This window comes from Parabacteroides sp. AF14-59 (assembly GCF_003479515.1).
Taxonomy (GTDB): domain Bacteria; phylum Bacteroidota; class Bacteroidia; order Bacteroidales; family Tannerellaceae; genus Parabacteroides; species Parabacteroides faecis.
The window spans coordinates 1-57,671 of sequence record NZ_QUHH01000006.1 but is presented as its reverse complement, the minus strand read 5'-3'; the positions used below and the strand labels follow the sequence as shown (position 1 = coordinate 57,671).

The following is a 57,671-nucleotide window of genomic DNA, read 5'->3' as shown; positions in this document are numbered from 1 at the left end:
AAGGGTAGCTTACTGGTTAAGCTGCCCTTTTTTGTATCTTTACCCCATCCAAACAGATAAAAAATGAAAATAGTTATCGCTGTCGATTCTTTTAAAGGATGCCTTTCCTCCTCCTCCATCGCCAACGCCGTAGAAGAAGGGATACAGAATACTTTGCCCGGATGTGAAATGATCAAAGTACCTATAGCCGACGGTGGCGAAGGGACTGTCGATGCGCTGGTAGATGCAACCCAAGGGAAAATCATAACTATACCGGTGCATAACCCCTTGATGCAACCGATTCAGGCCAGCTACGGTATGACGGGAGACGGACAGACGGCAATCATTGAAATGTCGGCTGCCAGCGGTCTGGATCTGATTCCTTTGAGACCGGGGAATGTTATGGATACGACCACCTACGGCACGGGTGAAATGATAGCCGACGCCATCGAACGCGGCTGCCGCAATTTTATTATCGGTGTGGGCGGGAGTGCGACGAACGATGCCGGAACGGGGATGATGCAGGCTTTGGGTGTCCGCTTTACTGATGAAGAGGGCAATGAGGTAGAAAAAGGAGGGAAAAGTCTTTCCTCCATCCGGCATATCGACACACAAAACCAATTATCGGAATTACAGGATTGCACTTTTCATATAGCAACCGATGTTACCAATCCCTTTTATGGTCCGCAAGGAGCAGCCTGTATATTCGGTCCGCAAAAAGGCGGGAATGAAGAACAAATCAAAGCACTCGACAAAGGGATGAAACACCTGGCTGAACTTATTTTTGAAACGACCGGAAAAGAGATCGGCCATCTGCCCGGAGCAGGAGCCGGCGGCGGTATGGGAGGAGGTTGTGTCGCTTTTCTGCAAGCTAATATATCTCCGGGTATCGAACTGATTATGGATTATCTGCATTTTGACGAGATCATTCGCGGGGCCGGTCTGGTGATCACCGGAGAAGGAAAGATGGACCGGCAGACATTGTTCGGCAAAGTACCTGTCGGCATTGCCCGTGCAGCAGCCTCACAGCAGATTCCTGTCATTGCCATCACCGGACAATTAGATATTACGGCAGACAAAGAATTACGGGAAGCAGGTCTGTCCGCTATATTCCCTATACACCCTGCCCCCATCTCCCTGGAAAAAGCGATGCAACCAGACTATGCCTATCGTAATATCCGACGGACCATAGAACAGATTTGCTATATTCTTAACTTATTATTTTAAAGAGGAACATTAGTGTTTATCAATAACGAGTCAATATGTCCTGATAATGGAGATAGCAAAAGGTTCAATATTTATCAGATTTGAACTATCCTATAATCAAAGTGACATGACTATTACAGGTTCATTTGCCGTTGGTTTTAACCAACGGTCTACAGATTGTATCCCTTTTTTGGCTTTAGCCGCATTTCTCTTAAATAGCAAGACTGTTAAAATGGGACTAAAGTCCAATGAGATAGATCATTTACCTATCCGTCAGCTGAAGCAGACGGCAAATGAACCTGTAACTAAGTTTGTCTTATTGATGACTGAGACTTATGCTCAGATAGGTTCAATTATTTCTATATTCAATCGCGAAGTCCAGCCATCAACCATCATTGTCAAAAAGTAATAAAAATCATTCTTTTACAGCATAATGTCATATTTTTATGTATATTGCAGCATAACAACATTTAAACATTAACATTATGATCATCGGAATTCCCAAAGAAATCAAAAACAATGAGAACCGTGTAGCGCTTACGCCTGCCGGAGCTAAAGAATTGGTGAAGAGAGGACACACCGTCTATATACAACATACAGCCGGTGAAAACAGCGGTTTTCCTGATTCAGCCTATGTAGAAGCCGGAGCACAGATTCTCCCGTCGATAAGCGACGTTTACCAGACTGCTGAAATGATCGTTAAAGTAAAAGAGCCGATTGCCTCCGAATACTCATTGGTACGCAAAGGACAACTCGTCTTTACTTATTTCCATTTTGCTTCAGACGAAAAACTGACACTTGCCATGATGGACAGCGGTTCCATCTGCCTGGCGTATGAGACCGTTGAAAATCCGGACGGTACACTGCCTCTTCTGATCCCTATGAGTGAAGTTGCCGGACGTATGTCTATACAGGAAGGTGCCCGCTTCCTGGAAAAACCGCAGGGTGGAAAAGGCATCCTTTTAGGAGGCGTACCGGGAGTAAAACCGGCTCGCGTATTGGTTTTAGGAGGTGGTATAGTCGGACATAGCGCCGCATTGATGGCCGCCGGACTCGGTGCCGACGTGACAATAGCCGACATTTCACTACCCCGCTTACGTTACCTCGAGCAAATCATGCCCGCTAATGTAAAAACACTTTATTCCTCCACCCACAATATCGAAACAGAACTTCCATACACGGACCTGGTGATCGGTGCCGTTCTGATCCCCGGAGCCAAAGCTCCCCACCTGATAACAAAAGAGATGTTGCAATTAATGAAGGCGGGAAGCGTCCTGGTAGACGTTGCCATCGACCAGGGAGGTTGTTTCGAGACTTCACATCCCACAACACATGCCGATCCGGTCTATACGGTCGATACGATCGTCCACTATTGCGTAGCCAATATCCCGGGCGCCGTCCCCCAGACCTCTACACTGGCATTGACGAATGCGACATTGCCTTATATACTGGAACTGGCGGATAAAGGATGGAAAGAGGCATGCAAAGAAGACAAAAGCCTTTATCCCGGACTGAATATCATAGAAGGGAAAATCGTCTATCCGGCAGTAGCCGAAGCCTTCGGACTCCCCTGCTATCCTACCGTATTATAACCCCAAAACAAATGTCGGTTATGCCCCTGGTCTTTGTCCGGAACATAACCGACATTTACAATCCTTTATATTCATGCCTTCTTTTATCTGTAATCTGTCTGCTTGCCTTCGTTTCTAAATTAAGGTCTCATTCCTTTATAATATCAAAAAAAATGTAAAATCGTTTTGATACTTTTACAGAGCTTACTACCTTAGCGCATCTAATAATAAAAATTAAATCGTTTAACAACCATGAAGAAAATTGTTTTGTTATTGGCTTTCTGCCTAAGTATTGGAAATGTATTTGCACAAGACGCTGATAAACTGCGTGATGAAGGTGATGCAGCCTTAAAAGCTAAAAACTATGCGGAAGCATTTACAAAGTATGACGGGTTCCTGAAGCAAACTAACAATGAAGATGCCGACCGTGTTTTTAATTGTGCATTCGCTGCTTTTCAAGCTAAGAAATATGAAGATGCAGTAAAATATTATGATTTAGCAATTCAAAAGAACAAAAACATCGACGATGCCTATACAGGAAAAGCAATGGCGTTGCGTAACCTGAATAAAGCTGCTGAATTTACAGCAACTGTAGAGGCAGGTTTGAAAGCAAAGCCGGGTGATGCCGATCTGGAAAAACTGCTTTATGTATATTGTATGAAGCAAGGACAGGCAGCCCAGAAAGGTGGCAAAGTAGCCGATGCTGAAGAATTATATAAAGATGTCCTGATCGTAAGTAATCCTAAATATAAAGGTAATGCGCTTTATAGCTTAGGAGCTATGTATTACAATGAAGGTGCCAAGATCCTGGCTGCCGCTACCGATCCTGCAAAATATGAAGCAGAAAAGGATAAAGCAGACGTTCAGATGAAGAAAGCAAAAGAATATCTGGAACAAGCTTTGGCAATCAATGCTGCAGATGCTAACTCCAAGAAAATCCTGGATTCTATCAACGAAACGTTGGCTAAATAAACGTATAATCAGCGTTTAAATATCCATCCCTCAAGGGAGTTTTTATTTCACGTTTCAGCCTTCAGGCTGTTTCAGAATGTAAAAATCAATAGCTCCGGCTGAAAGGTTCTTTTCCGACAGAGAAGTTCACCTTTCAGCCGGAGTTTTTATTATTCAAGCTGTAGGAAAGACTGAAGGCTGAAACATATAGTTTGCAAACTTCATAGTACAGAACAAAAAAACGGATGCCTACCCATTTCCTGACTGATAGTTATCCGTTTCAAAAAAGACTTACATATTTCAGAAGAAAAGCGTACACTTTTTTCCTTAAAAGGTAGCAGCTTCTACCCTATATCCCTACCGGAACTCTCCCTATAGAATAACAGACTTTTCCCTATAACATAGAAATGATATACCCGCACTATAGACTCAGGTATCCTGATACTATAATGTCACTACTATCAGCACAGTAGTGCTAAAGGTAGTGACATTATAGTGTTATCAGTTTACAAAAACGTCAGGACTTGAAAAAGAAACGGAATATGTCATTTCCATTTGCATAGATCAGCAAAGCGAACAACAGGAACATACCGGTAATCTGTGCATATTCCAGGAATTTATCGCTCGGCTTGCGACGGGCAACCACTTCATAGAGCAGGAACATCACATGTCCGCCATCCAACGCAGGAATAGGCAATATATTCATAAAGGCCAGGATGATCGACAAAAATGCCGTCTGCATCCAGAATACCTGCCAGTTCCAGACTGTCGGGAAGATACTTCCGATCGTACCGAAACCGCCCAGACTCGACGCTCCTTCTTTCGTAAAGACATACTTCATATCATTGATATACCCTTTTAAGGTATTTACCCCCAGCATAGCACCGGCAGGGAACGATTCGAAGAAACCATATGTACGGGTCACTGTCGGATATATATCGGACGAACTCATCAGATAAGCTCCCATCTTTCCGGCTGTATCCAACTGGAGAACAACCGACTGTTCCTTATTATCACGATAAAAGTTCAGAGTTATATCCTTTCCTTTATTCTGATCGAATAATTCAGCGACCTCCTCCAGCAAGGGGGTAGACTGCCCATTCACCGCAACAATACTATCTCCAGCCTGTAAACCGGCGATCGCAGCCGGTGAATCTTTGGACAACAAGCTCTTTACAACCATCGGTATACGGTTCGGATTGGCAAAACCTTTTCCTTCACGCATAAAACGCTGCATCATATCTTCCGGTATAGGAATAATCGTTTCTACCCCGTCACGCAATACCGTAACGTTATTAGCTTCCACGACTTTGCGGAAACTGGCCTGGTCCAGACGGTCCAACTCTTCGTTATTCGCTTTCAAAAGAATATCGCCATCCTTAAAACCGATGTTATGGAAAGCTTCACTGTAGTACATACCATGCTTCATATTCTTCAGAGGCAGATAGGTTTCGCCCCAGGTATAAAGCACCATCGAATAGATAAACAATGCCAACAGGAAGTTGAACAAAACACCTGCAATCATGATCATCAAACGCTGACCGGCAGGTTTGGAACGGAATTCATACGGTTTGGCAGGTTGCGACATCGCCTCCTTGTCCATACTTTCATCGATCATACCCGATATCTTGCAATAACCGCCCAGAGGCAACCAGCCGATACCGTACTCTGTCTCACTGTTCTTCGGTTTAAACTTGAACAATGAGAACCAGGGATCAAAGAAAAGATAAAACTTCTCTACCCGGACCTTGAAAATGCGGGCAAAAATAAAATGTCCGAACTCATGCACAAGGACCAATATCGATAAGCTCAGGATGAGCTGTAACGCCCTAATTAAAAATGTCTCCATCTATTTGTCTGTCTGTATTAATTTATATTGTTTTCATAACCGCTGCCGCCATCTGCCGTGCTTCGGTATCTGTTGCCACATAATCCTCATAAGTAGGTGTTGCTATGAAAGAAGATTTCTCCATCGTCTTTTCAATCACATCGCTCATTTGCAGGAATCCGATCTCATCCCGTAGAAAGGCTGCTACCACTATCTCGTTGGCTGCATTCAAAATACACGGCATATTTCCTCCCGTACGGATCGCATCGAATGCAAATGCCAGGTTGCGGAAACGCTTCATGTCGGGTTCTTCGAATGTCAACGTGGAATACTGGTTGAAATCCAACCGGGGTGCTTTACTCTTCAAACGCTTCGGATAAGAGAATGCGTAACTGATAGGTAACTTCATATCCGGAATACCCAACTGGGCCATCACAGCGCCGTCTTCAAACTGCACCATCGAATGAATGACCGATTGCGGGTGCACCACGATCTGTATCTGTTCTGGTGTTACGCCAAACAGCCATTTGGCTTCGATCATTTCAAAGCCTTTATTCATCATGGAAGCCGAATCGATCGTGATCTTTGCCCCCATACTCCAGTTCGGATGTTTCAAAGCCTGGGCTTTGGTTACCCCAGCCAGTTCTTCCATCGTTTTCGTACGGAACGGTCCGCCGGAAGCAGTAAGCAGAATCTTCTCCACCTGATTCTCCCACTCTCCCGCTAAACACTGGAAAATGGCAGAATGTTCAGAATCGACCGGCAGGACCGGTACTTTATGCTCTGTAGCCAGCGAAGTGATCAGTTCACCCGCCACCACTAACGTTTCTTTATTGGCCAACGCAATCGCCTTGCCTGCTTTGATAGCGGCAATCGTCGGTTTCAGTCCGGAATATCCGACCATGGCAGTCAGTACCATATCGATCGGCTCCGACTGTACCACCTGTGCAATCGCATCCGAACCCGCCCATACCTTGATCGGCAGATCTTCCAAAGCCTCTTTCAACTCGGGATATTTCTGTTCGTTGGCAATTACGACCACTTCGGGCATATATTTACGTGCCTGATTAATCAGTAAATCTACCTGGTTATTGGCGGTCAAGGCATACACTTCGAATAAGTCGGCATGTTCGCTGACTACTTCCAGGGCCTGTGTCCCGATCGAACCGGTAGAACCTAATATGGCTAAAGTTCTTTTCATCGATTTAAAAAGCTATATATTCTTCAGGATTGACCGGAGTACCTTTATACCACAACTCGAAATGGAGATGCGGGCCGGTAGACAGTTTCCCCGTGTTTCCCACCAAAGCAATCGCTTCGCCGGCTACCACGTGGTCGCCAATCTCTTTCAGCAATAATTCATTATGTTTATAAACGGAAAGGAATCCGTTCTTATGTTGCAACTGAATCACATTCCCGAAATTAGGATCAAATCCGGTAAATACCACCGTACCGTCCAATGTCGCCAGTACGCTTTCTTTCGGAGCAGCCACCAGGTCAACGCCGAAATGACGGGCATCCGCTTCATAATGCGAAGATACCACGCCGTTGACAGGTTTATAGAAAAAGATCCCGTCTGTAGGAACCGGATTCGGATTCAGCACCGTCAGATTATATTTTTCTTCTTCCTCAAAACTCTTGACAAACTTTTCTTCCGACTTACTGCGGGGTATTTCGTAGTTTGCATCCACATGGGCCAGGGAATCGATCTGACGGATAGAATCCAGCTCGATCGTACCGGACAAGATACCGGCTACATTTTCCAGATAAAGCGACTGGATGGACATCATCCGCTCCAGTGAATCGGCACGCAGTGCATTCTGCATGATCTCCTTACGTATTTCTACATCCAGGTAACCCGGTAAATAATTTCGTATCGGTGTTTTAATAATAATCAGCGAAGTTATCCCCACCAACATAAAAGCAAACAAGGCAAGCGTAAGAAAAGCCGAGAGCTGCGACAAACGGAAAGACCATACTTCTTCCAGCGTCGTTTCATTGAAAAAAGACAGCTTGTATTTGAACCTGATCCGGTGCCAGAATGATTTCTTATTGTTCTTTCGTTGTTTTCGTGCCATGTTTTTATGTTAAAACGCAAAAGTAACAAAAACCGTATCTACACGGGCATTGTTTACTCTAATTAACGTTATTATAAATCAAGCAGACCTTCGGGAACGGAAACCCGGAGTGTTTTATTTTCATGATCTGCAGCCGTTATCAACTCTTCGGCAGCCGGAAGGAGTATTTCGTTGCCTTTATGGTCGATCTGCAAAAGAACGTTGATTGTCGTTTCATCCACATCAGTGATCTTACCCAGTTCCCCGTGTTGCTCGTCGATGACAGTATATCCGATAAAACTGTCCCACGACATATCGCCTACCAGATCGTCTTCATCCACATCTTCCAGCGGGAAAAAGACTTCACGGTTCGTAAATTCACGGGCAGCTTTCTCATCATTTATATTTTCCAGCTTTACCAACATGACAGTATCGGTCTTATAACGGTACTCCTCGATAAAGAAAGGGACCAGGATACCATCCATCTCACAAACGATACAAGGGTCTTCTACATCATCAAACAAGTCGCAGTTCGTCACCAGCGAGATCTCTCCCTTTATCCCGTGAGGTTTGGCAAACTGCCCGATCTTAAAAACTTCTTCTTTTCTTATCATAACAGGAAATATCAGAGCCGGGTAATACGGGCTCCTATGTTATTCAAACGTTTATCGATATTCTGATATCCGCGGTCGATCTGATCGATATTATGGATATGGCTGGTTCCTTCCGCACTCATTGCAGCGATCAACAAGGCTATGCCGGCACGGATATCCGGTGAAACCATATTGGAACCACGCAATTTGAAGCGGTTGCCCAAACCGATCACCGTAGCACGGTGCGGATCACAAAGAATAATCTGAGCTCCCATGTCGATCAGCTTATCCACAAAGAACAGGCGGCTTTCAAACATCTTCTGATGGATCAGCACACTGCCTACGGATTGTGTAGCTACGACCAGGAGAACACTCAGCAAGTCGGGAGTTAGTCCCGGCCAGGGAGCATCGGCAATGGTCATGATAGAACCGTCGATAAAGGTATCTATTTCGTATGAATCGTGTGTAGGGATATGGATATCGTCGCCGATCTGTTCGACAGTGATACCCAGGCGGCGGAATGATTCGGGAATAATTCCCAACATTTCATATCCGGTATTTTTTATGGTGATGTCGGAAGCGGTCATGGCTGCCATACCGATAAAACTGCCGACTTCGATCATATCCGGCAAAATAGTATGGGTAGTTCCTCCTAGAGAATCGACACCTTCAATGGTTAGCAGGTTCGAGCCTACTCCGGATATATTAGCTCCCATCCGGTTAAGCATGGATGACAGCTGTTGCAAATAGGGTTCGCAGGCTGCGTTATAAATGGTGGTAGTACCTTCTGCCAGCACGGCAGCCATCAGGATATTGGCCGTACCGGTTACCGAAGCTTCGTCCAGTAGCATATAGGCTCCTTTGAGACGCTTCGCTTCGATCTCGTATAACTGACGTTCGGCATCATAGCTAAAGCAGGCACCGAGCTTCTGTATACCGACAAAGTGGGTATCCAGACGACGGCGTCCGATCTTGTCGCCACCCGGTTTCGGGATCAATGCCTTGCCGAAGCGGGCAACCAACGGTCCGACGATCATGACCGAACCACGTAACGATCCGCTTTTACGCAGGAAATCATCCGTATTCAGATAATCCAGATCGATATTATCAGCCTGGAACGTATAGGTATCGGCTGCCGGATGTTCCACTTTCACCTGCATGTCACGCAAAAGCTGAATGAGGTTGTTCACATCCAGGATATCGGGTACATTATGGATCGTTACTTTCTCCGGAGTCAGCAAAACAGCACAAATCACTTCCAATGCCTCGTTCTTGGCACCTTGCGGAGTGATCTCGCCGGATAACTTATAACCACCTTCTATAACAAATGAACTCATCGGCTTTTACGGGGATAATTCTTTTTGTTCGTATTATTCCGGGCCAGGATATCGCGGCTTTCCGTCAGTTTATGTACCTCTTCGCTCAACACGATCTGTCCTTCCGACAATTCATCGAGGTCTTTGAATATCTTACGGTCGTCTACCGACTCCTTGTTCCAGGTAAGGAACGATTTCTTCATCTGGGTTGCCAGCAACTTGATGAGCTGATCTTTTTCAACACCCGGTTCCAGCTCCGTAGCCTTACGGATCATCAGTTCCAGTGTTCTCCCGTAATGACGGTAACGGATACGGTTATTGTTATACGGGATCCGCGGAGGACGGGCATACAGGTTCTCTTTCTTCACGATTTCATAAGGATAATCGATGTCCAGTTTAAAATCGGACATGATAGCCAGATGATCCCATAAAATGTGTTTGAAGTCGTTCACATCACGCAGATGGGGAAACATATTTCCCATGATGTTGATTATTGTATTGGCGCAACGCTTGCGTTCTTCCCTGTCCTCTATTGCAACACAATAGTCTACCATATTCTGGATATTGCGTCCGTATTCGGGCATAGCCAATTTCTTTTCTTCTGTATTATATTTCATTATCATATTCGTTTATCCGGCAAATGTACTTATTTTAATTGATTTACACAAGATGTCCCTACACCTGCAAAAGAGGCATAGGGACAAAATCTATCTGCTAAACAAATATTACTTGTTCTGGTTAAATATTTACTTTGACAACTGGTTGATCACCGCCTGGTTCGCTTTCTTCACGGCAGCTTCGTTGATCTTGATCTCCTTGCGGTCGTAGGTCATCAAACCATTCACTTCGCCTTCCACATCTGTGGTCTGAGTGTAAACGGCTGCAGAGAAACCACGGTCTACCATATCTTTCAGTTCATTAGCATATTTTACATATTCGGCAGTAACCTCATCGCTGTTCTTGAACTGAACATATCCCCAGTTACGTTTATTCCACCATAAATGGTTTTCCAAAGGCAAACCGATACCACCGTATTCTCCCAATACTGTTACCCGCTGCGGATCATACAGGAACATGTTCGGACCCGGATAGTTGTGCAGGTCGAGAATATCTCCGCAGGCACGGTGGTTACCTCCACTAGCCGGATTTACCAGACGGGAAGGATCGTAATTCTTTGTCCATTCAGCTACTTTTTCAGTATCGAATTGTCCCCATGCTTCATTGAAAGGAACCCATACGACTACAGAAGGGTGAGAAACGCACAGGTCCATGATCTCTTTCCATTCCTGATAATAGTTTGCGATCGAAGCGGAAGAACGCTCCTTATCTGTTCCGCCGTTATAAGTATGAGGAGCCCACTGATTACCCATATCACCGCTCGGCATATCCTGCCAAACCAGGATACCTTCTTTATCGCAATGATAATACCAACGTGACGGTTCTACTTTTACGTGTTTACGGATCATATTGAATCCCCATTCTTTTGTTTTGATGATATCATAAAGCAATGCCTCATCGGTCGGAGCAGTATATAAGCCGTCAGGCCACCATCCCTGATCTAGCGGACCATAATGGAATAAATTCTTATTGTTCAGCTGCATACGCATAACGCCGTTTGCATCTCTCTTAGCAGAAATCTTACGGAAAGCAGTGTATGATTTTACATCATCCAGTACTTTACCATCTTTAACCAAAGATACTTTCATGTCATACAGATACGGATTGGTTGTATCCCAAAGAGTCGGATTCTGTACGGCCAAACGAAGTTCTTTCCCCTGGATACCTTTCGCAGAAGCAACCACCTGGCCCTTGTCCATCAGCTTAACCTCAACAATAGAGGTATTACAAGGCATAGAAGTACCGACCGTTACATTCATCGTTCCATTGTCAATGTTCGGAATCGATTTAACGGAAGTAATATGATTAGTAGCTACCGGTTCGATCCATACAGTCTGCCAGATACCTGTTACCGGAGTATACCAGATACCTTCCGGATTAGAAGTCTGTTTACCTCTCGGTTGGTATCCTTTGTCACTCGGGTCCCAGACACGGACAACCAATTTCTGGTTACTCTTTCCGTTCAGATAAGGAGTGATATTGAATGAGAACGGGGTAAAGCCTCCCTGGTGGGAACCGATCAGGACATCATTGATAAATACATCCGCTTTCCAGTCCACAGCACCGAAATTAAGTACAATATCTCTATTCTTCCAGTTAGCCGGTACCGAAAAAGTCCGTTTATACCACAGCTCATTGGCATCTCCCACTTCTTTCTGAACACCCGACAGAGATGATTCTATGGCAAAAGGAACCAGGATATTCCCGTCAAACGCCTGCGGTTCGACCTCTCCCTTCGGTTTAATAGCATATTCCCACTCTCCGTTCAGATTTACCCAATCCGTACGTTCCAGTTGCGGACGGGGATACTCGGGCAATACATTTTTAGGGTTGATCTGTTCCGCCCATTTCGTCTTGATCTTGTCACCTGCCGGCTTCCATTGGGCCTGGGCACACACGGTTAGTGCCAAAGCACAACATACCAATAATGTTTTTTTCATGTTCGTGAATATTAAAGTTACTATTTCGTTTATTTGTTTTTATTCATCTTATTTTCAAGCATCTTCATAAAATAACCACCGACAACCGAACGGGCACGGAAACCGACAGAGTTACCGTCCGTTGTTTCATGCCAGTCGCTAAGCGGCATACGGGTGGTTGTTTCACCGGCATATTTATACACCGGAGAGACAAGCCGGTCGAATGTATTCCTGTCTTTTGCCAGACAGGCAGACCAGATGATCCAATCCGATTTCGTATAAGTTTTACGACTATCCAGCGGCAGACCGTATGTATTTTGCCGGGTCAGATAATAGGCTATTTCCCGATCAGCCACTTCATCCGGGAAGATGTTTAATCCCAACAATTTATCCCACACCAGATTGTATTTCTGGCTCCAGGTTCCCGGCTGGTCAAATGTCAACCGGTAATGATCGCCGTCGTCTGCCATAACAACCCACTTAATGGCCATATCCTTAGCAGCAGCCATATATTTGTCGGCAGTAACCTGATCGCCCAGCATGCCGGCCAGTTTTCCGTATCCGGCTATTCCCATAATCGCTTTGATAGAGAGGTTGGCGTTATGGGCAAAATGACCGGCAAAGTCATCCGTACAAAGCTGGTTCTCGGGATCCAGCCCTTCCTTCAATAAATAATTCGCCCAGGTAGTCAACACATCCCAATGTTTCTTCGCGTATTCGGCATTTCCTTCCCGCTGGGCTATGGCTGTCGTTAGTATCAGCATATTACCGGTTTCCTCCACTGGCATATCACCGCCATAAGTCTGACCGTTTGCGATCGGATAAGTACCTACGTCATGGGCGGCAAAAGGTTTATTCCACTGTCCGCTCTCACTATAATAAAAAATCGGATTCATCATACCCTTCAATAGATCAGGGTTATAAATCAAAAACAAAGGAGCAGAAGGATAAGTGATATCGACCGTCCCGATCGAACCGTTGCTGAAATTCTCTTTGGAAAGGAACAACAGGTTACCGTCCTTATCATTTACCAGTTTATGTGCAGCTATTGCCTGACGGTAGGCCAATGCACAAAGAGCGGCATATTTCTGACCTCCGGCATTTTCTGCATCGTTCATCAACCCGACATCAAAAGCACGGCAGCGCTCCATTACTTTATTATATTCTTTACCTGCTTTGGCTAAAGCCTGTATCATATCGACCTTTCCGTTCTGTTTCCAATACCCCATCCGGTTATCCTTAAAATACTGTATCGAATACAGATCGTCATAACCGATCATAAGGAAACCGTCAGCGGAAGAAGAAACTTTACCCAAATCCTCACTATAGGCAACTACCGGTTCTGTTCCGGATATTTCCGAATTAGGAACTCCCATCAATGAAACAGAGCCTCTATCGGCAAACAGTTTCTTTATCTTATGATATTCTCCCATAGAAATAGCACGTTCCGGTTTAACATCCGATGCCAGATAGAAATATCCCCAGTCGATACGGACATCATCGCCTTTTTTCTGTAAAACGGGCTGTTCCACAGTTCCGACTTTTGCATACGTTATCTTATCCGGACCTCCCAGGTACACAGACAAGTCCATTTCCTGTCCCGGCAGGTTCATTGCCCAAAGCGGAGTAGCATCCATATAGATCTGCACATCGTGTGCTTTGCCATCCAAAGGTTTTACCTGATAAGAGATATAGTTTACAGGAGTAGACATCAGTTGAAGGTCATCCTGCAATAGAGGAGAAGTAAAAATCAAATCCAATTGTACCGGACCACACTCAAACGTATAATAAGTTTGTGTCGGCAACACATTGACTGATTTCTGAAAAGCCGGAGTATCGAATACATCCTTTACTTTATCTTTCACAAACAAACCAAAATCAACGAAACCGCCACCCACGCGATTATGGCAATGGGCAGCAATTACGTTTTTACCCGGCTTAAGGGTAGCTTTTACATTGGTCGGTAATTCTTTCAATACATTGTTTTTCCATGAATAATCCGTTTTTACGACCTCGATCCCATTGATATACAATTCAAAGATATCATCGTGCGAGTAATCGAGAATGACGGTTTCATCAGCATAATCCTGAGACAGGTCAAAGGTGCGTCTGACCCATATATCCTTACTGTTCCACTCGGTAGAAAGGTTCGGCATCCCGGGAGTTCCGAAAGCAGCCAGGCCTTTTTCCCAGGCAGCGTCATTAAAATCCGGTTGGTTCCACTTTCCTGCCGGTTCCTTTTCTGTGTAAGAGGCGGCCCATTTCTCAGCTCCTGCCGTAGGTAAAACAGACTTCATCGGTGTCTCTTCTACCCCCATAAAACGATAACTTTTACCATCTACCCGCAATGCTCCGACCAAAGGGAAAGGCTTCCCGGTCCAGTGCCGTACATTATCTTCATTCAATTGATCCGTAAATGACCAGGCACTCGTATAAGGATCGATGGTTACCAAAGGATAAGCCGGAGCTCTCAGCTCGTTGATCTTTTCCGGCTGGAAATATTTACTTTGCTGGCTGCAGGAACACAATAAACCGGCAGTCACCATATATAATAATAAGGTATATTTCTTCATGGCACGTAGTTTTTTATGATTGCAAAGGAACTGTTTTTCAGGTATAAGGACTTTCAATTTTCCTGCATAAGCTTTCAATAATCATTCAGAATGATCTTTATTGGTTTATTTCTCTTTTTTATTTATTAGCTTTGTCTTCGAGAAACACTATCACTATTCGATATGAAAAGAATACCGCTGCTGATCTTCTATGTTTGGCTATTGTTGGAATGCTTGCCGGGAGTTGCCAATAACCCTCATTTCAGACATTACAACAATAAGCACGGATTATCGCATAATACGGTGTATTGCTCACTGCAGGACCTGCGGGGTTTCATGTGGTTTGGTACGGAAGACGGACTGAATCGTTTCGACGGGCATACATTTAAAATCTACAGACATAATTCATATAATCCGAATAGCTTGCCGAACGACCATATCCTGAATCTTTTTGAAAGTTCAGATGGAAAGATATGGGTTTTTACCGCCGGTGGAACCTGTTATTATGATTACAAAACAGATACCTTTCATGCATTCCAGCTGTCACCCGGGCAAAACGAACCGGAATCTTTTTCCGCTGTAACAGAAGACAAAAACCACAGTCTGTGGTTTATCGGTTATAACCGGATCGTCCGGTACAACCCGTCGGATAACACTTCCCGGACTTATCCGGCTGAAAACAATTTCTATCCGGCCATTATCACATTAATGAACGATGGAGAACCTCTTTTCTCTGACCGGCAATCTTTATATATGTATAAATCCGAGACCGATAACTTTCAGAGACTTCCTCTTCTGAATGAAATGCAGATCGATAGCCAGATCGTTATACAAGCAATATGCCAGATCCCAGACCTGGGTATCTTGGCCGGGACCAATCAGGGCGGACTTCTGCTTTACAAATATCAGGACCGGAGTGTAGTGAATATTATTCCCGAAATACAGGTTCGTGCCATCACTCCGTATAGTACGACAACCTACTGGATTGCATCTGAATCAGGCATCTACATTTATAATATACTGGATCAGACAGTAACCAATCTGCGAAAATCCCTGACGAACGAATATGCCATTGCTGACAATGCTATTTACTCCGTAACCCGGGACCGCGAAGGAGGCATGTGGGCAGGTTCCTTTTTTGGCGGGATCAGTTATCTGCCCAAAGAATATAACCGGTTCAACTATTTTATCGGAGGAAAAACACATCCCCAGTTACTCGGTAACGCAATCCGCGAAATCGTACCCGACCAATATGGCAATCTATGGCTGGGAACAGAAGATAACGGTATAAACTGCTACAATCCTCAAAACGGACAAATAACAAACTACTCATACAACAATCCGAAACATCTTCTGTCGGCGACCAATATACACGGGTTACTGGCTGACGGTAACCAGTTATGGGTAGGCACGTTCAATAAAGGGATCGACGTATTGGATATTCCATCCGGAAAGATCATCAAACATTATTCACGCGAAAATACCCACAATGCCCTGAACAATAATTTTGTCCTTTGTTTCTGCAAAACAAAGAATAATGAATTTCTGGTAGGTACCGGCAGCGGGGTATTGTCTTACGACAGGCAGACTGAAAGTTTTACGCAATGGAATAATATTTACACCCTGATCAGGCAGATATATGAAGATAGCCGCGGAGATATATGGTCTGCAACATCCAACGGTATTTATCACTACCTGCGTGAAGAAAATAAGGTAGAACAATACACGGCCGATGCCAACAAATTACAGAGTATCGGCAGCAATAACACGACGTCAGTCTTTGAAGATTCAAAAGGCCGGATATGGGTTACCACTGTTAACGGATTATCCCTGTTCAACCGGGAAACAAAATCGTTCAACCGGATCACAGCAGAAGACGGGTTACCCAGTAATATCATCTACCGGATCGTTGAAGACGATTCCCACAATTTCTGGTTATCCACAGCGAACGGCCTGGTCAGGTTCAATCCGGAAACATACGTAATGAAAACCTTCACCTATACAGACGGGTTGCATGAAACACAATTCAACTACAGTTCTTCCTATCAGTCACCCGACGGAACGATCTATATGGGAACTATCAATGGAATGTTGTCATTCAACCCATCCCGGTTCAAAGAAGACACATTCACCCCTCCCATGTATATTACCGGGATCGACCTTCCCGAAAATGAAGCAAAAGGATATAATTTCACTACTTCTTCCATCGAAAACAGGGACGTTTTAAAGTTACCTTACGATGCTTCGACATTTACCTTGTCGTATATAGCTCTCAGTTATACTTCGCCGGATGCGATCCGTTATGCCTATAAGCTGGAAGGCGTCGATAAAGACTGGATCTATATGAATCAGAATAAAAATGTCACTTTCGCCAACCTCTCTCCCGGAGAATACACCTTCAAAGTGAAATCGACCAATAGCAGCGGTATATGGCAGAATAATGAGCAGTCGTTACAGATCATCATTACCCCGCCTTTCTGGGCTACCGGATGGGCATTTCTGGTTTACATCCTGATCATTTGTATCTGCATAGTACTCTTCTATAATTACAAAAAAGCAAAACTGGAAGAAAAACACCGTATAAACCAGGATTTATTCGAAAGCAAAAAGGAAAAAGAACTATACGATGCCAAAATACAGTTCTTTACCTTTATCACTCACGAGATACGGACACCACTCACATTGATCAAAGCTCCTTTGGAAAAGATCATCAAATCGAACGACGGTACTCCTTCTACCAGGGAGAACCTTCAAATTATTGAAAAAAACACACAACAGCTATTAAACTTAAGTAACCAGTTACTCGACTTCCGGAAAACGGAAAGCCGGGGATTCAAGCTGAATTATGTAAATACAGATGTTACTCTCTGGCTTCAAACGATCCTGCAACCATTCCTTCCGGTTATGGAACATGATAATAAAACATTTGTCTGCGAGATACCTGAAGAAACATTCTCCGCCTTTATCGACCGGGAAGCTTTCTCCAAAATAATGAACAACTTGCTGACCAATGCTATAAAATATTCAGACAAGTACCTCGCCCTGCAACTGCAAATACAGAAGGACAGGAATGAGTTTATCATTTCCGTCACTAATGACGGTATGCTTATCCCCGATAGCGAAAAAGAAAATATATTTACCCCTTTCTACCGTCTGAAAGAAACGGAACATCAGCAAGGAAGCGGTATCGGACTTTCGCTGGCGCGTTCACTGGCTGAATTTCATAAAGGTACTCTAAATTATACGCAGACTCCGGAAGGAATGAACAGGTTTACACTTATCTTACCTAAAGAGCAGGAAGACTGCTATTTATTAACATTCGACAAAAACACAGAAAATACGGTCACAGATAATACCTGCGACGCTGATAATGAAAAGCCGGTAATCCTGATAGTGGAAGACCAGGAAGATATGCGTCGGTTCATTGCCAAAGAGTTGGCAGAGACATACCGGATCCGGGAAGCCGCTAACGGAAAAGAAGCGGTTACAATTTTAAAAGATCATACGGTAAACCTGATCATCAGTGATGTAATGATGCCTGTTATGGATGGGTTTGAACTATGTAATGAGGTAAAGAATGATGTCAACTACAGCCATATTCCTTTCCTCCTGCTGACAGCTCAACACAATCTGCAATCCAGGCTAAAAGGGTTGAACAATGGAGCCGATGCATATATGGAAAAACCCTTTTCGATCGAGTTGCTGGTTGCCCAGGTCGCAAACTTGCTGAAAAGCCGGGAGATGTTGACCAGAACTTACAAAGAAACTCCATCCACCCCGGCAACAACATTGGCTGTTTCCACAGTCGATGATCTTTTCCTGCGGAAACTTAATACATATCTGGAAGAACATATCACCAACGAAGCCATGAATGTAGAAATGCTGGCAACGGAAATGGGGATGAGTACCTCCAGCCTGTACCGGAAAGTAAAAGGATTGTCAGGGTTATCTCCGGTCGACTTTATAAAAGTAACCCGACTGAAGAAGGCTGTCCAACTTATGGAGAAGGGAGAAAGCCGCATCAATGAAATTGCATTCCAGACTGGATTTTCTTCTCCGGCTTATTTCTCTACCTGTTTCCAGAAACAATATGGGAAAACACCGTCGGAATTTATGAAAGAGTATTAGCCAAAGGCAATGTAAAACGGAAAGTGGCACCCTCTCTGAGCCTGGAAGATACGGACATTTCGCCTCCCATCTTATTTACCAGTCCTTTACAGATAGCAAGCCCTAATCCAATACCATTGCTAGCCCCTTTCAACTGCACGAAACGGCCAAAAATATGATCCAATTCCTTTTCCGGAATACCTGTACCGGTATCGGATACATAAAAGTGAACATAGCCGTCCTCCAATTTATAACCAAAGCGAATAGTCCCGACAGAGGTATGTTTTATCGCATTCGTCAGCAAATTACTAAGGATTTGTACCAACCGGCTCTTATCCGTCCTCATAGTGATATCAGCACAAGGATCCAGTATCAATTCCACATTTTCCGGCATCCGCAGCTGCATCACATTGTACATATCTCTCATGGTAGAAGGCAAGTAAATATCTACATAAGCAAACGAGAGCATGCCTGATTCTATTTTTGAAATATCCAGCACATCGTTTATCAAACGTAATAACAATTCATTATTCGATTTGATGAGACTTATATAAGTCTCCCTTATTTCCGGATCGGTTTCAATAGACAACAGATCGGAGAATCCCACTATAGCATTTAACGGGGTACGGATCTCATGTGTCATATTGGCTAAAAACGCAGATTTCAACTGGTCGGCATTTTCAGCTTTCTCCTTGGCATCTATCAAGGTTCGTTCATATTCAATATATTTCTGATTATCGACCATGCAACCTACAATCAAATTTACACGTTCGTTCTCATCATGTTCGAGTGCTCTCCCGATCACCTCGTAATTCCGGTATTCCCCGTCATCGTTCTTCAAACGGAAATTAACGGCCAACTCCAATAAATTCCTGTTTCTTATCTCATTGAACAAAAGAAAAAAATCTTCCCTGTCATCGGGATGACGGAGACTGGACAGAGCACGGCAGATATATTTATTCCTTTCCAACAGGTAATTACTGGCACCATAAAACTGAAAACAATGGTTACAATGCTCTTTATCACAGGTCTGAAAACGATGAAAATTAAAAGAGTAGGTGGTTATGTGGCTATTCTTCAATGCTAATTCCATCATAGTACGACTCTCCGTCAGTTTACCGTTCAGAGCCTTATTTTCTTTTTCCCTTTCTACCTGCTCAGACACGTTGCGAATATAGACCACCACATATTTATGATGCAACGGAACCATTCTTATCTTAAAATAGACTACCGGAGTATTATGCCCGGGAATCGACATATCCACATTGATTATTTCCGATGTATCCAGGCATTTTTGTACAATCTTCGTCATATTCCTCTTCGTTTCATCGGGGTAGGTAAAACCTGGCAAATCATCTATACGGTGATTAATAGCTTCGGGAGTGATACAAGTCTCTGTCGCATAAGCGATGATCCGCTCTACAACAAGTTCTTCATTCACTAACAGTATCGTATCCGGAATCGATTCGGCTACCTTTTCGGAGATATCAGCCAGTTCCCGCATTTTCTGGTCATACGACATAACATCCCATTCTTTAGAGGCCGGGTCTGTAAGTAACAGTGTATATCCTATAATTCCTCCTTCTTCATTGAACCCGGGAATGATAGAAAACCCGAGAGGCAAATTGTGACTGACCACACTCCCATTCCGTAGATAAGTTTTTTGAATATCTGAAAGAAAAGTCGTTTCAAATAAATTGCTCAGGAGAAAATCAGAAATATCTGTTATAGCAAACTTCTCACACATTGCCTTATTTAAAGCGATTAACAAACCATCACCATCATACAAAGCTCCGCCCTGAGGATAGTAGTTAAAGAAATTTGTTATCAACTGCTGTTCGACCAATGAATTTCCCATCGCTATTTAGATTTAAATCAATCTACAAAGAAAAGCAAACTTTATAAATCAAAGACTATTTAAACATAAAAATATTTTATCAGAGAAAAATAACAATTACCATAAACGCAGTCTATCGCATCATAGATATTATCCATCGGATAAGTTTGGCTAAGGAAAATGAATAAGCGAACTTTGTTACAGAATCATGTAATGTTATAAAAAATAGGGATATAATTAGTCAATAGCAAAAAGGCGATAAGGGATATGCCGTGAGATGGCACAAGAGATCCCGTCATAACTAAGAGAGGGTTAATCCCGGGAAGTTTTCCCGGGATTAATTATTTATATTCATCCTGTTATTTGATGCGTTTACATTTTCCGGAAATATGCTCAATATCCAGACGCAGGACATTAGTCCGCTTAAATGATCCGGCAATATATTTTTCTCCGACAACCTCAAATCCGGAACAATATTTCTTTGCCAGCAGACGCAGGGCAAGCATTCTCTCTTCTACCGGCAGATCCATATGAATTGTACCGAAAGCAATAGCAGATTCATAAGCAGTCGTAAACTGTTCGGGAATAACACGGGTTTCTCCAACTACACTAAAACTGACTTTCGGGTTTTGTTTCAGACATTCCAGTTTATATCCTTCCGGGGCACAATGAAAATAGATACACTTATCATCGTTCAGCACATAGCTGATCGGTATACCATAACCATAGCCATTCACTCCCTCCATAGCAAGAAATCCATATTCTCCACTTTCCAAGAGCCGATAAGCTAATTCATTTTCAAGAATTCTATCCTTTCTTCTTATTTCCGTAAACATATCCTTGAGATTTAGAAAGACAAAATTACTATATTTGTGCGTACAAATCACACCTGATAAAACACAAAAATATGAGAACACAAATTTCCCTGTTTCTAATTGCCTGTTTTTGCAGCCTTACTTGCCTGGCACAAAACGAGTTCGACAAATACTTCACAACCAAAAGCCTACGAATTGATTTCGCTTTAAGCGGAAATACCCAATTTCAGGCCGCAGCTATACAGCAATTACGAGAAGAACCGGTATGGGGAGGTCCTGTTAAAAACCGGATCGACAAATTCAATTATGGCGGATATTACATCAACATATATGATAAATCAACCAATGAATTGATCTACTCACGCGGTTTCAATACGCTTTTTGAAGAATGGCGTACCACAGAACAGGCCAAAACAGAAACACAATCGTGGACGAACAGTATCTCGGTTCCCTATCCTAAGACAACAGTCGTTGTTGAGATTACAGCACGTGACAAAGCGGATATGCAATTTCACCCTCTGTTAAAAATGGATATCGACCCGACCAGTATTTTCATTGACCGGGGAAAACTAAAAGAAAATAAAGTAACTCAAATTCAATATGAAGGAAATCCGAATGAAAAAGTCGATCTGGTTTTCATTGCAGAAGGTTATACGGCAGACGATCAGGATAAATTTGTTGCCGATGCAAAGAAATTTACGGAGTCATTGTTTCAGACGCCTCCTTATACTACACGACGTAAGGATTTCAATATATGGGCTGTGAATCTAATCTCAGAAGATAAAGGGACTGATATTTCAGGTAAAGGCATATATAAGAACACGGCTTTAAATTCCGGATATTACACCTTTGGAGTCGACCGTTACCTGACAACACCGGATATGAAACCGATCCGCGATGCAGTATGGAATGTACCCTGCGATGCCATATTTCTGCTGGTTAACACCGATACATATGGTGGTGGTGGCATGTATAATTTCTACGCTATGGGAACTGCCGATAATGAAAAAACACAACATGTTTTTGTCCATGAATTCGGACATAGTTTTGCCGGACTGGCCGACGAATATTTCTCTTCCGAAGTCGCCTATCAGGATTTCTATAATCTGAAATATGAGCCCTGGGAACCCAATATAACGACACTGGTTGACTTCGACAGTAAATGGAAAGATCTTTTACCTGCCAATACTCCTATTCCAACACCACTGGACGCTGCACACAAAGATAAACCCGGTGTATTTGAAGGAGGCGGTTATATTTCCAAAGGTATTTACCGCCCGATGGATCATTGTATGATGCGCGATTATGCTCCTTTCTGCCCGGCCTGCAGCCGTGCAATTCTACGAATGATCGATTTCCTGTCTGACAGAGAATACTAAAAAAACAGAAGGAGGTATGCCATCAAAACATACCTCCTTCATATTTATATTAACCAAAAGATCTAAAATTCAATTCATCGGAACTTCCATCAATAAGATTTTCGCATCCTTCAGAACTTCTATCGTTATACTGTCGGTATCATAGAAACCGGCACCATCCCGTTTGGATAAGGTCGTGTTGTTCACCTCCACTTCCCCTTCAATAACGAAAAGATAAACACCTGTTCCTTTCTTATGAAATTTATACTCTTTAATCTGTCCGGCATCCAGTGTTCCCAACGAGAACCAGGCATCCTGATTGATCGCAGCCGGAGTTGCACCATCAGGCGAAAGGATCAAAGATAACTCATTCTTTTTCAACAAAGGACGTACATCATAATTGTTGTACTTCGGTTTGGTATTCTCTTCACGCGGGAAAACCCAAATCTGCAGAAATTCAAGCTGCTGCTCGGCACTATCATTAAACTCGCTATGGAAAATGCCTGTACCGGCACTCATCACCTGTATATCTCCCGGAGTGATCGTTTCGCTGTTCTGTATACTATCGCCATGCCGCAAATAACCATTCAACGGAATAGAGATAACTTCCATATTCTTATGTGGGTGTGTATCAAAACCTTCACGCGGTGCTACCGTATCATCATTCAATACACGCAACTTTCCGAAATGTACTCTTTTGGGGTTGTAATAATTGGCAAAACTAAATGTATGATATGTTTTAAGCCATCCGTGGTTTGCATATCCGCGAGAGTTCGCCTTATCTACTACCATTTTCATAAATATTCCTCCTCTTTAATTCACATATATAACATTTCAGCCGTTGAAAAAGTTCCGGCAATGCCTTTTGTCCGGTAACAGCCTTTTTTATTCATATGAAAAATGATCATAAATAAAACATATCTGAACAGAATTCAGTACTTTTGCACAAAAATTCATCCAGTAAATATATAATCATATGGCAGTTTACTTAAACGATGTATCTAGAACCTTCGGAGAATACCTTCTTATTCCCGGTCTGACTACAAAACAATGTGTGCCTACAAACGTTTCTTTAAAAACTTCGCTTGTCAAACACAATGTTGGCGATAAGTCATCTATCGAATTAAATATCCCGTTCGTATCGGCAATCATGCAATCGGTATCCGGTCCGGAACTGGCAATCGAACTGGCCCGCAACGGTGGTCTTTCTTTCATTTTCGGTTCACAACCGATCGAGAGCCAGGCTGAAATGGTTAGAAGAGTAAAGAAATTTAAAGCTGGTTTCGTGACCAGCGACTCCAACCTGACACCGGAAAACACGCTGGCTGACGTGATCGATCTGGTCAACAAAACAGAACACTCCACCATCGGTATCACTGATGACGGAACTCCTAACGGTAAACTGCTGGGATTGGTTACCAGCCGCGACTATCGCATCGAAAAAGACGATCCTTCCACAAAAGTAAAAGAGTTCATGACACCTTTCGCAAAACTGATCGTCGGAGAAGTCGGCATCACGCTAAAAGAAGCCAACCAGATCATCTGGGATCATAAACTGAATACACTTCCGATCATAGACAAGGACCAGAACCTGGCCTATTTTGTATTCCGTAAGGATTATGACAGCCATCGCGAAAATCCGAACGAAATTTCCGGAGCTGACAAAAAATTACTGGTCGGTGCCGGTATCAATACCCGTGACTATACGGAACGCGTTCCTGCCCTGGTTGAAGCCGGTGTAGATGTATTATGTATCGACTCATCAGATGGTTATTCGGAATGGCAATACGAGACATTACAGTGGATCAAGAAAGAATATGGTGACAAAGTAAAAGTCGGAGCCGGAAACGTGGTGGACAGAGATGGTTTCTTATATCTGGTAAAAGCCGGAGCTGACTTTATCAAAGTCGGGATCGGTGGCGGTTCCATCTGTATTACACGCGAACAAAAAGGAATCGGACGCGGACAAGCTACCGCTTTGATCGATGTAGCTCAGGCCCGCGACGAATATAAAGAACAGACAGGTATTTATGTTCCTATTTGCAGCGACGGTGGTTTGGTGCACGATTATCACATGGTACTTGCATTGGCAATGGGAGCTGACTTTCTGATGATGGGACGTTATTTTGCCCGTTTCGACGAATCTCCTACAAAGAAACTGCGTATCGGAAACAACTTCGTAAAAGAATATTGGGGTGAAGGTTCAAACCGTGCCCAAAACTGGCAACGTTACGACATGGGAGGAAGTGCCTCGCTGAAGTTTGAAGAAGGTGTAGACAGCTATGTTCCTTATGCCGGTAAAATGAAAGACAATCTGAATCTGACATTAGGCAAGATCAAAGCTACCATGTGTAGTTGCGGTGCTATCGCAATCCCCGCCTTACAGAAAAATGCCAAGATCACGCTGGTATCTTCAACGAGTATCGTAGAAGGTGGTGCACACGATGTGATCCTGAAAGAACAGAATTAAGTAATCCTATCTGAGATATTTAATCCCCCAACTGTAATCTCTTCATTCGTGAGCTTACTGTTGGGGGATTTTTTCTATCAATAATTTATATCTACAGAAATCCGATATTTTGAAAACAGACGTAAATATCTCCTATAAAACATATAGAAAACAGAGGTAAAATAACATTATATCAAACGGAGATTATTAGAAACCAAATATTTGAATATCTTTGAGGATAATAAAAACATTCGGTTATATAATACACAATAGACAAAGGAGATATAGAGTCGCTAGTATATGAAAAGAAGAAGAAAGAAAAGAAGTACCAAGCAGTATGCGGTTATTGCTTTCTACGAAAAAAACAACAGATGGCCTGCACCTTCGTCGCAAAATGTAAAAGAGCGGCATCTAGGTGAGTGGATTACCAGATGCAGATTTATCAGGAACCATTCTCCGGAGAAACTTACAGAAAAGCAGATTCAATTAATTGATAGAATCGATGCGGATAAGGCTCAAAAAAAGACAGAACGGTGGATGGCTAATTATGAGATGTTGAAAGACTTTGTGGAAAAAGAAAAACGATGGCCTTCCGTCAATGCTTCAGAACCGGAAGAAATCAGACTTGTCAACTGGTGCCTGTCACAACGGATTACCAGAAAAAACACCCCCAAAAGCAAACAAAATAAAGAACATATCAAACTGTTGGATGATATCGGTTTCCATTGGAGTTCAAACAACAAAAGAAGAACATGGAAAGAATCGTTCAACCTGGTCAAGGATTATTATGCCCGTACCGGTCAATGGCCTGCCCATACCAGAGATCCGGAAGAGTCGAGACTGGCGAAGTGGTGTAGTAAAATGAGAGCCTATAAAAACCGAACGGATACAAGTGTAACGCTTTCTCCCGGACAGATCAAAAAATTGAGTAATTTAGGTTTCGACTGGACCAATAGCCAGGAGAATAACAGACGCTCACCGGAAAATACCAACAGGATATGGATCGAGAGATATCATCATTTTTGTGAGTTCACAACAAACAACAAACGATACCCTAAGGCGAAATCCGGAGATCCCCAGGAAGAGTCTCTGTATTCATGGTGGATGAGAATGGCTTATTTGAAAAGAAAAGGCAAGCTCAGTAACGAACGTATCCATCTACTTGATTGTATCGGATTCAGATGGGGGAAAGGGAATGAATAGTTGAAAACAAAATTTCCCCACTCTGTCCCCGAAAGATAGGCGCATTCAGGTATTACTTTTATTCTAAAAAATATATTTATATTTGCTGCGATTTTTGGTTCATATAAAATAGACTCTATGAATATGATTAAAAGGGAATCAGGTGTGAATCCTGAGCAGACCCGCTGCTGTATTCTCCACAAAAGTCTTTGAACAACAAATACATCCACTGTTCATCAATGAATGGGAAGGAACGTTTAAAGATGGAGTAAGTCAGAAGACCTGCCAAAATCTTTTTTCTAAGGCTAACGTGGAATATAGCTGAAAGATATGACCAATGGAAAAATTCTAATTTTTCTTTTATCTTTTGTACTAAATTTTCAATTGTTTAGCTGTAATTTTTGTTATTTTTTCAATATTAATAATAATTATTATGGTTACATCATTTACTCGTTGCAGAACTCCATTTTTAATATGGCTGTTTCTGTTTATTTTATTTATTCCCATTTGTACCTTTGCACAAACTAACAGAATGGTTAGTGGTTATATTGTTGATGAAAACAATAAGGCGTTAGAAAACATTGTAATTTTCATCAAAGGGTCGGAGTTGAGAACGATTACAGATGACAATGGCTACTACTCCATAAATTTAGAAGACTCAAAAAATCATGTATTGATAACCAACAGTTACAATACCGTTTCCGCTGTCCGCGACATTCCTGATGGCGAACAGGATTACAGATTGGATATTCAGCTGTCATATAAATCATTAAGCCTTCCCGAGGTAGATATTACAGGAGCCAAACCCCAAAGCTACAATTCTGATATCGCCTTTTCTGCAACCCGCATGGAAATTCCGGTGCTGGAGATACCGGGATCGGTTGGTATTGTAACAAGAAAATTAATTGAAGACCAGCAGGCAACCACCATGACAGAAGTAGTACGAAATCTGGGTGGTGTCAAAGGAGGAGCTTCTGGTGAAGCCGGTAACATTAACGAGGTATTTTCTTCCCGTGGCTTTTCTATAACAAACTCCCGCAATTATTTCAGAAATGGAGTACGTTATCTCAAATTCTCAAATGATGCTCTTTCAAGTATCGAACGCATCGAAATACTAAAAGGACCTGCATCCGTTCTTTATGGAGCCGTAGAACCTGGTGGTATAATTAATTTTATCACCAAGCCGACTTTATATACTCCCCGCTATGGAGCTTCCATCAGATATGGCAGTTATGATTATAAACAGGCGGCCATCGACTTAACCGGTCCAATAAACACGAAAAAAACAATACGCTATCGCCTGAATGCGATGTACGAAGACGCAGATAAATTCCGTAAACCGCAAAATAGTAAACGATATGACATCACTCCAACCATTGACATTGATTTAGGAAGAAAGACTACTCTTAATCTTGATGCAGACATTTTCAGGGACAAGAGAACACATGATCCCGGAGTTTTACATATAAACAATGAAATTATCGATCATGGGTTCAAAACTTTTTTAGGTGAACCATGGGCTTATGGGAAGTTTACTAACACCAGTTTCGGCTATGAGTTGAAGCACCGCTTTAATAAAGATTGGACATTCAGAAGTTCTGCCCGCCAATATTTCACCCATGAAGACCGTCTGTATTTTCAGATGAAGACACCTCAAAAAGATAGTACAATCACTAGACGTCTGGCACATTGGGATGCAAAAATCAATTATTTAAATCTGATTGAAGAAATTAGCGGTAATTTCACAACAGGCTTTATCAAACATAAAGCGATCGCAGGAGTAGAATTCGGCCGGCTTACCAATAGAAGAAAAGTAAAGGGTAATATGTATACCCCCATAAATTATGTCAACCCTGTATACTCAGAGAAACCGACAGATTTTGAAATGGAACAAAGTACAAATTTATATATCACACAAAACACCGGAGCAATATATTTGCAAGATCAGCTAAGCTTTACCGACCAGCTAAAATTATTAATTGGTGCACGCGCGGACTGGGTAAACGACAAACAGGACAATTATATTAAAGAGACAAAAAGTGATGAAAAGAATTTCGCTATATCTCCACGTGTTGGTGCGGTTTATATGCCAATACCAAGTTTAAGCCTTTATCTTTCTTATAGCCAATCATTCGTCCCTCAATCCGGCCAGACTAAAGATGGTAAAGCTTTCGATCCGATTCGTTCCAAGCAATGGGAAGCCGGTATAAAGAAATCATTTTTCAATGATCGTCTTACCTCTAGCCTGGCGTTCTATAAACTGTCAAAAACAAACTTACCTACAACAGATCCTGAAGATGAAGAATTCAAAATTCTTATCGGTGAACAGACAAGTAAAGGTATAGAATTAGCTGTCTCCGGCGAAATTACCCCGAGCTGGAGTGTCGCATTCAACTATGCATATACACATGCCGAGGTGACCGAAACTAACGACAAGAACTATCCCGTTGGTACAAAGTTAGCAAATATATCTCCCAGTCAGCTCAATCTATGGACTTCTTACCTTGTTAGAGGAGGTGTTGTAAAAGGATTATCGTTTGGTGGCGGCTGGTATTATCAAGGAAAATCTTATGGAAACATGGCCCAAACCATCGAATTGGACTCATACCATATTTTTGACTGTTTTGTTGCCTACAAACGTAGCTTCTATAAAATTTCCGCAAACTTGAAAAATGTATTCAATCAGGAATACTATACCGGCTCGCAAGGTAATAACCTGTTGTTCCCCGGTACAGCCAGAACACTCATGGTAATGCTGGCTGTTAACTTTTAAATGACTGTGTTATGATGCACAATTATATCCTCAAAAAGATATTGGTAAATACACATTTATATATAGGACTCATATTAGGGTTAGTGATAACCCTAATATGTGTTTCCGGTTCAGCCATTGTCTATAAACCTGAGTTAGAAAAACTGTCGGTGAAAAAATTGGCATTTGTCGAGCCGTCGGACAGAATAATCCCATTGCAATATTTACTGGATAACGTTAGAAAAAAATATCCTCAACTAACTATAAGCAACATGGTCCTTTACGGAGGAAAGGATTGCGCATACAGTTTTCGGGCCACATCCCCGGATGAGAAAGGTCGAATTCAAGTTTATGTCAATCAGTATACGGGGGAAGTCCTCGGGATTGACCGATATCGTCACAAGATATTCCAATGGTTGTATGATTTACATGTCAAGCTTTTATTAAAAAAGAACGGCGTTGTATGGGTTGCAGTGTTTGGTTTCTTACTGATATTTCTTATTGTTTCCGGTCTATTTTTATATCCAAGTAAAAAAATATTCAACTTCCGGCAAGGGGAAAAACCAGGCGTCAGATGTTACAGGTTACATATAGTTATAGGACTCTTCACAGCCTTGTTTCTATTTTTAATCGCTTTCACCGGTTGCTATTTTGGGTTCAAAAAAGAATTCCACACTGTATTTGAATCTGTATCATCAGGTAAAGCCTTACAACCAGCTCCCAAAGTTGAAGAGTACTCCGGTCAATGGATTTCTTTAGATGCCATTATGGATATAGCATGTAAAGAATTTACAGAAGGTCGTCCTATGATGATCTTTTTTCCGAAAGACAACAAATCTGTTTTTTCTGTCAGAATGTACCATACAGGTGACTTTGAAAGAACAGGAAGTAACCACATATACATACACCCTATTACAGGAAAAGTTGTCAAATTAAATTTGTGGAAAAAAAAGCCAACTTCAGAAAAACTGACCCGGTCTATGTATTTCATTCATTTCGGTACTTTCTGGGGACATTATTCACGTATTCTGTGGATCTTTATTGGCCTTGTTGTTCCATTTTTATATTTCACAGGTTTTTATGCATGGTGGTCTAAACTAAAAAGGAGGCAAAACACCCCCTATTCCGCCCCTTGTAAAAGAAAACCCCTTGCAAGTTCTTGACTTACAAGGGATCATTTTTTTAGCAGTTGTTCTACCAGGGCTCGAACCTGGAATTTCAGGACCAGAATCTGACGTGTTACCATTACACCATAGAACAGTTTTTGTAGCTTCGAGTAGTATGTTTCTCGATTACGGCTGCAAAGATACGGACATTTTTTATTCTTGCAAATATTTCGCGAAAAAATTTCATCAAAATAAACAATTTTCTTTTTCTCCTGTTTTGAATTTACTGGGTTTATACATATATTAAATAGAGAAAGCATGCAGTTTATAAATTAAGGAGTATATTTGCATCTTCGAAAATTATTCAATAAAAAATAAATGGATCAAACAAAAGAATTAGTAAAAACAATTATTGAAGGCCTACAAGAGAAAAAAGGCAAAAATATTGTAACCGTAGATTTAACCCAACTATCCGGAGCTGTATGCCAATATATGGTGATCTGCGAAGGAAACACACCAACCCAGGTTTCAGCCCTGTCTGATTCCGTTTGGGATTCTGCACGAAGAAAAGCCGGTGAAAAGCCATTGTCTGTCGACGGCAATCAAAGTGCCCAGTGGATAGGTATGGATTATGGCACGGTTCTTGTACACATATTTTTACCGGAACAACGCGAGTTCTATAATCTGGAAACTTTGTGGTCGGACTCAAAGGTCACACAGATCCCGGATCTCGATTAAACCGGATTAATATTATCGAATTCAAAGTATGGAAAATAAAAACGACATGTTTAATAAAGCGCCGAAGAACAATAAGCCAAAAATGTTCCGGTTTAACCTGTATTGGATGTATGGGCTAATATTTATGATGCTTATTGCATTATATCTGACAAACGATTCCTCGGCGTCAAAAGAACTGGGATGGACTGAATTCCAGAAACTGGCTCAGGAAAATGTGTTTGACAAGATGGTTGTCTACAACAAAAAAAACCTTGTTGAAGCTAGTGTTAAAAGCGGACAGAAAGGATTGGTATTTAAGAGTGACAGCACGGCTTTGGGAACAAACCCTAAAGTATATGTAAAAATACCGTCGGCAGACAAATTTTCCGATTTTTACGACAAAGCGGTGACAGATAATCATATCGATACACAAGTACGGTTTGAAGAAGGAGATGATGCAATATGGAACTTTCTGGTATCTTTCGGACCTATTATTCTGATTATTGTCGTATGGATTTTCCTGATGAGAAGAATGTCTGGAGGTGCAGGCGGTGGCCCCGGCGGAGTATTCAGTGTCGGCAAGGCCAAAGCACAACTATTCGATAAAGATAACGACAGGAAAGTTACATTTAAGGATGTAGCAGGATTATCTGAAGCCAAGCAGGAAGTAGAAGAAATAGTATCTTTCCTCAAAAATCCTGAAAAGTATACGGAACTGGGAGGTAAAATTCCTAAAGGTGCCCTGTTGGTTGGTCCTCCGGGAACCGGTAAAACATTACTGGCAAAAGCAGTAGCTGGTGAAGCAGATGTACCGTTTTTCTCATTGTCTGGTTCCGACTTCGTGGAAATGTTTGTCGGTGTAGGTGCATCACGTGTTCGTGACCTGTTCCGTCAGGCAAAAGAAAAGTCACCTTGTATCGTATTCATTGACGAGATCGACGCCGTTGGCCGTGCCCGTGGTAAGAACGTGAATATGAATAGTAATGACGAACGTGAAAACACGCTGAACCAGTTACTGACAGAAATGGACGGTTTCGGTTCCAATAGCGGTGTGATCATTTTAGCAGCAACTAACCGTGCAGATATCCTGGATAAGGCTTTACTTCGTGCAGGACGTTTCGACCGCCAGATCCATGTGGAATTACCGGATCTGAATGAGCGTAAAGAAATATTCGGAGTACATTTACGCCCGATTAAAATAGATGAGAGTGTCGATGCTGAATTTCTGGCACGCCAGACTCCGGGTTTCTCCGGAGCCGATATCGCGAATGTTTGCAATGAAGCAGCATTGATAGCTGCCCGTAGCGGAAAGAAATTTGTCCAGAAAGAAGATTTCATGAATGCTGTAGACCGTATTGTCGGAGGTTTGGAAAAACGGACCCGCATAACCACAGCAGACGAACGCAATAGTATTGCTAATCATGAAGCCGGCCACGCAACTCTAAGTTGGTTACTTGAACATGCCAACCCTTTGGTAAAAGTAACTATTGTTCCTAGAGGTAAAGCGTTGGGAGCAGCCTGGTACTTACCGGAAGAACGCCAGATCACCACCCGTGAACAGCTACTTGATGAAATGTGCGCAACACTGGGTGGGCGAGCTGCAGAAGAATTGTTCCTAGGCAAAATTTCGACTGGAGCATCCAATGACCTGGAACGTGTCACCAAGCAGGCCTACGCTATGGTTGTTTACTTTGGTATGAGTGATAAACTTCCGAACCTGAATTATTACGATTCAACCGGTCAGGACTGGGGATTCACTAAACCATACAGTGAAGAGACATCCCGCATGATCGACCAGGAAGTACAAAAGATCATCAACGAACAATATGAACGTGCAAAGAAAATCCTGTCAGAAAATGCAGAAGGGCACAACCAACTGGCACAGGTATTGCTTGAACGGGAAGTGATCTATACAGAAGATGTGGAACATATCTTTGGCAAACGGGCCTGGATCTCACGCTCACAGGAAATTCTGGAATTGCAGGAAAAGGCAAACAATGAGAAACAGGCTGCTGCTGACGACAAAAAAACGGAAGATACAGACAGCCGGGCAACCGACAATAAAGTCCAGGTTGTTACGGCTAGTGTCAGTGAGACTGACAATATTGCCTGACAAATATTGTTTACCGGACACAGATAACGCAGAGCACGCAGACTGCGTTATCTGTGTCCGGTTTATTTGTTTTGCCACACCCTATCCTGTTTATATTTAGATTTATTCTTTATCTTTGCACGAAAAATAAATCAACAAACGAACAAAACGATACAGTATTGAAAAATCTGATAAAACGGGCGCTTACCGGTATAATCTTCGTTGCGGTACTGGTTGGAGCAATTTGCTACCACCCAATCTCTTTTCTCATCGTATTCGGTTTAATTACCGGATTAACTTTATGGGAATTCTACGGCTTGGTGAAACATTATGAAGAAGCCTCTATCAAGCGAACAATCTCATCACTGGGAGGAGCTTATCTATTTGCTGCCACTTTCGCTTACACCAACCAACTGACAGATGGTATCATTTTCCTGCCCTATCTCCTATTCCTTATATATATACTGGTTGCCGAATTATATTATAAAGCACCGAATCCGATCAATAACTGGGCATTTACCATTTTTGCACAGGTATATTGTGCCGGTACATTCTCGATGCTGAACTTTATAGCTACCATACCGGATACTCCCGGACAAATCGTTTATTCGCCTTTGTTCATTATGGCAATCTTCATTTTCATCTGGCTGAATGATACCGGAGCATATCTGGTCGGTTCCATGATCGGAAAAAGAAGATTGTTTGAACGCATATCTCCTAAAAAATCATGGGAAGGATTTTTCGGAGGACTAGCTGTCGCTTTAGGAGCTTCACAAGTTCTGGCATGGTATGCCCCGGAAGTAAGCTGGTATAACTGGCTGGGATTATCAGCGACCGTTGTCCTGTTTGGGACCTGGGGAGACCTGATCGAGTCATTACTGAAACGCACGCTGGGTGTTAAAGATTCCGGCAACGTTCTTCCCGGTCATGGAGGAATGCTCGACCGGTTCGATAGTCTGATGCTGGCTGCTCCTGCCGCTTACATTTATATAGAAGTGTTTATTCGAAATTAAACGTCAGCGAAACCATACGTGAAGTTGCTTTCGATAACGCATTCGGATACTTGATAAGATCTTTATCAGTAAGGTCGCTACGATCTTTTTGCAAAAGGTCGACTAGCCCGAAACTAAACTTCAATTCGGGACAGAGCTTAAAAAACGGCAGGTAAATATCACATCCGATACCAAACTCCAAACCGAAATCAGCTCCTTTCAACAAGACAGGCATCCCCTTTTTACGTCCAAGATCCATCGCACCATATATACCTCCTATTAAATAAGGACGATAATTATTCAACCGAAGGGCAGAAAACTTCACATTCAGAGGAAAACTCAGGATAGTAGAACGGACAGAAGTAGAGAACTCCTCACCAGTTTCCTGTTCACGGAACAGAAACTTTTTATCCCCGAAATGCACGGTGGGAACAAAACGCAAATTAAAATAGGGATTCAGATACATATCACCTATAACACCGACACTGAATCCTGGCGAATAACTAGGAATTTCAGCAAACCATATCTCACCATCGGTTGTAACACCGGTATTGGTCAACAACAAATCCTGCGCATGCAATCCGACATGGAATCCCAAATGGAGCCACTTCAAATCGGCATACGGCTGATTTTTAACCTTTTCTTTTTGCGCCATCACACCAGGGATGGCAAGGCTACACACTAATATTAAAAGTAATAGACGTCTCAACTCTCAATCAATTTTGAATAATAACGAAAAAGATCAGAACTTATTGCAGAAATACAAATAAAACTCTATTTTTGCACCAACTAATAGTTATCAATTTTAAACGTTTAAGAAAATGGCTTATTTAATTAGTGAAGATTGTATTGCTTGCGGTACTTGCATCGACGAGTGTCCGGTAGGAGCTATTTCAGAAGGTGATATCTATCATATCGATCCTGAAATGTGTACTGATTGTGGTACTTGTGCTGACGCTTGTCCTACTGAAGCAATTCATCCGGTTGCATAAACCGCAGTAAAATAGGCAACCTTTACAACAGGATACCTATAAAAGATAACGAGCTGCCTATTCTTTAAAGAAAAGCAGCTCGTTATTATTTTTCCCCCTTCTTAGAAATCGATGTCCAGTTTTATCTCATCTGAATCATCGTCTGTTTTTGTTTCAGCATCCGGGGCCTGTGCTTTTTGATCTTCGGAGTTTCGCTGTTTGATGTAATTGATTACATCATTCATTCCCTCCATAAACTTCTCAAAATCCTCCTTATAAAGGAAAATCTTATGCTTCTCAAAAGAGACCTGTGTTCCGTTTTTAGGCTGTACCTTTTTACTTTCGGTAACCGCCAGAAACAAATCGTCTTTCAAGTTCTTCTTCACATCCAGATAATAGATCCGCTTACCTGCTTTTATGGCTTTAGAGTACAGAATCTCTTTATCGCCACCTTCAACCTGTGTTTTCTTCACCGACTCATCCATATAGCCAACATTTGTTAAATACCCACCCAATATTCATAACTTGCTTCAAATATGTGCATTTTTTTTTAAACAACAACTATTTTAACTCATCAAAATATCTGATTTTACGTTTGAAAGTGTAAAATAACGCCTAACTCATGTAAAATTAAATAAACCAGGACTCTTTTATCAAAAGAATGACTACCTTTGCAACCTAATTTATAATAAAGTAGTTCCTTCAAACGATGATCAACAGAATTTTAATCCGCATTAAAGTTTTACAGATAGTTTACTCATTCTATCAAAACGGAAACAATGACCTCAAAGTAGCGGAAAATGAATTGCTTTTCAGCTTACGGAAGTCGTATGACTTATATCACTACTTCCTCCTTCTAATTATCGAAGTCACCAATTTACAAAGACGTACGCTCGACGCTAAAAAATGCAAGTACATGCCGACTCACGCAGAGTTGAATCCCAATACTCGTCTGGTAGATAACCGTTTCGCAGCCCAGGTCGCAGAAAACGAAGCTCTTCAGAAATATGTAGCAGAACAAGGGTTGTCATGGGTTAACGATGAAGAGTTTGTAAAAAATGTACTGGACATAATCCTGGCTTCGGATTTGTATAACGAATATCTGGATAATGAGAATGATTCGTACGAGACAGACAAAGAGTTTTGGCGTGCCGTATTCAAAAAGTTAATCTGTGGTAATGAACAGATTGAAGAATTTCTGGAAGATAAAAGTATCTACTGGAATGACGATATCGGAATCGTTGAAACATTTACATTAAAAACAATCAAGCAATTTGAGGAAAAAAGCGGTAGCAAACAAAAATTGTTACCGATGTTCAAAGACATGGAAGACCAGTCTTTTGCAATCAAACTATTCCGCCAGTCATTGCTGAAAGGTTCCGAATATCGCGAACGTATCAATAAACATATGAAAAACTGGGAAGCTGAACGCATTGCCAATATGGACCTCATTATTATGCAGGTAGCCCTGGCTGAAATCATGACATTCCCGACAATTCCTATCAATGTCACATTGAACGAATATATCGACACAGCAAAATACTACAGTACTCCTAAAAGCGGAGTGTTTATTAATGGAATATTAGATTCTATTGTATCCGAGTTAAAAAAAGAAAAGGTATTGCTTAAAGACTAATTATTATCCTTACATTTGTAGTTAGTCAACTTGGTACAAATTTATAAATGAATATAATTAATTATGAGCTTAGTTAGTATTTTACTTCAGGCTGCCGGAGGCCAGTCACAGTGGTCAGGCATCTTAATGATGGTAGTTATCGTTGCCATCTTCTATTTCTTCATGATCCGTCCGCAACAGAAAAAGCAGAAAGAGATCCAGAAATCGCGTGAAGCGTTGAAAACCGGTGACAAAGTAATCACAGCCGGAGGTATTTACGGTAAGATTAAAGAAATCGGTGATACTTATATGCTGATAGAAATTTCAGACGGCGTACGTATCCGTGTTGATAAAACTTCTATCTTTGCTTCATCAGAAGACGCACAGCAAAAATAAGGAACAACAAATATGCCGCAGCTTGATAATATAAATCAATCATTCAAGTCTGCCCGGATGAAGATTAATGCTTTTCTGCGTCGTCAGAGATGGAAGGAAGCATTGATCTTTTTCTTTTTTGTACTACTGTCATTAGGTTTCTGGTTATTACAGAGCCTCCAGCAGGAATATGAGATAGAAATAAACGTACCGGTCAGATATAAGAATATCCCCCCTGATATCTCCTTTACGGAAACACCTCCCCAAGTGGTTATTGCCAAAGTAAAGGATAAAGGAAGTGTTCTGTTGAACTATTCCTTCGGGAGATCATTTGCTCCAATCGAGACGAATATGAAAAATCAAGCAGAAAAAAGCGGTTCCATATCCATTTCTAAAAAAGCGATCGAAAACGATATTCAAAAACAATTGCTGGCAACCACCTCTTTGGTTACTTTTGAACCTCAGCACATTGAAGCAGCATACAGCAAACGTATCAAAAAAGAGATTCCTGTTGTATTCAATGGGACGATCCAGACAAACCCTGGTTTTCACGTATCCGGTAATATAACAATCTCACCGATGAATATCAGCGTATATGCAAGTGATGTAGTCCTGGATACTCTGAACCAGGCGAAAACGGTATTTACGGAAATAAAAAAAGGTAATAAAACAATCACAAAGACCGTACAACTGCAAAAGGTCAGCGAAGCGACTTATGATCCGACCAGTGTTACTATAACGATCCCTATTGAGGAGTTTACAGAAAAAACACTGGAAATTCCGGTACTTTGTACGGATTTGCCACCTCATTATACGTTACGCACTTTCCCTTCCGTTGCAAAGGTGACATGCAGTATTCCGTTATCTCGCTTCAAGGACTTATCGGAAGACGCTTTTGAGATCAGATTTTCTTTTAAAGACCTGGAACAAAACGTATCAGGCTCCTTACCTATCCAACTGACAAAAAAGCCGGATTGGGTAAGTTCTGTGGCGCTCGTTCCGGACAAAATAGAATTCATCCTGGAACAAAATAATCTTCAATGATCAAAATTGGCATAACGGGAGGTATAGGAAGCGGTAAATCGGTAATCGCTACTTTATTGAATCTATATGGAGTACCGGTTTACGTAGCTGATACGGAAAGTAAAATATTGACTGAGACTTCTCCTGTAATCAGAAAAAAACTTATAGCATTGTTCGGGAACAGCATTTATACAGAAAACGGACTGAATAAAAAATTGTTGGCGTCATACATATTCAACACTCCTGAATACCTTCAACAGGTAAACGCAATCATCCACCCTGAAGTCAACCGGCATTTCTCTGAGTGGACAAATGCCCAAACTGCTAATGTATGCGCTATTGAATCGGCAATTCTCTTCGAATCAGGTTTCAACAAAGCGGTAGACAGAAGCCTGATGGTGTATGCTCCCCTGGAGCTCCGTATTGAACGGGCTGTCTCACGGGATAATGTTCTCAAGGAAGAAATCGTACGTCGCATCGAAAATCAGTTACCGGACGAAACAAAAAGGGACCAGTCTGATTATGTCATTTACAATGATGATAAGCAGGCATTACTCCCCCAGATTGAAAAATTTCTGGCGTCTTTATAGAATTAATCGCATAGTTATGCTACATTTGCAGCTTTAAAGTTTAACACTATTAGAAAACGAAGTATTATGTTGAAGACTATTTTGTCTATTTCGGGAAAACCGGGATTATTTAGATTGGTTTCCCACGGAAAGAACATGCTGATTGTCGAATCGCTGACAGATAAAAAAAGAGTACCCGCTTATGCAAAAGATAAAGTGATCTCGCTAGGTGATATAGCTATTTACACGAACGAGACGGAAGTTCCTTTGCACGAAGTTCTTACCAGCGTAAAAAATAAAGAAAACGGGGCTAAAATAACAGTACCTTCAAACACAAATGAATTGCGTACTTATTTCGCCGAAGTTTTACCTGATTTCGACCGTGAAAGAGTATATCCCAGCGATATCAAGAAATTGCTGACATGGTATAACATCCTGATCGGAGCAGATATCACCGATTTTACCCCGGAAGAAGAACCGGCTACAGAAGAAACAACAGCCGAGACAGAAACTAACGCTGAAGAAAAAGCTGAATAAGAATCGATCAGTAACAAAAAAGCCGCTGCATTAATTAATGCAGCGGCTTTTTTGTTATAGCAGATCAAATCAGAATAACGGATTATCCACCTTTTCTTTCAACAGAGCGATATCGATCACCTGATGAATATCTTCCACATAATGGAATGTCAATCCCTTTACATAATCAGCCTTGATTTCTTCAATATCCTTTTGGTTTTCCTTGCAAAGGATCAATTCTTTGATACCTGCCCGTTTGGCAGCCAGGATCTTTTCCTTGATACCTCCGACCGGAAGAACTTTTCCACGCAATGTTATTTCACCGGTCATTGCCAGATTCTTCCTTACCTTGCGCTGGGTAAATGCAGAGACGAGCGAAGTGACCATAGTCACACCGGCACTGGGTCCATCTTTAGGTATCGCACCTTCCGGAACATGGATATGCACATTCCAGTTCTCAAATAAATCCTCATTTATATTGAACACAGATGCATGTGCGTGAATATACTCAAGTGCCAACATGGCAGATTCTTTCATCACATCACCCAAATTTCCTGTCAAAGTTAACTTCGAGCCTTTTCCACGACTCAAGCTGGACTCTACAAAAAGGATCTCTCCCCCTACGGCAGTCCACGCCAAACCAGTAACAACTCCGGCATACTCATTACCCTGGTATTTATCACGGCTATATTCTACCGGACCCAGATAATCATGAAGGTCTTCCGGCTTGATCTGTGCCGGGATCGCTTCGTCGGAAGCTACTTTACGAGCCAGCTTGCGCATTACTTTGGCGATCTTCTTATCCAATTCACGTACGCCGCTCTCACGAGTATACGATTCTATAATAACTTGTAACGTCTTCTTAGGGAACTTCACCTTGCCCTTACTCAGTCCATGGGCTTCCAACTGCTTCAGCACCAGATGACGGGCTGCTATTTCTACTTTTTCTTCCAGGATGTATCCGCTCACTTCAATCAATTCCATACGATCCAGTAAAGGCTGCGAAATCGTATTCAGATTGTTAGCCGTAGCGATAAACATCACTTTACTCAAATCATAATCTATATCCAGATAGTTATCGTGGAAAGCAGAATTCTGCTCCGGATCCAGAACTTCCAGCAATGCAGAAGCCGGGTCCCCTTTGAAATCATTCGTCACCTTATCTATTTCATCCAGGATAAACACAGGATTTGAACTACCTGCTTTCTGGATATTCTGGATAATACGTCCGCTCATGGCTCCTATATAAGTACGGCGATGACCACGTATCTCGGCCTCATCGTGTAAACCTCCTAACGAGACACGTACATATTTACGATGCAAAGCCTCTGCTATCGATTTACCCAAAGAAGTCTTACCAACTCCCGGAGGTCCGTATAAACAGATGATCGGCGACTTCATATCACCTTTCAACTTCAGTACGGCCAAATGTTCTATAATACGTTCTTTTACTTTTTCCAGTCCATAATGATCACGGTCGAGAACTTTCTGAGCATGCGTCAGATTGAAGTTATCCTTACTGTATTCATTCCACGGTAAATTGATAATGGTCTGCACATATTGCGTCTGTATGGAAAAATCAGGTGATTGCGGATGCAAACGTTCTAGCTTACGAATCTCTTTCTCAAATATTTCAGCAACAGAAATCGGCCATTTCTTCTTGGCAGCTTTCTCCCGTAGTTCTTTTATCTCCAGTTCATTTATATTACCACCCAATTCTTCCTGGATAGTTTTGATCTGCTGCTGCAGGAAATACTCCCGCTGCTGCTGATTGATATCCTCATGTGTCTTCATCTGGATAGAAGCTTTTAATTCCACCAACTGATATTCACGATTCAGGATAAACAACAGGCGATAAGCACGATCTTTCAGATCACCGATCAACAATAGTTCCTGTTTTTCGGAAGCTCCACTGGGAATATTGCTACAAGAGAAATTGACCAGATAAAGGATATTCTTATTATTTTTTATCGAAAAGATCAAATCGCGGGGTGGATCGCTCATTGCGCCCAACATCTTAATCGTCAAATCCTTAATCGTCGAAATAAGAGCTTCGAACTCCCGGTCGGTCTTATCCGGCATCTTATCCTCCAATAAGGATATTTTTCCTTTCAGATAGGGTTCCGTATCTTCCAGTGCTTCCAGCGAGAAGCGTTTCTTCCCTTGCAAAATAACGGTAGTCGTACCGTCCGGCATTTCCAGCACGCGAACAATATCAGCGATCACACCAGTCGTATACAAATCATCAAAATCCGGATCTTCTGTGTTCATTTCCTTTTGGCAGACAACTCCGATCAAAGATTTATTGTGGACGGCTTCTTTTATCAGACGCATAGATTTAGGCCTGCCAACAATAACCGGCATGGCTACTCCCGGAAAAAGAACCATATTCCTTAACGGAAGAATAGGAACTATGTTCCCTACCTTTTCTACTCCTTCTGTAAAATCCTCATCCACATCGCATTCTGTAAGGATAGGCATTACAATCCCAATATTATCGTCCAAATCGTCATACGACTCTTCGGTAAACCTCTTCATTCTTTCTTTCATCATATTACTTCCCTATCAATTGTACTGATTGATACAATAAACGTGCCAAAGTTACAGCTTTTCAGGTAATTCTAACTACTTTTGTACCCCACAATATAAAAATATGTATGGCTAATCCTTATTTTCAATTCAAAAAGTTCACGATCCGGCATGATAAATGTGCAATGAAAGTCGGAACAGATGCTGTTTTGCTTGGAGCATGGGCTGATATCACGGCATGCAAAAACATATTGGATATAGGAACCGGGACCGGAATTATCGCTTTAATGCTTGCTCAACGATGTTTTGCGAACATCGATGCAATCGACATCGATACGGACGCCTATAGCCAGGCGAAAGAGAATGTTGCCGCTTCCCCATTTGCAGAAAGGATTAACATCATACATGCTTCCTGCTCCGAATACACCGGTTCATTTACACGGGAAAAATATGACCTGATCGTTTCCAATCCGCCCTATTTCATTAATTCCCTGAAATGTCCTGACAACAAGCGTTCGGTCGCACGCCATACAGACAGTCTGTCCTTATCCGAACTGATTGACGATTCGTGTTCATTATTGTCTTTATCCGGACGCATTGCCCTGGTCTTGCCTTACGAGCAATTGGGAGAAATCGAAATGATCGCTCGTAAAAATCATCTGTCTATTTGCAGGCAAACCGATGTTATCCCCGTCCCCGGAGCTCAACCCAAACGACTTTTGATCGAACTTTCCGTGCCCCCTACAGATATAAAAAACCGGAATACACTGATCATTGAAGAAGCCAGACATCAGTATACTCCGGAGTATATAGCATTAACCAAAGATTTTTATCTGAAAATGTAAGGCAATTTCTTATCGAAGAACCGGGTCACTTCACCAAACAAGTTGTGAACCTCCTCGGTAAAAGAGACAACTTCCGGTGTTATGACATGCAATGACTGTGGTATAACCGAAATATCGATCCGATTGTCAGCCATGATCGGTTCCCCATCCAGGTGCATAACCCCCGGGCTCTGACGAATAATCGTTACCTGCCGTGCCTTCATCGTCTTGATCTTACTATTCCGGTCGATCTGTTTCGTAAATAACTGGATTGCCAAAGGTGCTATATCCAGCGGCATAAAAGGAGACAGAATAGTCAAATCCATCTGACCGTCCTGTATATTGGCATGAGGGGCTATAAAAGCATTATTCCCGTACTGGGAGGCATTCGCACATGCTACCAGAAACGCTTTTTCCTTAATTGTCTGATTATCTACCAGCAACTCATACGGCTCCGGCTTGTAACTCAGATATTCTGCCACCGTATTTTTAATATAGGTAAGAGATCCGCGTCGCTTCTCCTCGGCAAACTTCTGGCTTACCGCAGCATCAAAGCCAACCCCGCAGGTACAAAAAAACACACGGTCGTTTGCCTTACAGCAATCTATTGTCGAAACATGTCCTTTTATGATCAGTTCCAATGCTCGTTTAGCATCCATCGGTATATGGAGCTCACGAGCCAGTCCGTTACCGGATCCTTTCGGAACAATCCCCAAAACGGCATCCGAATGAACCATAGCACGAGCTATTTCATTTACCGTGCCGTCGCCACCTACAGCTATAATACAATTAGCCCCTGCGTCAATCGCTTTTCTCGTCAACTCGCTGGCATGCCCCGGATATTCCGTAAAAGAGATCTCCAGCGAACAACCGCCTTTCTCGCACATTTGTTCGATCATCTTAGGGATCTTTCGCTTCGAACCTACTCCGGAAATAGGATTTATTATAGCCTGTACCGTTATTTTTTTCCCGTCCATCCTAACTGTTTATAAAGATTGAAGCGACAAAAATAATGCTTTTGTAAAACTTTTAAAGCATTAAGGCTACTATAAGTTATTTTTTTACTACTTTTGCGGCTGGATTTGCCGAAACATAGGTGAATATGTATACGACAAACCTTCAATTCTATAATGGAATTTTAATAAGCGAGAAAATCATTCTCTTCAATAATAATATGAAACTTTTACAAGAGAAACTAGCAAAGTACGATGCTCCTCAAAAAGCTATGGCTGCAGGAATTTACCCTTACTTCAGAATGATCGAAAGCGATCAGGATACTGAAGTAATGATCAGTGGTAAAAAAGTCTTGATGTTTGGTTCAAATGCTTATTTAGGATTGACTAACCATCCTAAAGTAAAAGAGGCAGCAATTGAAGCGATCAAGAAGTACGGTACGGGTTGTGCCGGTTCACGTTTCCTGAACGGAACGCTTGACATCCACATTCAATTGGAAAAACGTCTGGCCGAATTCGTAGGGAAAGAAGATGCGATCGTGTATTCAACAGGTTTCCAGGTGAATCTGGGAGTAGTTTCCTGCCTGACAGGACGTGAAGATTATATCTTGTGGGATGAGCTGGACCATGCCTCCATTATCGAAGGTCACCGTCTGTCTTTCTCAACTAAACTGAAATACAAGCATAACGACATGGAATCGCTGGAAAAACAACTCCAGAAATGCGAGCCCGATAAAGTTAAGCTGATCGTCATCGACGGTGTATTCAGTATGGAAGGAGATATAGCCAAACTTCCTGAGATCGTAGCCTTGGCAAAGAAATACAATGCCAGCATTATGGTCGACGAAGCACATGGCCTGGGAGTTCTCGGAGATCACGGACGCGGAACATGTAACCATTTCGGTGTTACCGACGATGTAGACCTGATCATGGGTACGTTCAGTAAATCACTGGCTTCTATCGGTGGTTTTATCGCTTCAGACAAAGACACGATCAATTACCTCCGCCACAATTCACGCTCATACATTTTCAGTGCAAGTAACACGCCGGCAGCTACAGCAGCAGCAGGTGCTGCACTCGATATTATGCTGAGTGAACCGGAACGTATCGAACATCTTTGGGATCTGACCCATTACGCACTGGACGGTTTCCGCAACATGGGTTGCGAGATCGGACATACCGCAACACCGATCATCCCGCTGTTTATCCGCGATAACGATCTGACATTCCTGATCGTTAAGGAACTGTTCGAAGCAGGAATCTTCGTCAATCCGGTAGTTTCTCCGGCTGTTGCTCCGGAAGATACGCTGATCCGTTTCTCACTGATGGCTACCCATACAAAAGAGCAGTTGGATCATGCCCTTGAAGCAATTCATAAAGTATTTAAAAGTCACGGCTTAGTAGACTAAACTGTTACTATTTTTATAATAAAAGGCTCCCAAACGGTAGAAATACAAGCTTGGGGGCCTTTCACGTCTCTCCTATTCTTGTTTTTTCACTTTCCCTTGCTCATTCTCTGAGAATATTTGACTATTTTTGCGTAATTGTACAGACTATAAATACATATACAACCAGAAAATGGATTTCAAATTAAATAAAGGAAGTTGCTGCATGGGTAAAAAAGGATGCAGCAAAATACAAAATAATAAACTAAATACCTACGATTGGCTCTGCGACGTACCAGATGCGGAAAATGCAACCGATTACGTAGAAGTGCAATTCAAAAACACCCGTAAAGGGTATTTTCTGAACAGTTCGAAGATTCCCCTTGAAAAAGGAGATATGGTAGCGGTCGAAGCCAGTCCCGGACATGACATAGGAACTGTAACGCTTACCGGAAAACTGGTTCTTCTTCAAATGAAAAAGAATAATGTTCGCACAGGAGAAGGATACGAACCTAAAAAAGTGTATCGCAAAGCGAAACCTACCGATATAGAGAAGTACGAAGAAGCAAAAGCAAAAGAACATGTAACCATGATCCGTTCACGCCAGATCGCAGCAGACCTGGGACTGAACATGAAAATCGGCGATGTAGAATACCAGGGAGACGGCAACAAAGCTATTTTCTACTATATTGCCGACGAACGTGTCGACTTCCGCCAGTTGATCAAGGTATTGGCCGAAGCTTTTCGCGTACGAATCGAAATGAAACAGATAGGTGCCCGTCAGGAAGCCGGCCGTATCGGAGGTATAGGACCTTGCGGACGCGAACTGTGCTGTTCCAGCTGGATGACAAGTTTTGTATCAGTGGCAACCGGTGCCGCCCGTTATCAGGATATATCCATGAATCCGCAGAAACTGGCCGGACAATGCGCCAAGCTGAAATGTTGCATCAATTACGAAGTAGATGCTTATGTAGAAGCTCAGAAGCGTTTACCGTCCAGGGAAATCGTACTTGAGACAAAAGACAACAACTATTATCATTTCAAGACAGACATCTTTAAACGTGAAATAACTTATTCCACCGACAAATCTTTTGCTGCCAATCTGATCACTATAACAGCCGAACGTGCTTTCGATGTGATCAATATGAATAAGAAAGGAAGCAAACCGGTTACACTGGAAGCCGACACCAAACCGCAACCACCCAAACGTGATGCGCAGGATATTCTCGGCCAGGACAGTGTTACCCGCTTTGATTCTGTCAAGAAAAAGAAGAAAAAGCGTCCGTCCGGTAATGGAAGCAACGGAAACAATGGCGGAAACAATAATACGAGTGCATCCGCGAACGGAGAAAACAGGGAAAACGGAAATAATAAACCGGCAAACAACCGCCCCGTCAACAATGACAGGCAACCCGGAAACGACAAAGCTCCGAACAACAACAATAACAACAACGGTAATAAAGGCGGCGGCAATAACAATAACAACCGCAACAACAATAACCGGAATAACAGAAACAGACAAAAGCCTAAAGGGAATAATGACAAACAAGCGAATAATGACAGACCTCAGCAGCAAGCTAAACCGGGAAACAAACCGGAGAATAAGCCCGAAGCTTAAAGGAATCTTTGTCGTTCTCTTTGCTTCCTTATGCTTCTCCTGCGATCAACAGGCCTTGTACGACCAGTACCAGGCCATTGACAATAAAACGTGGGGGAAGGATAAGGAATATTACTTTTCTTTTCATATAGACGACATTACTTCTCCTTACAATCTAACCCTCGAGGTTCGTAATAATAATATGTATCCATACCAGAATCTCTGGTTATTTTGTAATGAAGAACAGCCTATCGGCCCTTTGAAGCGGGATACGATCGAATGTACGCTGGCCGACGAATTCGGGAAATGGTACGGACATGGCATCTCTTTGTTCCAATCCAGTTTTCCTATACGGACAAATTACAAATTCGAACATCCCGGAATGTACACATTCAGTTTCCGTCAGGGAATGCGTGACAGTACCTTAAGAGGGATACAGGAAATCGGCTTCCGGGTGGAAAAAGCAAACTGATCACATCGATCATCGCTCTCTCCTGGAAGCATCCAACCGGAGGAATATAAATAACAAGATTGTGAATCCTAATAAAGAAGAACCTCCATAACTAAAGAAAGGCAACGGAATACCGATGACAGGAGTCAATCCGGTAACCATTCCTACATTTATAGCCAGGTGAAAGAAGAAAATTGAGGCTACACTATACCCGTACACCCGTCCGAATGCCGTATTTTGTCGCTCTGCAAGCACAACCAGCCGGACTATAAATATACCGAACAGAATAAGTACGATCGTTGAACCGACAAAACCATGTTCCTCTCCTACCGTACAAAAAATAAAGTCTGTTTCCTGCTCCGGTACATATTTCAATTTAGTCTGTGTCCCGTTTAAAAAACCTTTTCCGGTCAATCCTCCCGATCCGATAGCGATCTTCGACTGATTCACATTATAACCGGCCCCGCTGGGATCGTCTTCTAATCCTAATGAAACCTTGATACGGATTTGCTGGTGAGGCTCCAGTATCTCATCAAACACATAATCCACTGAATACATAAAGGCCATCGACCCCAAAGCAAAAGCAGCGATCAACGCATAATGCCATACCCAGTTACGAACAGAAAGATATACCAGATAAACGACAGCCAAACCGACCAACCCTATCGACACCCAGGCAAAGTTCACTGGAATGAACAAGGAAGCGATATAAGCTGCCAGATATACGATAGCCGTCCCACCCAACATGATCTGCAAAGCCATCTTATCCTTACGGACTGTTGCCACAAGGAAAAAGGAGATAACCAGTATCAGCGAAGAAACGATCAATTCTCCCATATCCGTTGCACCGACCACCACATCCGAAAACTTCATAGTCGTCACAAAAAACGCTACCGCACAAACACCTGCCAGCAAAATATATCCGGACATTCCTTCCCTGTACAACATCAGAAAGAAAGCAAAATAAACCAAAGCTGAACCAGTCTCCTTTTGCAGAATAATACAGATCATCGGCAGGAAAATAAGCAGGAGAGTGATGGAAAAATTCTTGACAGTCGTCAGTTGGAACCCATAGGAATTCATAAACTTCGCAACAGCCAGAGCGGTTGCAAACTTGGCAAACTCCGCCGGTTGTATACGTAAAGACCCCAGCTGCAACCATGAATGGGAACCTTTTATATTCGGAGCAAAAAAGATGGTCGCTATCAACAGCACTATGACAGCTGCATAGATCAGATAAGCAAAGACATCGAAGAAATCGCTTTCCAACATCAGTATGACAAAAATAACCACCATAGAAATGCCGACCCACATCAGCTGTGATCCGGGACGTCCGTTTATATCAAATAAACTCATGCTGTCAAACTCGAAACTGGCACCACAAATCGTAAACCAGCCGGCCACTATCATCAAAAAATAAAGAATGATAGTAAACCAGTCAACAGTCTTCCATATTTCAGTCTTTCTATAAACCACGATCCAACAATGAATAAATACGATCTTCAGTAACAACTGAATTCACTATTCTTTCTTCCAATGCTTTATCTTCCGGAGATATCTCACCTTTCAGATAAAGTTCCATCATCAGTTTTCCGATAGGAACCCCAAACACAGCCCCGAAACCACCGTTCTGGACATATACACAGATAGCCACTTTCGGATTCTTATACGGAGCAAAACCAATAAACGCAGAGTGATCCTTTCCATGAGGGTTCTCAGCCGTACCGGTTTTACCGCAAACTTCAATTCCCGGTATTGCCGCAGCCCAGCATGTACCGCCAAGTACCGCATTACGCATACCTTCTGCTACGACGTCATAATATTTTGCATCTACAGTCGGATAACGCTTCTTTGTATACAGAGTATCCAGAGGCGCATCCTGTACTTCCTTTACAACATGCGGAGTAATAAAATATCCCCGGTTAGCGATCGTTGCCGCCAGATTACATATCTGCAACGGCGTTGCAGTTATTTCGCCCTGACCAATTGCAATAGAAATGATCGTAGTAGAAGTCCAGCGCCGGTAAAATTTATCATAAAATTTACTATTCGGGATAAAACCTCTCTTCTCGCCGGGTAAATCGATACCTAACGGGTAACCATATCCCATCGATACCAAATGATTCTTCCAGACTTCAAAAGCATCCTGGATAGTCGGATACCGGCGGCGGCTATCCAACATATCATGCAATCCCCAGCAGAAATATGAGTTACAGGAATTTGCCAAAGCCGGGACCAGGCTCAAAGGTGAATAGTGCCCGTGACAAGCCGGCTTTCGTTTAGGCGAATAAGTATATCCATGTGCACAAGTGTACATAGTTTCAGGAGTAATAACCCCTTCCTGTAAAAAAATCAATCCCTGAGTAGGCTTAAAGGTAGATCCGGGAGGATAAAATCCCGTTATTGAACGGTCTACAAGCGGTGTTTGAGGGTCATCCTCCAACATCTTATGATTCTTTCCCCGCTGGCGTCCTACCAATAAACTCGGATCGTAATTCGGTGAAGATACCATACAAAGCACTTCACCTGTCTCAGGCTCTATCATTACGATACTACCGACTTTATTTTTCATCAGTTTCTCTCCGTAAGCCTGCAAATTTATATCGATGGAAAGCTTCAGGTTCTTTCCGGACACCGGAGCAATATCACTGTTACCTTCATCATACTTGCCTTTAATGCGGCCGTGTACATCCCGTAAAAGAATTTCCACCCCTTTTACACCACGCAGTTCTTTCTCGTATGAACGCTCAACACCTGCACGACCGGAGAAATCCCCCTGCACATAATAATCATCTTCTTTAATATCTTTCCGGCTCACCTGGCCGATATTACCCAGGATATGGGCGGCATAAGGATACTCATACTGCCGGATCGTACGGTTCTGGATATAAAATCCGGGAAATTTATAGAGCTTCTCCTGCAACACCCCGCACTCTTGCGCAGAAAGATTGTTCATAAACACCTGCGGGACATACGACGAATACCCCGGATTCAGCTGACGGTTTTTTATTTCAGAAATCCTCTTGTCAAACAGTTCTTTGGTTATGCCGAGTATATTACAGAAATCCAGCGTATCGAACGGCTGGACCTCACGCATGATAAGCATTACTTCATAAGCCGGCTGGTTATAAACAAGCAATTCGCCGTTACGGTCATAAATCATCCCGCGCGAAGGCAGTAAAGTCTTTTTCAGGAACGCATTACTATCCGCCCACGCTTTATAATCGTTCTCGACCACCTGCAGGTAGAACAAACGAATGATAAAGATGAGAACCAACAGAACCACGGCACTGATTATTACATAACGCCTGTTCTCAAGTGTATACTTTGTATTAGTCTCCACTCTTCTGTGTCTCTATATTGAAAGCTTCTATTGTACAAATTAATAATGTAGTCGTTACTACACTCGCCCCGATACGGATAGCCAGGAATAACGGATCGAACAAAGTCAGCGACTCGATCAGGAATAAAGTTACATGGTGAATGATCACGAATGTAAATACATACCGGAAGAAACCACCATAGCCAAAAGTCTTATAAGAGGGGTAAATCCCTTCAGGCAGATCCTTTCCCATAAAAAAGCGGATCAACGGCTCACGGATGAACCCGGCCAATGTACATGCAGCAGCATGCATCCCCGGTGTATTTGAAAACATATCGATCACCAAGCCGATCAGGAAAGAAGACAGGACAACCACATCACGCGATGTCCCTACCGGCATCTTTATTATAAAATAAAGATATAAGAACGGCGTTGCGACCCGCAGAAAATGTATATTGTTCAGGATCAACACCTGAATCAATACCAATACAACGAAATAAATCAATCCCCGTAATAAATTAATCATTTCTTCTCGCCTCTTGTTCTACTCTTCTCTGTTCTGCCTGATTATAATTCTTAATGATCCTGACGTTATTCAACGACTGGAAATCCGTAGCCAGTTCCACCTCCAGTGAAAAGAAGTTATCGTCATGTTGCTTCTCAAAATCGGAAACGGTACCGACAATCAATCCTGCCGGAAAAACACTTGAATAACCGCTCGTCACGATCGTGTCCCCCTTCTGAAACTCCACATGTCGTGGCAATTCCTCCAGATTGGCATAGTGGGTATTACGTCCGTTCCAACTCAACGAACCGAAATAACTACTTCCCAACACCTTACAACTTAACCGTGATTTAGGATTCAGTAAAGGGATGATTACCGAAAATTTATCAGCCACCGTCGAAACAATTCCCACAACTCCCCGTTCGGAAACAACTCCCATATCCGGAGCAATCCCATCTTTACGTCCTTTATTCACAGTGATATAATTCGAAAGATGGCTAACACTGTTGTTCACCACCTCGGCAAGGACAAAACTATACGGAAACAGTTCGGTCGAATCCGGAGCAAACCCGGTAAAGGTAAGCGTATCCGCCATCATCATATCCAGGCGGTCCTGCAATTCCAGCAACTCCATTTCCAACTGTCCGTTCCTCTCCAGCAACTCTTTGTTTATTTCATGCAGGTTCAGATACGATGTCACATAACCGGAAACAGATGAAATATGGCCTGTCAATACGTTTGCCGAACTAAAGATAATATTCCGCTGGTACGCATTATTACGATAGATCAGCATCAGCGAAACAATCTCAAGCAAAACAAACAGAAACCAGTGCCTCTTTCTTACCAGGAAGTCCAGCAGTTTACGCATAATCAATTTAACAAGCTGACAGTTGACAAGTAACAGTAGACAGTTAGAATAGAAAAATGAAACTGTCAATTGTTACTTGTCAACTGTCAACTACTTTATCGAATAAGGAAATTAAATTTATCTATATTCTTCAATGCAACCCCCGTACCTATTGCTACTGCATGCAACGGGTCTTCTGCAATATGGAACGGAATGTTGATCTTATCCGTCAGACGCTTATCGAGTCCGCGCATCAAAGCACCGCCACCAGCCAGATAAATACCGTTACGCACGATATCGGCATACAGTTCGGGAGGAGTCTGTTCGAGTGCGCTCAGGATAGCCGCTTCCATCTTGGAGATAGATTTTTCCAGACAGTGTGCTATTTCCTGATAAGAAACGGGAACTTCCATCGGAAGTGCCGTCATCTGGTTCGGACCATGCACTATATAATCTTCAGGAGGATTATCCAGGAACGTCAATGCTGAACCGACATTGATCTTGATCAGTTCGGCAGTACGTTCACCGACCTTTACGTTGTGCTGGCGGCGCATATATTCCATAATATCAGCCGTCAGGTCATCCCCTGCGATACGGATCGATTTATTGGAAACGATACCGCCCAGAGAAATAACAGCGATTTCAGTGGTACCACCGCCTATATCCACAATCATATTACCTTCGGGTGCTTCCACATCGATACCGATACCGATCGCAGCAGCCATAGGTTCATAGATCATATAAACATCACGTCCTCCGGCATGCTCCGCAGAGTCACGCACGGCGCGGATTTCCACTTCGGTACTACCGGAAGGGATACAAACCACAATCCGCAGTGAAGGTGAAAACCAACGATGTTTCGGATTTATCATTTTGATCATACCGCGTATCATTTGCTCAGCAGCAAAGAAATCGGCAATCACGCCGTCGCGAAGCGGTCGGATCGTACGAATATTCTCGTGCGTCTTCCCGTGCATCTGGCGTGCCTTTTCTCCGACAGCCAGCACCTTGTCGGTACGCCGGTCGAGGGCAACTACCGATGGCTGATCTACTACAACCTTACCACCACTGATGATGATGGTATTCGCAGTACCCAGGTCCATCGCTATTTCTTGTGTAAAAGAAAATAATCCCATTTTTTAATAAGGTGTTTTTTTAGTGTTTGAAATGACGGATTCCCGTCTTAACCATAGCCAAGCCATGCTCGTTGCAATAATCAACAGACAGCTTGTCATTTACAGAACCACCCGGTTGGATAACGGCAGTAATACCTGCCTTATCAGCAATCTCAACACAATCAGGGAACGGGAAAAATGCATCAGAAGCCATAACGGCACCTTTCAGATCGAATTCGAAAGAGTTTGCCTTTTCAATAGCTTGTTTCAAAGAATCTACGCGCGATGTCTGACCGATACCACTGGCACAAAGCTGTTTGTTCTTTACCAATGTGATAGCGTTTGATTTACTGTGTTTCACCAGTTTGTTAGCGAACAGCAGGTCTTCCGTTTCCTGTACGGAAGGCTTTTTGTCAGTCATCGGTTCCAGATCTGCAGCAGTCTGGATGCTCAGGTCTTTTTCCTGCATCAATGCACCATTCAACAGTGAGCGGAATTGCATCGGACATGTCTTTGCTTCCTTACGGATCAGGATGATGCGGTTTTTCTTCTGCATCAACACATCCAAAGCGTCTTTAGTATATTCCGGGGCGATGATCACTTCGAAGAAAATCTTGCTGATCTCTTCTGCTACTTCTTTATCGATTGCACTGTTGGTAATCAGAATACCGCCGAATGCAGAAACCGGGTCACCGGCCAAAGCATCTTTCCATGCTTCGAGCACAGTCGGACGGGATGCGATACCACATGCATTATTATGTTTCAGGATAGCGAATGTCAGTTCATCGAACTCGTCGATCAGGCTGACAGCAGCATCGATATCCAGCAAGTTGTTGTAAGAAATTTCCTTACCGTGGATCTGGTCGAACATATCGTTGAACTTACCATAGTATTTGGCAGCCTGGTGCGGGTTTTCACCATAACGCAGGTGCATTGGCTGATCTACAGCAACACGCAGGTGAGAGCCTTCGCGTCCGTCAAAATAATTGAAAATAGCAGAATCATAGCCTGATGAAACAGCAAAAGCTTCTTTGGCAAACCATTTACGGTCTTCCAGGGAAGTTTCTGCCCCCTTTTCATTCAGCACTTGCATCAAAGGTTGATACTGTGCTTTGGATGCTACGATCACTACATCTTTGAAGTTCTTTGCAGCGGCACGGATCAATGAGATACCGCCTATATCTATCTTTTCGATGATTGCCTGTTCTTCAGCTCCGGAAGCAACTGTTTCCTCGAACGGGTACAGGTCTACAATCACGAGGTCTATTTCAGGAATTTCGTATTGAGCGATCTGTTCTCTGTCGCCTTCATTTTCTCTACGATTAAGAATGCCGCCAAAAACTTTCGGGTGAAGTGTTTTAACACGTCCTCCCAGGATAGAAGGATAACCTGTCAGGTCTTCCACCGCATCACAAGGGATGCCTAATGATTCGATAAACGTCTGAGTTCCACCGGTTGAGACAAAAGTCACACCTTCATTATGGAGTTTTTTTAAGATTTCATCCAGTCCCTCTTTATGAAACACGGAGACCAATGCACGCTTAATACGTTTTGTTGCAGCCATCTTTGTTAGGTTTATTTTAATGTTTTAGAGCACAAAAGTAGATAATTATTTTCAATATGTATATGAATGTTGAGAATTAATTTCCCGAGGCAATTCATTAATAAAACTTAGAATCTGTTGAAAACTGTAGGGGTAATTATTATTTTTTTAGCTTCACCAGCATGATCACCGGATTATCCTCTTCCTTCAATCCGGCTGCGACCTCTTTCAATTTACCTTTCAGTTTACCTTTCCCGTTAGCTTCCAACAATTCTGCAGCTTCCAGCTGTATTGAAAAAGCAATATCCTCGTTTAATGCACAAGCAGACATGTCTTCTTTCCGCTGATCGAAATCGGCATTATAAACGGTACTGCTATAGATATTCTTTTCCTGTTTGTCGTATACCAAATCAACTTTCGGCATATCAGTTTCTTTTTCGAAGTCACACTCTTTTTTCACCGTCTGCATAAAACAATAACGATCTGTCAGGATTCCCGGGAAAAGAAAGACTTCCGGTGTCATCGTCTGTACGGAAGGGCTTCTGACCAAAAACGGGCGAAGATCTCCGTTCGGCCGATGGGCATAAATGGTATCGGCCGAAGGCTCACTCAAAATCCAGTTATCCTGGTAAGAGGAGATAAAGCTATTACCGGGAACGCTTGCGTACACTCTATCTGCTACACGCTTCATAATTACCGGCGATATTCTTTTCCGGTACGGAACCTCGATATCCGTCCAGCTTCCATCCTCTTTAGACAGCAGGAAGAAGGTACTCGTTGAAGATTCGTTCTCCGGTGCATATACATTTTGAGACAGAAAATGACGATCGTCATAATCGTACAGGTTTGTAACAAGTGCTCCTTTTTTATAAAGGATCGTTTTCTTATAATTACCTTCCAGATCATACACCAGGATCTTACTTGAAGGGCCATCGTTCACAAATATCTCATTCTCTTCCTTATTCAAGTGAACATTAAAAGGCAGTATATATTCCTCCGGTCCCTGTCCCCTACGATTGATCTTTTTCAATCCTTTGCCGGTCGACCGGTTGAAAATCAATATTTCTCCCTGACGCATATTTGTCAATATCAGGATATTTTTCCCAACATCCGCCACCTTGCCTTTAATTATAAACTCGTCCGTTGTCTCCAACAGGATATATTCCACATCCATAAAATCTTGAAGTGTCAAATTCTTCTCCGGATAGTTCGCCGTGACATCCACTGTAATAAGATTGTCAGTCCCTAGTTTGTTGCCTCCACATCCTATCAAGACCAATAGGATAACATAAACAAATGCTCTATTCAACAAAGAGTTTTTCATGATAATAACTTTTAAATTACGTTTACACAAAAATAAGGACCACCAAAAACCTCCCCAAAGTTTTCATGTCACAAATATGTCACATTTCACAAGCTATTAATAGACAGTAAATTAAAAACAATATCTATTATTAAAAAGCTTTTATAAATTCATCAAAATCCTGTGCAGATCCTTTCTGGTGAGTTAATTTTTCATATAAACGCTTACGCTTATTAGATATCGTCTGGCTGTTTACCGATAATAACGATGCTATACGTCCTACCGGAATATCCAACTTGGTCAAATAACATACCACCAAATCCAACTCTGAGATTCGGGGATATAATATTCTTATCTTGCTGGTAAAATCTCTGTACAACACATGGTCTATAGTCTTAACCACCTCCGGCCATTGTGTCTCATCTAACTTTTTCCATTTTGTACATAACCCCAGATACATCTCTGAAGTAAAAAACAAATGATTAAAATCGACTTCCTCCTGAATACCATCTATTGGCACAACTAATTTTTCATTCAAAAGGACTTGTACCATTTTCAGCTCTCGTTCCTTTTCAGCCGCCCTATCTGTTTCCTGTGCCAACTTCTTTTCATACCGTTGGATATTTTCTTCTATTCTTTCTTGCTCTACAGCTATTTGTTGCTCTAACTTTACGATAGTAACATTTCGCTCTTTCAAATATTCCTGGCTTTCTTTATATTTCTGCTCCTGAAGACGCAACGATTGGTCCTGCTGTTCTTCTTTTTTCTTCTTTTCCCTAAACAAATAAAAAGCAACGCATACCGCCATCAATAAAAAGAAAGAACTTCCTCCCCAAAGCCTGTACAAATAATTTGTTTTACGGTCTGCCTCCTGCCTGTAATACTCTTTTTCTTTTTCCACCAACCGATAATCATACAAACTTTGTAACCGAGCCAATGTTTCCATATAGGTCTGTTTCTCAATCGAGTCACGCAATAACTCATACTGTTCCTGAAAGTCGGCACTGGCTTTCCAATTTTGTCTGTATTTTTCGAAACGTGACAAATTACGATATGCATCACACACTGTATGAAGATCAGTACTCTTCCTGGCAAAAGAAAAATAAGAATAAGCAGAATCCATTTTTCCGGTCTTCAAATACAAATCTCCTAAAGTTAAACTGACCAGACAGGAATCGTCGGCAGTCTCTATTTTTGAATAAGCTTTCCAGGCATAAGATAAACCTCTCTCATAGTCTCCTACCCGGCTGTACGCATCCGCCAATTCATTCGACATATAAAGCTCATGCGAATCGGATGTATGCAGCAAGGCTATCGAATAATAAATAATTGCACTATCCAGTTTATTCTCGCAAACATAAATACGAGCGATATTTCGAAGAGTCACAGACAAACTGACGGTATCTGCATCCTGAACAAAGTAGTCGACCGCTTTCTTCTGGTAATTCAAAGCCGGTTGATACAGTTTTTGGAAGGTATACAAGGAACCTAAATTGGCACACAATTGTCCGAGTAAAGAGGGAGCATCCAAACTCTTTCCCACTTCATAAGCCTTTAAATAATATTCCTGTGCCTGAAGTGCATCATTCAAATCATAGAATACATTCCCGCAATAATAATAAGCCTGCATCTTCCGATCCTCCCAACCAGCCTTCTCATAATACCTGACAGCTATTTGTATTAAAGAATCGGACGAATGCTTTATCCGATTCTTCTCCTGTGCCTCCGTATACAACAAACACCAGAGAGCCTGTTCCTTGCGCGACAAATCTTCCGGTCGTTTTACACTGTCTAAAAGACATAAAGCCCTATCCGGCTTTACAGTCATATAGCTTTCAGCCTCACTCAACAGGGAAGCTACCTCATTTTTTCCGCTACAGGCTAACAGTAAGAGAAAAAACAAAAGACCTAACAGTGGTTTAAATAGTTTGAACATATTGGCTACCCTTATTAATAACACTAATGTAAAACTTTATTTTCAAAAGTTCATCAATAAGAGTAATATTTATAAAAAACATACCTGATCAACGATACAAATCCTGCTATCCTGTGAACTTTTTTACTCATTCATTTTTGCGTTTGATATATATCAAACGAATAAAACACAATTGTGTTCCTTTCGTTTGATAATTGCGTTTCTTTCATTTGACAATAATCAAACGGATGTTTGTTCAGTATATTGACCTTTACTGAAAGTAGTTTACAGATAAAACATTTATTACTAAAAACAA

General features: G+C 42.3%; 46 protein-coding genes, 1 tRNA gene and 1 riboswitch. Of the genes, 23 read left to right on the top strand and 24 right to left on the bottom strand.

Translation table 11 applies throughout. The features are described from left to right. Positions 1-63: 63 nt before the first annotated feature. From DWW23_RS08760 to DWW23_RS08745, 4 genes are all read left to right on the top strand, one after another. Positions 64-1,206, top strand: coding sequence for a glycerate kinase (locus DWW23_RS08760; protein ID WP_122352914.1), 1,143 nt, complete (start codon positions 64-66; stop codon positions 1,204-1,206). 46 nt (positions 1,207-1,252) lie between these two features. Beyond that, entirely contained in the window at positions 1,253-1,594 is a 342-nt protein-coding gene (locus DWW23_RS08755; protein ID WP_122352913.1) for a hypothetical protein, read from the top strand. Positions 1,595-1,670: 76 nt separating this feature from the next. Continuing rightward, positions 1,671-2,777, top strand: a complete 1,107-nt coding sequence (gene ald / locus DWW23_RS08750; protein WP_122352912.1) for an alanine dehydrogenase — start codon at positions 1,671-1,673, stop codon at positions 2,775-2,777. Between the two features lie 231 nt (positions 2,778-3,008). Beyond that, entirely contained in the window at positions 3,009-3,728 is a 720-nt protein-coding gene (locus DWW23_RS08745) for a hypothetical protein (RefSeq protein WP_122352911.1), read from the top strand. Positions 3,729-4,224: 496 nt separating this feature from the next. Here DWW23_RS08745 and rseP read toward each other — a convergent pair whose 3' ends face one another. The 8 genes from rseP to DWW23_RS08705 form a co-directional block, all read right to left on the bottom strand. Further along, positions 4,225-5,556: an RIP metalloprotease RseP gene (rseP, locus tag DWW23_RS08740; protein WP_122352910.1), complete on the bottom strand. Its 1,332-nt coding sequence runs from the start codon at positions 5,554-5,556 to the stop codon at positions 4,225-4,227. A gap of 22 nt (positions 5,557-5,578) precedes the next feature. Then, positions 5,579-6,736 (bottom strand): 1-deoxy-D-xylulose-5-phosphate reductoisomerase, encoded by a 1,158-nt coding sequence (locus DWW23_RS08735; RefSeq protein ID WP_122352909.1) that lies wholly within the window; start codon positions 6,734-6,736, stop codon positions 5,579-5,581. Between the two features lie 4 nt (positions 6,737-6,740). After that, positions 6,741-7,613, bottom strand: a complete 873-nt coding sequence (locus tag DWW23_RS08730) for a M23 family metallopeptidase (protein WP_122352908.1) — start codon at positions 7,611-7,613, stop codon at positions 6,741-6,743. Between the two features lie 71 nt (positions 7,614-7,684). Continuing rightward, a complete protein-coding gene (rimM, locus tag DWW23_RS08725) occupies positions 7,685-8,206 on the bottom strand; it encodes a ribosome maturation factor RimM (protein ID WP_122352907.1) in 522 nt (173 codons plus the stop codon). A gap of 11 nt (positions 8,207-8,217) precedes the next feature. After that, entirely contained in the window at positions 8,218-9,522 is a 1,305-nt protein-coding gene (murA, locus tag DWW23_RS08720; protein WP_122352906.1) for a UDP-N-acetylglucosamine 1-carboxyvinyltransferase, read from the bottom strand. After that, the gene (locus DWW23_RS08715; RefSeq protein WP_122352905.1) at positions 9,519-10,118 is read right to left on the bottom strand and encodes a DUF4290 domain-containing protein; all 600 of its coding nucleotides are present in this window, start codon (positions 10,116-10,118) and stop codon (positions 9,519-9,521) included. Before DWW23_RS08715 ends, murA begins: the two co-directional genes overlap by 4 nt. 129 nt (positions 10,119-10,247) lie before the next feature. Then, on the bottom strand, positions 10,248-12,059 hold the full coding sequence (locus DWW23_RS08710) for a glycoside hydrolase family 2 protein (protein ID WP_122352904.1): 1,812 nt from the start codon (positions 12,057-12,059) through the stop codon (positions 10,248-10,250). 29 nt (positions 12,060-12,088) lie between these two features. Then, complete coding sequence (locus DWW23_RS08705) at positions 12,089-14,611, bottom strand: glutaminase domain-containing protein (protein ID WP_122353098.1); 2,523 nt, start codon at positions 14,609-14,611, stop codon at positions 12,089-12,091. A 162-nt stretch (positions 14,612-14,773) separates the two neighbouring features. On the opposite strand from DWW23_RS08705, the gene DWW23_RS08700 reads away from it, so the two are divergent. Continuing rightward, positions 14,774-18,718 (top strand): hybrid sensor histidine kinase/response regulator transcription factor, encoded by a 3,945-nt coding sequence (locus DWW23_RS08700; RefSeq protein WP_122352903.1) that lies wholly within the window; start codon positions 14,774-14,776, stop codon positions 18,716-18,718. Here the strand turns inward: DWW23_RS08700 and DWW23_RS08695 are convergent. Further along, positions 18,702-20,555, bottom strand: a complete 1,854-nt coding sequence (locus DWW23_RS08695; RefSeq protein ID WP_122352902.1) for a PAS domain-containing sensor histidine kinase — start codon at positions 20,553-20,555, stop codon at positions 18,702-18,704. The two genes, DWW23_RS08700 and DWW23_RS08695, sit on opposite strands and share 17 nt — an antisense overlap. Positions 20,556-20,893: 338 nt before the next feature. After that, positions 20,894-21,370 (bottom strand): pyridoxamine 5'-phosphate oxidase family protein, encoded by a 477-nt coding sequence (locus tag DWW23_RS08690; RefSeq protein ID WP_122352901.1) that lies wholly within the window; start codon positions 21,368-21,370, stop codon positions 20,894-20,896. Between the two features lie 71 nt (positions 21,371-21,441). Here DWW23_RS08690 and DWW23_RS08685 point away from each other — a divergent pair, with 71 nt between their 5' ends. Next, positions 21,442-22,728 (top strand): M64 family metallopeptidase, encoded by a 1,287-nt coding sequence (locus DWW23_RS08685; RefSeq protein ID WP_122352900.1) that lies wholly within the window; start codon positions 21,442-21,444, stop codon positions 22,726-22,728. 69 nt (positions 22,729-22,797) lie between these two features. Here the strand turns inward: DWW23_RS08685 and DWW23_RS08680 are convergent, their stop codons facing one another. Further along, positions 22,798-23,505, bottom strand: coding sequence for a pirin family protein (locus tag DWW23_RS08680; RefSeq protein ID WP_122352899.1), 708 nt, complete (start codon positions 23,503-23,505; stop codon positions 22,798-22,800). Positions 23,506-23,683: 178 nt separating this feature from the next. On the opposite strand from DWW23_RS08680, the gene DWW23_RS08675 reads away from it, so the two are divergent. From DWW23_RS08675 to DWW23_RS08660, 4 genes are all read left to right on the top strand, one after another. After that, a complete protein-coding gene (locus tag DWW23_RS08675) occupies positions 23,684-25,177 on the top strand; it encodes an IMP dehydrogenase (RefSeq protein ID WP_122352898.1) in 1,494 nt (497 codons plus the stop codon). 279 nt (positions 25,178-25,456) lie between these two features. Next, entirely contained in the window at positions 25,457-26,359 is a 903-nt protein-coding gene (locus DWW23_RS08670; protein WP_122352897.1) for a helicase associated domain-containing protein, read from the top strand. Between the two features lie 78 nt (positions 26,360-26,437). After that, positions 26,438-26,643, top strand: a riboswitch (cobalamin riboswitch). 128 nt (positions 26,644-26,771) lie between these two features. Beyond that, positions 26,772-29,111: a TonB-dependent siderophore receptor gene (locus DWW23_RS08665; protein WP_122352896.1), complete on the top strand. Its 2,340-nt coding sequence runs from the start codon at positions 26,772-26,774 to the stop codon at positions 29,109-29,111. An 11-nt stretch (positions 29,112-29,122) separates the two neighbouring features. Then, positions 29,123-30,253, top strand: a complete 1,131-nt coding sequence (locus DWW23_RS08660) for a PepSY domain-containing protein (RefSeq protein ID WP_122352895.1) — start codon at positions 29,123-29,125, stop codon at positions 30,251-30,253. A gap of 26 nt (positions 30,254-30,279) precedes the next feature. On the opposite strand, the gene DWW23_RS08655 is transcribed toward DWW23_RS08660, so the two are convergent. Then, positions 30,280-30,350 (bottom strand) — tRNA-Gln (locus tag DWW23_RS08655). 224 nt (positions 30,351-30,574) lie between these two features. On the opposite strand from DWW23_RS08655, the gene rsfS reads away from it, so the two are divergent. From rsfS to DWW23_RS08640, 3 genes are all read left to right on the top strand, one after another. Beyond that, positions 30,575-30,934, top strand: a complete 360-nt coding sequence (rsfS, locus tag DWW23_RS08650) for a ribosome silencing factor (RefSeq protein ID WP_122352894.1) — start codon at positions 30,575-30,577, stop codon at positions 30,932-30,934. 28 nt (positions 30,935-30,962) lie between these two features. Next, positions 30,963-33,026 (top strand): ATP-dependent zinc metalloprotease FtsH, encoded by a 2,064-nt coding sequence (gene ftsH, locus DWW23_RS08645; protein WP_233564290.1) that lies wholly within the window; start codon positions 30,963-30,965, stop codon positions 33,024-33,026. 158 nt (positions 33,027-33,184) lie between these two features. Beyond that, positions 33,185-34,018 carry a phosphatidate cytidylyltransferase gene (locus DWW23_RS08640; protein ID WP_122352892.1) on the top strand — a complete coding sequence of 278 codons (834 nt, stop codon included), beginning with the start codon at positions 33,185-33,187 and terminating at the stop codon, positions 34,016-34,018. Here DWW23_RS08640 and DWW23_RS08635 read toward each other — a convergent pair. After that, positions 34,005-34,706: a porin family protein gene (locus DWW23_RS08635; protein WP_122352891.1), complete on the bottom strand. Its 702-nt coding sequence runs from the start codon at positions 34,704-34,706 to the stop codon at positions 34,005-34,007. The two genes, DWW23_RS08640 and DWW23_RS08635, sit on opposite strands and share 14 nt — an antisense overlap. 112 nt (positions 34,707-34,818) lie before the next feature. Between DWW23_RS08635 and DWW23_RS08630 the strand changes: the two genes are divergently transcribed. Continuing rightward, positions 34,819-34,989 (top strand): DUF362 domain-containing protein, encoded by a 171-nt coding sequence (locus tag DWW23_RS08630; RefSeq protein WP_007658993.1) that lies wholly within the window; start codon positions 34,819-34,821, stop codon positions 34,987-34,989. A gap of 101 nt (positions 34,990-35,090) precedes the next feature. Here DWW23_RS08630 and DWW23_RS08625 read toward each other — a convergent pair whose 3' ends face one another. Beyond that, positions 35,091-35,453: a DUF3276 family protein gene (locus DWW23_RS08625; protein WP_122352890.1), complete on the bottom strand. Its 363-nt coding sequence runs from the start codon at positions 35,451-35,453 to the stop codon at positions 35,091-35,093. Positions 35,454-35,677: 224 nt separating this feature from the next. On the opposite strand from DWW23_RS08625, the gene nusB reads away from it, so the two are divergent. The 5 genes from nusB to DWW23_RS08600 all read left to right on the top strand — a co-directional run bounded on the left by nusB (position 35,678) and on the right by DWW23_RS08600 (position 39,087). Next, complete coding sequence (gene nusB / locus DWW23_RS08620) at positions 35,678-36,604, top strand: transcription antitermination factor NusB (RefSeq protein ID WP_122352889.1); 927 nt, start codon at positions 35,678-35,680, stop codon at positions 36,602-36,604. Between the two features lie 63 nt (positions 36,605-36,667). Beyond that, entirely contained in the window at positions 36,668-36,979 is a 312-nt protein-coding gene (gene yajC / locus DWW23_RS08615) for a preprotein translocase subunit YajC (RefSeq protein ID WP_007658999.1), read from the top strand. A 12-nt stretch (positions 36,980-36,991) separates the two neighbouring features. Continuing rightward, positions 36,992-38,002 (top strand): YbbR-like domain-containing protein, encoded by a 1,011-nt coding sequence (locus DWW23_RS08610; RefSeq protein WP_122352888.1) that lies wholly within the window; start codon positions 36,992-36,994, stop codon positions 38,000-38,002. Further along, complete coding sequence (gene coaE, locus DWW23_RS08605) at positions 37,999-38,571, top strand: dephospho-CoA kinase (RefSeq protein WP_122352887.1); 573 nt, start codon at positions 37,999-38,001, stop codon at positions 38,569-38,571. The genes DWW23_RS08610 and coaE overlap by 4 nt, the downstream gene beginning before the upstream one ends. 66 nt (positions 38,572-38,637) lie before the next feature. Next, positions 38,638-39,087 carry a DUF5606 domain-containing protein gene (locus DWW23_RS08600; RefSeq protein WP_122352886.1) on the top strand — a complete coding sequence of 150 codons (450 nt, stop codon included), beginning with the start codon at positions 38,638-38,640 and terminating at the stop codon, positions 39,085-39,087. Positions 39,088-39,156: 69 nt separating this feature from the next. On the opposite strand, the gene lon is transcribed toward DWW23_RS08600, so the two are convergent. Next, complete coding sequence (lon, locus tag DWW23_RS08595) at positions 39,157-41,616, bottom strand: endopeptidase La (protein ID WP_370449251.1); 2,460 nt, start codon at positions 41,614-41,616, stop codon at positions 39,157-39,159. Positions 41,617-41,723: 107 nt separating this feature from the next. Here lon and DWW23_RS08590 point away from each other — a divergent pair, with 107 nt between their 5' ends. Next, positions 41,724-42,440 (top strand): tRNA1(Val) (adenine(37)-N6)-methyltransferase, encoded by a 717-nt coding sequence (locus DWW23_RS08590; protein WP_122352884.1) that lies wholly within the window; start codon positions 41,724-41,726, stop codon positions 42,438-42,440. Here the strand turns inward: DWW23_RS08590 and DWW23_RS08585 are convergent. Then, on the bottom strand, positions 42,425-43,396 hold the full coding sequence (locus DWW23_RS08585; RefSeq protein WP_122352883.1) for a diacylglycerol kinase family protein: 972 nt from the start codon (positions 43,394-43,396) through the stop codon (positions 42,425-42,427). The two genes, DWW23_RS08590 and DWW23_RS08585, sit on opposite strands and share 16 nt — an antisense overlap. 197 nt (positions 43,397-43,593) lie before the next feature. On the opposite strand from DWW23_RS08585, the gene DWW23_RS08580 reads away from it, so the two are divergent. The 3 genes from DWW23_RS08580 to gldH all read left to right on the top strand — a co-directional run bounded on the left by DWW23_RS08580 (position 43,594) and on the right by gldH (position 46,826). Next, positions 43,594-44,781: a pyridoxal phosphate-dependent aminotransferase family protein gene (locus tag DWW23_RS08580; protein ID WP_122353097.1), complete on the top strand. Its 1,188-nt coding sequence runs from the start codon at positions 43,594-43,596 to the stop codon at positions 44,779-44,781. A gap of 169 nt (positions 44,782-44,950) precedes the next feature. Then, complete coding sequence (locus DWW23_RS08575) at positions 44,951-46,375, top strand: regulatory iron-sulfur-containing complex subunit RicT (RefSeq protein WP_122352882.1); 1,425 nt, start codon at positions 44,951-44,953, stop codon at positions 46,373-46,375. Further along, positions 46,314-46,826 carry a gliding motility lipoprotein GldH gene (gene gldH, locus DWW23_RS08570; protein WP_122352881.1) on the top strand — a complete coding sequence of 171 codons (513 nt, stop codon included), beginning with the start codon at positions 46,314-46,316 and terminating at the stop codon, positions 46,824-46,826. The genes DWW23_RS08575 and gldH overlap by 62 nt, the downstream gene beginning before the upstream one ends. Before the next feature lie 9 nt (positions 46,827-46,835). Here the strand turns inward: gldH and rodA are convergent, their stop codons facing one another. The 8 genes from rodA to DWW23_RS08530 all read right to left on the bottom strand — a co-directional run bounded on the left by rodA (position 46,836) and on the right by DWW23_RS08530 (position 57,376). After that, the gene (gene rodA / locus DWW23_RS08565; RefSeq protein WP_122353096.1) at positions 46,836-48,281 is read right to left on the bottom strand and encodes a rod shape-determining protein RodA; all 1,446 of its coding nucleotides are present in this window, start codon (positions 48,279-48,281) and stop codon (positions 46,836-46,838) included. Beyond that, on the bottom strand, positions 48,271-50,148 hold the full coding sequence (gene mrdA / locus DWW23_RS08560; protein WP_122352880.1) for a penicillin-binding protein 2: 1,878 nt from the start codon (positions 50,146-50,148) through the stop codon (positions 48,271-48,273). Before mrdA ends, rodA begins: the two co-directional genes overlap by 11 nt. Further along, the gene (gene mreD / locus DWW23_RS08555; RefSeq protein ID WP_122352879.1) at positions 50,138-50,653 is read right to left on the bottom strand and encodes a rod shape-determining protein MreD; all 516 of its coding nucleotides are present in this window, start codon (positions 50,651-50,653) and stop codon (positions 50,138-50,140) included. Before mreD ends, mrdA begins: the two co-directional genes overlap by 11 nt. Further along, positions 50,646-51,500, bottom strand: coding sequence for a rod shape-determining protein MreC (gene mreC, locus DWW23_RS08550; RefSeq protein ID WP_122352878.1), 855 nt, complete (start codon positions 51,498-51,500; stop codon positions 50,646-50,648). Before mreC ends, mreD begins: the two co-directional genes overlap by 8 nt. A gap of 95 nt (positions 51,501-51,595) precedes the next feature. Beyond that, complete coding sequence (locus DWW23_RS08545; protein WP_007659018.1) at positions 51,596-52,615, bottom strand: rod shape-determining protein; 1,020 nt, start codon at positions 52,613-52,615, stop codon at positions 51,596-51,598. A gap of 19 nt (positions 52,616-52,634) precedes the next feature. Next, positions 52,635-54,158, bottom strand: a complete 1,524-nt coding sequence (gene purH / locus DWW23_RS08540; RefSeq protein ID WP_122352877.1) for a bifunctional phosphoribosylaminoimidazolecarboxamide formyltransferase/IMP cyclohydrolase — start codon at positions 54,156-54,158, stop codon at positions 52,635-52,637. A 139-nt stretch (positions 54,159-54,297) separates the two neighbouring features. After that, positions 54,298-55,461, bottom strand: coding sequence for a 6-bladed beta-propeller (locus tag DWW23_RS08535; RefSeq protein ID WP_122352876.1), 1,164 nt, complete (start codon positions 55,459-55,461; stop codon positions 54,298-54,300). 130 nt (positions 55,462-55,591) lie between these two features. Next, positions 55,592-57,376: a hypothetical protein gene (locus DWW23_RS08530; RefSeq protein ID WP_122352875.1), complete on the bottom strand. Its 1,785-nt coding sequence runs from the start codon at positions 57,374-57,376 to the stop codon at positions 55,592-55,594. Between the last annotated feature and the right edge of the window lie 295 nt (positions 57,377-57,671).

Excerpts from the sequence above, each read along its gene's own strand:
- DWW23_RS08760 (WP_122352914.1), top strand. The coding sequence starts at position 64 with ATGAAAATAGTTATCGCTGTCGATTCTTTTAAAGGATGCCTTTCCTCC.
- DWW23_RS08755 (WP_122352913.1), top strand. The coding sequence starts at position 1,253 with ATGGAGATAGCAAAAGGTTCAATATTTATCAGATTTGAACTATCCTAT.
- ald (WP_122352912.1), top strand. The coding sequence starts at position 1,671 with ATGATCATCGGAATTCCCAAAGAAATCAAAAACAATGAGAACCGTGTA.
- DWW23_RS08745 (WP_122352911.1), top strand. The coding sequence starts at position 3,009 with ATGAAGAAAATTGTTTTGTTATTGGCTTTCTGCCTAAGTATTGGAAAT.
- rseP (WP_122352910.1), bottom strand. The coding sequence starts at position 5,556 with ATGGAGACATTTTTAATTAGGGCGTTACAGCTCATCCTGAGCTTATCG.
- DWW23_RS08735 (WP_122352909.1), bottom strand. The coding sequence starts at position 6,736 with ATGAAAAGAACTTTAGCCATATTAGGTTCTACCGGTTCGATCGGGACA.
- DWW23_RS08730 (WP_122352908.1), bottom strand. The coding sequence starts at position 7,613 with ATGGCACGAAAACAACGAAAGAACAATAAGAAATCATTCTGGCACCGG.
- rimM (WP_122352907.1), bottom strand. The coding sequence starts at position 8,206 with ATGATAAGAAAAGAAGAAGTTTTTAAGATCGGGCAGTTTGCCAAACCT.
- murA (WP_122352906.1), bottom strand. The coding sequence starts at position 9,522 with ATGAGTTCATTTGTTATAGAAGGTGGTTATAAGTTATCCGGCGAGATC.
- DWW23_RS08715 (WP_122352905.1), bottom strand. The coding sequence starts at position 10,118 with ATGAAATATAATACAGAAGAAAAGAAATTGGCTATGCCCGAATACGGA.
- DWW23_RS08710 (WP_122352904.1), bottom strand. The coding sequence starts at position 12,059 with ATGAAAAAAACATTATTGGTATGTTGTGCTTTGGCACTAACCGTGTGT.
- DWW23_RS08705 (WP_122353098.1), bottom strand. The coding sequence starts at position 14,611 with ATGAAGAAATATACCTTATTATTATATATGGTGACTGCCGGTTTATTG.
- DWW23_RS08700 (WP_122352903.1), top strand. The coding sequence starts at position 14,774 with ATGAAAAGAATACCGCTGCTGATCTTCTATGTTTGGCTATTGTTGGAA.
- DWW23_RS08695 (WP_122352902.1), bottom strand. The coding sequence starts at position 20,555 with ATGGGAAATTCATTGGTCGAACAGCAGTTGATAACAAATTTCTTTAAC.
- DWW23_RS08690 (WP_122352901.1), bottom strand. The coding sequence starts at position 21,370 with ATGTTTACGGAAATAAGAAGAAAGGATAGAATTCTTGAAAATGAATTA.
- DWW23_RS08685 (WP_122352900.1), top strand. The coding sequence starts at position 21,442 with ATGAGAACACAAATTTCCCTGTTTCTAATTGCCTGTTTTTGCAGCCTT.
- DWW23_RS08680 (WP_122352899.1), bottom strand. The coding sequence starts at position 23,505 with ATGAAAATGGTAGTAGATAAGGCGAACTCTCGCGGATATGCAAACCAC.
- DWW23_RS08675 (WP_122352898.1), top strand. The coding sequence starts at position 23,684 with ATGGCAGTTTACTTAAACGATGTATCTAGAACCTTCGGAGAATACCTT.
- DWW23_RS08670 (WP_122352897.1), top strand. The coding sequence starts at position 25,457 with ATGAAAAGAAGAAGAAAGAAAAGAAGTACCAAGCAGTATGCGGTTATT.
- DWW23_RS08665 (WP_122352896.1), top strand. The coding sequence starts at position 26,772 with ATGGTTACATCATTTACTCGTTGCAGAACTCCATTTTTAATATGGCTG.
- DWW23_RS08660 (WP_122352895.1), top strand. The coding sequence starts at position 29,123 with ATGATGCACAATTATATCCTCAAAAAGATATTGGTAAATACACATTTA.
- rsfS (WP_122352894.1), top strand. The coding sequence starts at position 30,575 with ATGGATCAAACAAAAGAATTAGTAAAAACAATTATTGAAGGCCTACAA.
- ftsH (WP_233564290.1), top strand. The coding sequence starts at position 30,963 with ATGGAAAATAAAAACGACATGTTTAATAAAGCGCCGAAGAACAATAAG.
- DWW23_RS08630 (WP_007658993.1), top strand. The coding sequence starts at position 34,819 with ATGGCTTATTTAATTAGTGAAGATTGTATTGCTTGCGGTACTTGCATC.
- DWW23_RS08625 (WP_122352890.1), bottom strand. The coding sequence starts at position 35,453 with ATGGATGAGTCGGTGAAGAAAACACAGGTTGAAGGTGGCGATAAAGAG.
- nusB (WP_122352889.1), top strand. The coding sequence starts at position 35,678 with ATGATCAACAGAATTTTAATCCGCATTAAAGTTTTACAGATAGTTTAC.
- yajC (WP_007658999.1), top strand. The coding sequence starts at position 36,668 with ATGAGCTTAGTTAGTATTTTACTTCAGGCTGCCGGAGGCCAGTCACAG.
- DWW23_RS08610 (WP_122352888.1), top strand. The coding sequence starts at position 36,992 with ATGCCGCAGCTTGATAATATAAATCAATCATTCAAGTCTGCCCGGATG.
- coaE (WP_122352887.1), top strand. The coding sequence starts at position 37,999 with ATGATCAAAATTGGCATAACGGGAGGTATAGGAAGCGGTAAATCGGTA.
- DWW23_RS08600 (WP_122352886.1), top strand. The coding sequence starts at position 38,638 with ATGTTGAAGACTATTTTGTCTATTTCGGGAAAACCGGGATTATTTAGA.
- lon (WP_370449251.1), bottom strand. The coding sequence starts at position 41,616 with ATGAAAGAAAGAATGAAGAGGTTTACCGAAGAGTCGTATGACGATTTG.
- DWW23_RS08590 (WP_122352884.1), top strand. The coding sequence starts at position 41,724 with ATGGCTAATCCTTATTTTCAATTCAAAAAGTTCACGATCCGGCATGAT.
- DWW23_RS08585 (WP_122352883.1), bottom strand. The coding sequence starts at position 43,396 with ATGGACGGGAAAAAAATAACGGTACAGGCTATAATAAATCCTATTTCC.
- DWW23_RS08580 (WP_122353097.1), top strand. The coding sequence starts at position 43,594 with ATGAAACTTTTACAAGAGAAACTAGCAAAGTACGATGCTCCTCAAAAA.
- DWW23_RS08575 (WP_122352882.1), top strand. The coding sequence starts at position 44,951 with ATGGATTTCAAATTAAATAAAGGAAGTTGCTGCATGGGTAAAAAAGGA.
- gldH (WP_122352881.1), top strand. The coding sequence starts at position 46,314 with ATGACAGACCTCAGCAGCAAGCTAAACCGGGAAACAAACCGGAGAATA.
- mreD (WP_122352879.1), bottom strand. The coding sequence starts at position 50,653 with ATGATTAATTTATTACGGGGATTGATTTATTTCGTTGTATTGGTATTG.
- mreC (WP_122352878.1), bottom strand. The coding sequence starts at position 51,500 with ATGCGTAAACTGCTGGACTTCCTGGTAAGAAAGAGGCACTGGTTTCTG.
- DWW23_RS08545 (WP_007659018.1), bottom strand. The coding sequence starts at position 52,615 with ATGGGATTATTTTCTTTTACACAAGAAATAGCGATGGACCTGGGTACT.
- purH (WP_122352877.1), bottom strand. The coding sequence starts at position 54,158 with ATGGCTGCAACAAAACGTATTAAGCGTGCATTGGTCTCCGTGTTTCAT.
- DWW23_RS08535 (WP_122352876.1), bottom strand. The coding sequence starts at position 55,461 with ATGAAAAACTCTTTGTTGAATAGAGCATTTGTTTATGTTATCCTATTG.
- DWW23_RS08530 (WP_122352875.1), bottom strand. The coding sequence starts at position 57,376 with ATGTTCAAACTATTTAAACCACTGTTAGGTCTTTTGTTTTTTCTCTTA.